Annotated in this window: 46 protein-coding genes and 1 riboswitch (2 of these 47 cut by a window edge); of the genes, 40 read left to right on the top strand and 6 right to left on the bottom strand. The window is 52.7% G+C overall.

All coding sequences use genetic code 11. The features are described from left to right. The 4 genes from JSQ80_RS17325 to JSQ80_RS17340 all read left to right on the top strand — a co-directional run. A protein-coding gene (locus JSQ80_RS17325; protein WP_206096128.1) for a carbohydrate ABC transporter permease crosses the window boundary here: on the top strand, positions 1-783 show its 3' portion. It extends 102 nt beyond the left edge of the window; the window shows 783 of its 885 coding nt (coding positions 103-885); the start codon falls outside the window, past its left edge; the stop codon is at positions 781-783. Next, entirely contained in the window at positions 776-1,609 is an 834-nt protein-coding gene (locus JSQ80_RS17330; protein WP_087436001.1) for a carbohydrate ABC transporter permease, read from the top strand. Before JSQ80_RS17325 ends, JSQ80_RS17330 begins: the two co-directional genes overlap by 8 nt. 37 nt (positions 1,610-1,646) lie before the next feature. Beyond that, positions 1,647-3,023 (top strand): sulfatase family protein, encoded by a 1,377-nt coding sequence (locus JSQ80_RS17335; RefSeq protein WP_206096129.1) that lies wholly within the window; start codon positions 1,647-1,649, stop codon positions 3,021-3,023. A gap of 141 nt (positions 3,024-3,164) precedes the next feature. Then, positions 3,165-4,490 carry a glycoside hydrolase family 125 protein gene (locus JSQ80_RS17340; protein ID WP_206096130.1) on the top strand — a complete coding sequence of 442 codons (1,326 nt, stop codon included), beginning with the start codon at positions 3,165-3,167 and terminating at the stop codon, positions 4,488-4,490. 110 nt (positions 4,491-4,600) lie between these two features. Here the strand turns inward: JSQ80_RS17340 and JSQ80_RS17345 are convergent, their stop codons facing one another. Continuing rightward, a complete protein-coding gene (locus tag JSQ80_RS17345) occupies positions 4,601-6,655 on the bottom strand; it encodes a methyl-accepting chemotaxis protein (RefSeq protein ID WP_206096131.1) in 2,055 nt (684 codons plus the stop codon). Positions 6,656-7,042: 387 nt separating this feature from the next. On the opposite strand from JSQ80_RS17345, the gene JSQ80_RS17350 reads away from it, so the two are divergent. Further along, a complete protein-coding gene (locus tag JSQ80_RS17350; RefSeq protein WP_087436005.1) occupies positions 7,043-7,522 on the top strand; it encodes a chemotaxis protein CheX in 480 nt (159 codons plus the stop codon). An 82-nt stretch (positions 7,523-7,604) separates the two neighbouring features. Beyond that, positions 7,605-8,381, top strand: a complete 777-nt coding sequence (locus JSQ80_RS17355; protein ID WP_206096132.1) for an SDR family NAD(P)-dependent oxidoreductase — start codon at positions 7,605-7,607, stop codon at positions 8,379-8,381. 127 nt (positions 8,382-8,508) lie between these two features. Here the strand turns inward: JSQ80_RS17355 and JSQ80_RS17360 are convergent, their stop codons facing one another. Next, positions 8,509-8,772 carry a DUF2573 family protein gene (locus tag JSQ80_RS17360; protein ID WP_206096133.1) on the bottom strand — a complete coding sequence of 88 codons (264 nt, stop codon included), beginning with the start codon at positions 8,770-8,772 and terminating at the stop codon, positions 8,509-8,511. 139 nt (positions 8,773-8,911) lie between these two features. Between JSQ80_RS17360 and JSQ80_RS17365 the strand changes: the two genes are divergently transcribed. From JSQ80_RS17365 to JSQ80_RS17390, 6 genes are all read left to right on the top strand, one after another. Then, a complete protein-coding gene (locus JSQ80_RS17365) occupies positions 8,912-10,195 on the top strand; it encodes a DEAD/DEAH box helicase (protein ID WP_087436008.1) in 1,284 nt (427 codons plus the stop codon). A 157-nt stretch (positions 10,196-10,352) separates the two neighbouring features. Next, positions 10,353-11,810, top strand: coding sequence for an ABC transporter substrate-binding protein (locus JSQ80_RS17370; protein ID WP_206096134.1), 1,458 nt, complete (start codon positions 10,353-10,355; stop codon positions 11,808-11,810). Positions 11,811-12,228: 418 nt separating this feature from the next. Then, positions 12,229-12,780 carry a type 2 periplasmic-binding domain-containing protein gene (locus JSQ80_RS17375; protein WP_206096135.1) on the top strand — a complete coding sequence of 184 codons (552 nt, stop codon included), beginning with the start codon at positions 12,229-12,231 and terminating at the stop codon, positions 12,778-12,780. Positions 12,781-12,896: 116 nt separating this feature from the next. Then, complete coding sequence (locus JSQ80_RS17380) at positions 12,897-13,682, top strand: ABC transporter ATP-binding protein (RefSeq protein WP_206096136.1); 786 nt, start codon at positions 12,897-12,899, stop codon at positions 13,680-13,682. Further along, positions 13,670-14,923 carry an ABC transporter permease gene (locus JSQ80_RS17385; protein WP_206096137.1) on the top strand — a complete coding sequence of 418 codons (1,254 nt, stop codon included), beginning with the start codon at positions 13,670-13,672 and terminating at the stop codon, positions 14,921-14,923. Before JSQ80_RS17380 ends, JSQ80_RS17385 begins: the two co-directional genes overlap by 13 nt. Before the next feature lie 638 nt (positions 14,924-15,561). Next, complete coding sequence (locus JSQ80_RS17390) at positions 15,562-17,580, top strand: peptidoglycan D,D-transpeptidase FtsI family protein (RefSeq protein ID WP_206096138.1); 2,019 nt, start codon at positions 15,562-15,564, stop codon at positions 17,578-17,580. 52 nt (positions 17,581-17,632) lie between these two features. On the opposite strand, the gene glpX is transcribed toward JSQ80_RS17390, so the two are convergent. Beyond that, positions 17,633-18,655 (bottom strand): class II fructose-bisphosphatase, encoded by a 1,023-nt coding sequence (gene glpX, locus JSQ80_RS17395; protein ID WP_087436014.1) that lies wholly within the window; start codon positions 18,653-18,655, stop codon positions 17,633-17,635. 299 nt (positions 18,656-18,954) lie between these two features. Here glpX and JSQ80_RS17400 point away from each other — a divergent pair, with 299 nt between their 5' ends. The 4 genes from JSQ80_RS17400 to JSQ80_RS17415 all read left to right on the top strand — a co-directional run bounded on the left by JSQ80_RS17400 (position 18,955) and on the right by JSQ80_RS17415 (position 21,677). Continuing rightward, on the top strand, positions 18,955-19,125 hold the full coding sequence (locus tag JSQ80_RS17400; protein ID WP_087436015.1) for a GapA-binding peptide SR1P: 171 nt from the start codon (positions 18,955-18,957) through the stop codon (positions 19,123-19,125). After that, a complete protein-coding gene (locus JSQ80_RS17405; protein WP_206096139.1) occupies positions 19,115-20,053 on the top strand; it encodes a phosphoenolpyruvate protein kinase in 939 nt (312 codons plus the stop codon). Before JSQ80_RS17400 ends, JSQ80_RS17405 begins: the two co-directional genes overlap by 11 nt. A gap of 133 nt (positions 20,054-20,186) precedes the next feature. Further along, positions 20,187-20,840, top strand: coding sequence for a helix-turn-helix transcriptional regulator (locus JSQ80_RS17410; protein WP_087436017.1), 654 nt, complete (start codon positions 20,187-20,189; stop codon positions 20,838-20,840). A gap of 18 nt (positions 20,841-20,858) precedes the next feature. Beyond that, on the top strand, positions 20,859-21,677 hold the full coding sequence (locus JSQ80_RS17415; RefSeq protein WP_206096140.1) for a pyruvate, water dikinase regulatory protein: 819 nt from the start codon (positions 20,859-20,861) through the stop codon (positions 21,675-21,677). A 115-nt stretch (positions 21,678-21,792) separates the two neighbouring features. Here the strand turns inward: JSQ80_RS17415 and JSQ80_RS17420 are convergent, their stop codons facing one another. Then, positions 21,793-23,088 (bottom strand): aminotransferase class I/II-fold pyridoxal phosphate-dependent enzyme, encoded by a 1,296-nt coding sequence (locus JSQ80_RS17420; RefSeq protein ID WP_206096141.1) that lies wholly within the window; start codon positions 23,086-23,088, stop codon positions 21,793-21,795. Positions 23,089-23,685: 597 nt separating this feature from the next. Between JSQ80_RS17420 and JSQ80_RS17425 the strand changes: the two genes are divergently transcribed. Further along, entirely contained in the window at positions 23,686-24,471 is a 786-nt protein-coding gene (locus JSQ80_RS17425) for a helix-turn-helix domain-containing protein (RefSeq protein WP_087436020.1), read from the top strand. 136 nt (positions 24,472-24,607) lie between these two features. On the opposite strand, the gene asd is transcribed toward JSQ80_RS17425, so the two are convergent. Both asd and JSQ80_RS17435 read right to left on the bottom strand, forming a co-directional pair. After that, a complete protein-coding gene (asd, locus tag JSQ80_RS17430; RefSeq protein ID WP_206096142.1) occupies positions 24,608-25,426 on the bottom strand; it encodes an archaetidylserine decarboxylase in 819 nt (272 codons plus the stop codon). 150 nt (positions 25,427-25,576) lie between these two features. Then, positions 25,577-26,677 (bottom strand): YheC/YheD family endospore coat-associated protein, encoded by a 1,101-nt coding sequence (locus tag JSQ80_RS17435; protein ID WP_206096143.1) that lies wholly within the window; start codon positions 26,675-26,677, stop codon positions 25,577-25,579. A 162-nt stretch (positions 26,678-26,839) separates the two neighbouring features. Here JSQ80_RS17435 and JSQ80_RS17440 point away from each other — a divergent pair, with 162 nt between their 5' ends. From JSQ80_RS17440 to JSQ80_RS17550, 23 genes are all read left to right on the top strand, one after another. Beyond that, positions 26,840-28,000, top strand: coding sequence for a glycosyltransferase family 4 protein (locus tag JSQ80_RS17440; RefSeq protein WP_087436023.1), 1,161 nt, complete (start codon positions 26,840-26,842; stop codon positions 27,998-28,000). 132 nt (positions 28,001-28,132) lie between these two features. Further along, entirely contained in the window at positions 28,133-38,071 is a 9,939-nt protein-coding gene (locus JSQ80_RS17445; RefSeq protein WP_206096144.1) for a WIAG-tail domain, read from the top strand. 226 nt (positions 38,072-38,297) lie between these two features. Further along, positions 38,298-39,104 (top strand): glycosyltransferase family 2 protein, encoded by an 807-nt coding sequence (locus tag JSQ80_RS17450; protein ID WP_240463704.1) that lies wholly within the window; start codon positions 38,298-38,300, stop codon positions 39,102-39,104. Positions 39,105-39,108: 4 nt separating this feature from the next. Beyond that, entirely contained in the window at positions 39,109-40,368 is a 1,260-nt protein-coding gene (locus JSQ80_RS17455) for a glycosyltransferase family 2 protein (protein ID WP_206096145.1), read from the top strand. Next, positions 40,365-41,120, top strand: coding sequence for a glycosyltransferase family 2 protein (locus JSQ80_RS17460; RefSeq protein ID WP_087436026.1), 756 nt, complete (start codon positions 40,365-40,367; stop codon positions 41,118-41,120). Before JSQ80_RS17455 ends, JSQ80_RS17460 begins: the two co-directional genes overlap by 4 nt. 13 nt (positions 41,121-41,133) lie before the next feature. Next, positions 41,134-41,865, top strand: coding sequence for a sugar phosphate nucleotidyltransferase (locus JSQ80_RS17465; protein WP_087436027.1), 732 nt, complete (start codon positions 41,134-41,136; stop codon positions 41,863-41,865). Continuing rightward, positions 41,862-42,854: a dTDP-glucose 4,6-dehydratase gene (gene rfbB / locus JSQ80_RS17470; protein ID WP_206096146.1), complete on the top strand. Its 993-nt coding sequence runs from the start codon at positions 41,862-41,864 to the stop codon at positions 42,852-42,854. The genes JSQ80_RS17465 and rfbB overlap by 4 nt, the downstream gene beginning before the upstream one ends. Before the next feature lie 60 nt (positions 42,855-42,914). Then, entirely contained in the window at positions 42,915-43,985 is a 1,071-nt protein-coding gene (locus JSQ80_RS17475) for a GT-D fold domain-containing glycosyltransferase (RefSeq protein WP_240463705.1), read from the top strand. 48 nt (positions 43,986-44,033) lie between these two features. Then, positions 44,034-45,404, top strand: a complete 1,371-nt coding sequence (locus tag JSQ80_RS17480) for a glycosyltransferase family 2 protein (protein ID WP_206096148.1) — start codon at positions 44,034-44,036, stop codon at positions 45,402-45,404. A 185-nt stretch (positions 45,405-45,589) separates the two neighbouring features. Continuing rightward, the gene (locus JSQ80_RS17485; RefSeq protein ID WP_087436031.1) at positions 45,590-45,877 is read left to right on the top strand and encodes a nucleoside-diphosphate sugar epimerase; all 288 of its coding nucleotides are present in this window, start codon (positions 45,590-45,592) and stop codon (positions 45,875-45,877) included. 27 nt (positions 45,878-45,904) lie between these two features. Beyond that, a complete protein-coding gene (locus JSQ80_RS17490) occupies positions 45,905-46,249 on the top strand; it encodes an alpha-helical endospore appendage domain-containing protein (RefSeq protein ID WP_206096149.1) in 345 nt (114 codons plus the stop codon). Continuing rightward, positions 46,249-46,710 (top strand): hypothetical protein, encoded by a 462-nt coding sequence (locus tag JSQ80_RS17495; RefSeq protein ID WP_206096150.1) that lies wholly within the window; start codon positions 46,249-46,251, stop codon positions 46,708-46,710. The genes JSQ80_RS17490 and JSQ80_RS17495 overlap by 1 nt, the downstream gene beginning before the upstream one ends. A gap of 395 nt (positions 46,711-47,105) precedes the next feature. Then, positions 47,106-48,197, top strand: coding sequence for a CgeB family protein (locus tag JSQ80_RS17500; protein WP_087436130.1), 1,092 nt, complete (start codon positions 47,106-47,108; stop codon positions 48,195-48,197). A gap of 35 nt (positions 48,198-48,232) precedes the next feature. After that, entirely contained in the window at positions 48,233-49,372 is a 1,140-nt protein-coding gene (locus JSQ80_RS17505; protein ID WP_206096151.1) for a CgeB family protein, read from the top strand. A gap of 347 nt (positions 49,373-49,719) precedes the next feature. Next, positions 49,720-49,918: riboswitch (cyclic di-AMP (ydaO/yuaA leader) on the top strand. Positions 49,919-49,988: 70 nt separating this feature from the next. Next, a complete protein-coding gene (locus JSQ80_RS17510) occupies positions 49,989-50,429 on the top strand; it encodes an HAD family hydrolase (protein WP_206096152.1) in 441 nt (146 codons plus the stop codon). A gap of 305 nt (positions 50,430-50,734) precedes the next feature. Then, complete coding sequence (locus tag JSQ80_RS17515; RefSeq protein ID WP_206096153.1) at positions 50,735-52,303, top strand: glycosyltransferase family 4 protein; 1,569 nt, start codon at positions 50,735-50,737, stop codon at positions 52,301-52,303. Between the two features lie 62 nt (positions 52,304-52,365). Then, a complete protein-coding gene (wecB, locus tag JSQ80_RS17520) occupies positions 52,366-53,454 on the top strand; it encodes a non-hydrolyzing UDP-N-acetylglucosamine 2-epimerase (RefSeq protein ID WP_087436036.1) in 1,089 nt (362 codons plus the stop codon). Then, positions 53,447-54,433 carry a polysaccharide biosynthesis protein gene (locus tag JSQ80_RS17525; RefSeq protein WP_206096154.1) on the top strand — a complete coding sequence of 329 codons (987 nt, stop codon included), beginning with the start codon at positions 53,447-53,449 and terminating at the stop codon, positions 54,431-54,433. Before wecB ends, JSQ80_RS17525 begins: the two co-directional genes overlap by 8 nt. After that, complete coding sequence (locus tag JSQ80_RS17530; RefSeq protein ID WP_206096155.1) at positions 54,430-55,260, top strand: dTDP-4-dehydrorhamnose reductase family protein; 831 nt, start codon at positions 54,430-54,432, stop codon at positions 55,258-55,260. Before JSQ80_RS17525 ends, JSQ80_RS17530 begins: the two co-directional genes overlap by 4 nt. Further along, positions 55,257-56,171 (top strand): NAD-dependent epimerase/dehydratase family protein, encoded by a 915-nt coding sequence (locus JSQ80_RS17535; RefSeq protein ID WP_206096156.1) that lies wholly within the window; start codon positions 55,257-55,259, stop codon positions 56,169-56,171. The genes JSQ80_RS17530 and JSQ80_RS17535 overlap by 4 nt, the downstream gene beginning before the upstream one ends. Continuing rightward, positions 56,168-56,896, top strand: a complete 729-nt coding sequence (locus tag JSQ80_RS17540) for a glycosyltransferase (protein WP_087436040.1) — start codon at positions 56,168-56,170, stop codon at positions 56,894-56,896. Before JSQ80_RS17535 ends, JSQ80_RS17540 begins: the two co-directional genes overlap by 4 nt. Positions 56,897-57,020: 124 nt before the next feature. Next, complete coding sequence (locus JSQ80_RS17545) at positions 57,021-57,434, top strand: hypothetical protein (RefSeq protein ID WP_087436041.1); 414 nt, start codon at positions 57,021-57,023, stop codon at positions 57,432-57,434. A 59-nt stretch (positions 57,435-57,493) separates the two neighbouring features. Next, positions 57,494-57,671: the start of an NAD-dependent epimerase/dehydratase family protein gene (locus JSQ80_RS17550; protein WP_206096157.1), read on the top strand. It continues 746 nt past the right edge of the window; 178 of the gene's 924 nt are visible here — the first part of the coding sequence; its start codon is at positions 57,494-57,496; its stop codon lies beyond the right edge, outside the window.

Raw genomic sequence — 57,671 nt, forward strand, 5'->3', positions numbered from 1 at the left:
GCTTTGCGGTACAGCTTCTATAAATGGTCCGGCGGTCCGAAGATGGAATGGATCGGCTTGAAGAACTATCAAATCCTCCTGCAGGATGACAAGTTTTGGGGAGCCTTCATCAATAACTTGCTGATTGTTGGCTTTAGCGTTGTCGGCCAGATTGGGATAGCTTTCATCATAGCCATATTCTTAATGAACAAGTGGGTAAAATGGCGTGAGTTCCACCGTACCGTTATTTTTATTCCGGTCGTATTATCGTCCGTCGTTATCGGCTTCCTGTGGTCGATGATTTACAACAACGATGCGGGACTTCTGAACTGGCTCTTGACGAATTTGGGGCTGGAATCTTGGATTAAACCGTGGCTCGATGACCCGAACGTCGTCATGTATTCCGTAACAGCACCGATCGTGTGGCAATATATCGGGTTCTATTTGATTATTTTCATGGCTTCCATGCAAAGCATTAACGGTGAAGTGTATGAAATGGCGGAGATTGATGGCGCCACAGGCATGAAGAAGACGCTTTACATTACATTGCCGTTGATGAAAGATACGCTCAAAATTGCTGTGATGCTCTGTATTGCGGGGAACATGAAGGCGTTCGACAGTATCTTCGTTATGACAGGCGGCGGCCCGGGCAACTCCTCGACCGTTATGGCGCAATACGCTTATGATACGTCGTTCAAAGCGTTCAAGCTCGGGTACGGCAGTGCCATTTCCATCGGCATTATGGTGCTTAGCGTCGGGCTTATCATGATCAGCCGTTTGATTGGAGGGAAGAACAATGACTAAGTTGAAGACGCTCATACCGCGTACTCTTATCAATCTCTTTTTGTGGATCATGTCGTTGTCATGCATATTCCCGATCATATGGATGATTTACTCTTCGCTCAAGACACAGCAGGAGTTTAACACGAACATCATTTCTTTGCCGACGCGATTGAATTTCCAGAACTATATTGATGCGTTCCGAATCGGCAAGATGGATACGTACTTCGTAAACAGTGTTATCGTAACTGTGCTGACCGTCGTTCTGACTGTCGTCATCAGTTTCTTGGCAGCCTATATATTGGCCCGCTTCAACTTCCCGGGACGCGGCGCGATTTATTTCATGTTCCTCGCGGGTATGCTTATTCCGGTGCACGGCCTGCTTATCCCGGTGTTCGTCGAGTTCAAATCGCTCGGATTGTTGGATCAACGGATAACGCTCGTGTTGCCTTACGTTGCTTTTAACTTGTCGATGGGTATCTTTTTATTCGAGAACTTCATCAAATCCGTGCCGCTTGAGGTAGAGGAAGCCGCTGCGATCGATGGCAGCTCGACGACGCGCCGCGTGCTGACGATTGTGCTTCCGATGTGTCTGCCGGTTATCTCGACGGCGATTATTCTGTACTTCCTCGGCGCGTGGAACGAATTCCCGTTTGCGCTCGTGCTGATTAAGAGTCCGGAGCTTCGCACGCTGCCGGTCGGCTTGACCAATTTCAACGGGCAATTTACGGTCAACTATCCGCAGATGATGGCGGCGATGGTTATCGTTGTGTTGCCTGTCATTTTGACCTATCTCGCATTTTATAAGAAAATAATGCAAGGGATGACTGCGGGGGCCGTTAAAGGATAATCCGCAACTCACTCATAACGAATTGGGGGCAGGCGCAATGCTCAAAGACTCGGCACGCAAACCGAACATTGTCTTTATGGTAGCTGATGATCATCGTTATGAATCGATTCGCGCTCATGGCAATAAGGAAGTAGAGACGCCGACGCTGGACAAGCTGTCCAAGCGCGGCGTAAGCTTCCAGAGCACCAATATTATCGGCGGGATGGATGGGGCGGTCTGCGCCCCGTGCCGCGCCTGTCTGAATACGGGCTCTTCCATCTTCGGCGCTACGGTGAAGCAAGATTTGGGAGATACGATGGAGAAGCTTACTATCGCTCCCCGGAAGGTAACGATGGCGGAAGCGTTCCGGCAAAACGGATATTACTCGTATGCCGTCGGAAAGTGGCACAATGACAAAGCCAGCTTCAACCGCAGCTTCTGTGGCGGGAATCAGATTTTCTTCGGCGGCATGAGCGATCACCGTCAAGTTCCTGTCTATTCATACGATCCGGCCGGAGCATACGCTGCCGATATGCGCAAGATTGAAACGACCTTCTCGACCGAGCTGTTCGCGAATGAAGCCGCATCATTTATCCGATCCTATGAGAGGGAGGAGCCTTTCTTCCTCTATGTGGCGTTCACTTCCCCGCACGATCCGCGGACTGCGCCAGAGCCGTACGCATCGCAGTATGATGCGAATGCGCTGCAGCTTCCGGCCAACTATGCGGCAGAACATCCATTCGATAACGGCGAAATGCATGTTCGCGACGAAGGGCTTGCCGCACTGCCTCGTGATCCGGGAGAGGTTCGCCAGCATATCGCCGACTACTATGCGATGATAACGCATCAGGATGCGCAGATGGGACGTATTGTGCAAGCGCTTGATGACAGCGGGCGTCTGCAGGATACGATTATCGTCTATACGTCTGATCACGGGCTTGCCGTCGGGCAGCATGGCCTGATGGGCAAGCAGAATCTGTACGAGCATAGTATTCGCATTCCGTGGCTGATGGCGGGACCGGGCGTGCCGGAACGAGAATCGGTTGGCGGGCAGGTGTTCCAGATGGATATTATGCCTACGCTGTGCGATGTTGCGGGCATTGACATTCCTGCTTCGGTCGAAGGCCGCAGCATGAAGCCGCTCATGAATGGAAATGAAGGCGAAGGACGGGAGACGGTCTATTCGTTATACAAAGATACGCAGCGCATGGTGAAGGACGGGCATTGGAAGCTGATACGCTACCGCCGCTCCGCTTGGAGCCATGAAGGAACGGATACGCTTCAACTTTTTGATTTGACTAATGATCCTGCCGAAACGCGCAACCTTGCGCATGAGCCAGGGATGGAGCAGCATCTGGAGCGTTTGCAGCAAGAGATGGAACAGTGGATGCGCCGCGTGGGCGATCCTTTTGTCGAACATTTTTGTGCAACCTGATAAAGTTCGAGCTTTCATCTAGCAAGCTGAAACGTTTCCATGTAAACTGGAGGAAGTCACGACGGACAAGCCGTTCTTTTCGGACGCGCAGCGTGATCGATAGAGACAACATCATGTGGAGAACAGGTGGAGGATATTATCATGGAACAATTCCGATTGCCGAAAATCGATGTGCCTAAGTTTGAACTGCCCAAGGCGGTGCATCGCGTCATGGAAGAAGCGGAGCAGAAGCTCGCTCATCGCCCTAAATTGCTGAAGCTGTTCAAAAACTGCTTCCCGAATACACTGGAAACGACGACGAAATTGCTTGACGATGGAACTACCTTCGTCTTGACTGGAGATATACCGGCCATGTGGCTGCGCGACTCCGTCGAGCAGGTCATTCATTATGTGCCTTTCGCAAAAGAGGACGAGGATCTGCAGCGTATTATCGGCGGCTTGATCAAACGCCATATGTACTATATCAACATTGACCCGTATGCAAACGCGTTCAATGAAACGGCTAATGATTGGCACTGGGATGCCAATGACCAGACGGAAATGTCCCCGTGGGTATGGGAACGCAAATATGAGCTGGATTCCATGTGCTTCTCGATTCGCCTTGCTTATATGTATTGGAAAGAGACGGGACGCACCGATATTTTCGATACGAACTTCAAAATGGCAATGCGCAAAATCGTCGACGTATGGAAAACAGAACAGCACCATTTCGAGAAATCGACGTACCGCTTCATGCGCGAGAACTGTCCGATTATCGACACGCTGCGCAATGACGGCCTTGGAATGCCGGTGAACTATACAGGCATGACTTGGTCCGGCTTCCGTCCGAGCGACGATGCATGCGACTTCCATTACAACATTCCGTCGAACATGTTCGCGGTCGTCAGCTTGCGTCACATGCAGGAGATTGCGAAGTACGGCTTCCGTGACGAAGCGCTTGTCAGTGAAATGGCGAAGCTCGAGGAAGAAATCAACCACGGCATTCAACTGTACGGGGTATACAATCATCCGACATTCGGCAAGATTTATGCTTTCGAGACGGACGGATTCGGCAACCATTGCCTGATCGACGATGCGGGTACGCCAAGCTTGATGTCGATTCCGTATATCGGATATACAACGGTAGAGGACCCGATCTATCAAAATACGCGCAAGTTTATTTTGAGCAAAGAAAATCCGTTCTATTTCGAAGGGAAAGCGGCAAAAGGCATCGGCAGCCCGCATACACCGGACGGATACGTATGGCACATGGCGTTGTCCATGCAAGGCTTGACGGCTGATAGCGACGATGAAATGCTTGCCATGATCAACATGCTTGAAGCTACCGATGCGGATACCGGCTTTATGCATGAAGGCTTCCTCGCAGATGATCCGAACGTATTCACCCGCGCTTGGTTCGCGTGGTCGAACAGCCTGTTCTCGCAATTGGTATGGAAAGCGATGCAGCGCGGCCTATTGGATAAATAATAACAAGCCGAAGCTGGCGTGAAAAAAGTAGTGGTGCAGGAATCATTCCCGCACCACTTTTTTTGCATTTTTGGAGCAACGGTATGCTGACTGTATTTTGGCCAATGGAATTATATTTTGTACCGGCTTATCATCTGGCTCAATGTTTGCGCCATTTGGTTCAGCTGCTCCGCGTTGTTCATCAAAGTGGACATATCCTGCAGCTGTTGATCCGTGAATTCTACCAGCGTGGACGAATGCTCCGCGTTCTTCTCAGCGATATGCGAGATTTCATTCACGGAAGCGAGAACTTCCTCCGATCCTGCCGACATCTCTTCCGTAACCGCAGAAGTGTCTTGGATCTGGTTCGCAATATCTGTTATTTCCAATAGAATGCGTTGGAACATATCGCCCGAATTTTGCACTTTATGTATTCCGTCGCCGACGCTTGAACGAACGTTATCCATAGACTGCACCGCTTTACGGGCATCATCTCTCGTTTCTTCAATCAGCTCCGCAATTTCGCGGGCAGAAGCCGCCGAGCGTTCCGCCAATTTTCTCACTTCATGGGCGACGACGGCAAAGCCTTGGCCATGTTCGCCGGCACGGGAAGCTTCAATCGAGGCGTTCAGGGCCAGCAGATTCGTCTGTGACGCAATTTGGGTGATGATATCGACAATATGGGCCATTTGCTCCGAGCGGTCGCCTAAATTTTGTACCAGTACTCCCGAGTTCCGAACGGATTCATCAATCGTGTTCATTTGCTGCACCGCTTCCTGCAGCAGCATGTTGCCATGTTTCGCCTGGTCGGTCGTATCGAGCGACGTTTCGGATATGCTGGTCGTGCTTTCGGCGATGCGCTGAATGCCGATAGCCATTTCTTCCATCGCTTTGGAGCTCTCTTCCGTCCCGCGCATCTGTGTCTCCGCGCCGGAAGCGACGGTTTTCACGATTGAATCGACTTCTTTTATCTGATTCGTGCTCTCTGCTGTATGGGCAGATAGCTGTTCTGATGATACGGCTAATGTATTTGCGGCGCTGCGTATTTCCATGACCAAGTTACGTATAGACGATTGCATCACTTGCAATGACTGGCCGAGTGCGCCGACTTCATCTTTTTTTCGTTGGATATGGGCCGGAACTTCCCTTGTAAAGTCGCCTGAACTAATCTCCTTCAGGTTCGCAACGACCGTCTGGATCGGTTTGGAAATGTTCGAGGCAACCGCCAGCGCCAGCAGTACGGCCAAAATGGCACATACCGAGCTGGTAATGAGATTGACCATCCCGATTTTGTCAGCTTCCTGGGTCAATTCGCTTTTTTCAACGACGGACAAGTATTTCCAACCTGTTTGATCCGATGTATATAGATTCGTCATATAGTTCGTTCCGTCCATTTGAACCTCGAAATGCTCCGTTGTTTTTTCTTTGATGTTCGCAAATTCGGGCACGCCTATTTCAGAGATGTTTTTAGAGATAAGCTGAGCATCCCGCGGATGGGCAAGAATGGTTCCGTCTTTGGAGAGCAGGATGACATAGCCTGTCGACCGGATTTTAATGTTTTTGAGTATCTGGGTCAGACTGCCCAGGCTTGTATCGCTCCCGACTACGCCTACCGGGTTGCCGCTGGCGTTTTTGACGACGGCTACGCTGCTCATATTCAATACACCGCTAACTGAATCCACATACGGATCGGTCATAATAACCTTGTCTGGATTCGCCAGCGCCTCTGAGTACCAAGGACGGGTGCGCGGATCATATTTGGCCGCCATTTCTTTTTCCGGCCACTGGACATAGCCCCCTTGAGTGGTGGCTAAGAACACGGCAGAGGTGTTCGAATGCGATGCGGCAAAGCGTTCGAATTCGTTATAAATGTCACTTTCGATGCCGCCGTTTTGAGCAAACGTTGAATTTGTATTTTTCGTTTGCTTCATGTAAGTGGTGATCGTGTCATCTGCTTTGGTTACGATCGGACTGTTTGCCAAGAACTGCACATTCTCATTAACCGTTTTGAAAAAAAGGGCGATTCTTCCATCGACCTGTGAAATTTCGTTCGTTGTCGCCGTTACGAAATTGGCGGTCATCTCATTCACCATACTGCGTTGCACAATGACGCCAATCAACGAAATGGGAATCAGAATCGTGGCTAGAAAGGAAAGAATCAGTTTCGTTTTAATACTTTTCAACATAGGTGCCCTCCCTTAAGATGCATTCGAAAGAAATTCGACATTATATGAATAAATTCGACATAACTATTTATCGCCAAAATAAGCATCATTCTTAATATTTGGATCGCTCTGCCGCCGATTTTATTTGAAGAAATAAGAGAAAAGAGAAAAAATAATGGATTCGGGAACAAGCTTTGAAGGCGTCAAACGGGAAGATAAAGCTTTGGAAGTAGTTCTTTGTGCTCAAAATACATAGAAATGCACATTTTTATTGAAAAACAGACAAATCATCTAGTGATCGGCTCCATTGTTTTCAGTATAATAGTCATATAGAAGTGGGCGTATAGGACGTTCGAATGATATCGAACATTACTTCCTCATTGTCGGAAAGGGGCGAAAGATACAAAGATGAGAGCCGAATGGATTCATCCTTTTTTGCAATCGGCGTGCACGGTCATTGAACAAGTCGTGCAAGTCCGTCCGGAACGGGGAGAGCTTGAGATGTTATCTTGGAGCGGAGCTCACGATTTCCGCATCCAGGTAGGTCTGACGGGACAGTTATCGGGACATGTGGCATTTGGACTGAATGAAGACGTGGCGATCAAGATGGCATCAGCGATGATGGGAGGCTTTCCGCTGGAAGCGCTTGACACCATTGGGGAAAGCGCGATTTCGGAGTTAGGGAATATGATAAGCGGAAACGCTACGACGTTGATGTATAACCAAGGCTTGAGTGTCGATATTACGCCGCCTCAATTGCTGGTGTCCTCTGATCACTTGGGTCCGATTAATCAGGCGATGGCCGTACCGCTTATTGTGGGAGGCATCGGACGGTTTGATGTGCTCATGCATTTCGGCTATAGTGATAAGGTTAGTATCGTATCCTAACGCATGATGCAAGGGCTGCGGCGATTCGGAAGCGGGAGTGCGGCAGGCCGCAGCCCGCGGCAGGACTAAAGGAGCATGAAAAATGGATTTGAAGGGAAAAATCGTGCTGATTACGGGCGCATCGAGCGGTATCGGCGCATTGACCGCGCGTGCCGTAGCTGCAAAAGGGGCAATCCCGGTGTTCACGGGCCGTTCCCTGCAGAAGCTGGAGGCTTCCGTCTTGGGCATTGCATCGGAGCATGCCGTGTATACGATGGACGTCACGAACGATGGCGATGTTGAGCGTGTCGTAGCCGATGTGCTGGAGCGTTACGGCCATATCGATATTTTGCTTAACAATGCGGGCTTCGGACAATTTGAACGTGCGGTAGACATGACTGTGGCGCAGTTTGCGGCCATGATGGACGTCAACTACATGGGTATCGTGCGCTGCACGAAGGCGGTGCTACCGCATATGCTGGCACGTCGTGACGGGCATATCGTGAACGTGGCCTCAATGTCAGGCAAGATCGGCTCCCCCAAATCTACCGGATACAGCGCAACGAAGCACGCCGTGCTTGGCTTCACCAATGCGCTGCGCATGGAATTGGCAGGTACCGGAGTCGCGGTGTCTGCCGTCAATCCTGGACCTATCGACACGCCCTTCTTCGAGTTGGCCGATCCGTCGGGTTATTACGTGAATAATGTGCGCTGGTTCATGATGCCGCCGGAGAAGGTAGTTCGCCATCTTGTGCGCATCATGGAAACGCGCCGGCAGGAAGTGGACCTGCCGTGGCTGGGAGCGTTAGGGGCGCGCCTCTATTCTCTTTTTCCCCGTTTGTCGAATCGCGTGGCCGCCAAATTCCTGAACAAGAAATAAGTGAAGCGCAGTTTACGCTTGATTGAATAATCAGCTGAATAGGCCGTAGAAGGTCCGCTCATGCTATGTTGCGTATGGACGCGACACAGAATGAGCGGATTTTTTTGAATTCATCATTGAGGAGCGGTTATGCTTCGGAACCGCTTTGACGATGAGCTTCGTTCATTTGCTTAATCTCTTCGAATAATGAGCGAATGGCTGCTTTGCCCTCTGGATGCGAATCATTCCAGTGGCGGGTCAGGTTCGGCATCGTCTTGTGCATATGGTTGTACAGCGCCCATAACTTGACCTTCTCTACCGTGGCTTCATCAGAATGTCCGGTAAGAAGCTCGGCATATTTTACGATAAGCGCATCGAATGAAGCTGTCCAGCTGTTATTCGTGTCATTCATATAGCGGCCTCCTTTACGATTCGAAATTGATGTATGATCAGGCTAACATAACTTTGACGGGAAAGAAAGTTGGAGGAGCCGTCTCTTTTCGATATAATGAAGGCACACGTGGAAATACTTCCATAGAGAGGAACGATGCATGTTGAGTACAACCTTTGCTTCATTGCAAATTAAAGAGGAGCTGCTGGGACGGTTGCAGGCGAAGGAGATCGTCACGCCGACCCCGATCCAAGCCGAGGCGATACCTGCCGCTCTCGCAGGGCGGGACGTGTTGGCCGGGTCGCAGACGGGAACGGGAAAGACGCTTGCCTATTTGCTTCCGCTCCTTATGAATATAGATAAGGATCAGCGTACAACGCAAGCTGTCGTCGTCGCTCCTACGCAAGAGCTAGCCATGCAAATTGCGCGGGAAGCGGAATACTACTGTGAGGGCAGCGGCATTCAGACGGCGGCGCTTATCGGCGGCGCCGCCTTGAAACGCCAAGTGGAGAAATTGAAGGAGCGGCCTCAGCTCGTAATCGGAACGCCGGGGCGGATACGCGAGCTCATTGAAATGCGCAAGCTGAAAATGCATGAGGTCCGCACGATCGTCGTGGATGAGGTCGATCATGTCCTGCAAAAAGGCGGTGCTCGCGATACGGAGTCGATTATGCAAAGCGCTTTGCGGGACCGCCAGCTGCTCTTCTTCTCCGCTACGCTGCCGACGGAAGTGAAGACGCTTGCCGAGCGGTGGATGCGCGAGCCGCAGCATATCGGCATCGAGCCCGAGAAGCGGATTGCGGATACGATTCAGCATCTTGTGTTCGTTAGCGAGGAGCGCGACAAAATCGATACATTGCGCCGCCTCGTGCGCCATTGGAACCCGAAGCAGGCGATCGTCTTTGTGAACGATATGCACCAGATTGGAGAATGGGAAGCGAAGCTGGCTTACGTCGGACTATCGGTCGCTTCCTTGTACGGAGATGCGCCGAAGCAGGAGCGGGTCAATGTCATTCGCCGCTTCCGCGAGGGGCAATTCCAGCTGCTGGTGGCCACCGACATTGCCGCCCGCGGCCTGGACATACCGGAGCTTCCCTATGTGTTCAGCGTGCAGCCTGCGCTTGATGCCGAACATTATGTGCACCGGGCGGGCCGCACGGGACGAATGGGACGGCGAGGGACATCGGTGAACATCATTACATCGCGGGAGCGGTTCATCATGCGCAAATTCGAGCGCGAGCTCGGCATCGTCATTCAAGAGCGCGCTTATTATGACGGACGCATCTATGATCCGAACGACAAACGCGTGGCGAAGCCGACACGCTCCCGCCCGCGCGTCTCTGCCAATGACAGCGAGCCGCGATCGAAAGGGGAGCGCCATCACGACCGGAAAAACAAAGGGGCTCCTAAGTGGTTGAAGGAGAAGCGCCAAACGAAGAAATAACAGGAACAATCGGAGTAGAGCCGCTGCACTGCAGAGTGTGGCGGCTTTTTTTTGTAGAATTACGTCGAATCAGCTTAAGTTTCGTTCAGAATTGTTGAATACTGGTAAAGACGCCGATATACTTATGGGTGGAAGATGGAGAAAGGGAGATGAAATTTTGTCTAGGAAATGGAAAATAGCGGTGCTGATGTTGACCGTACTCGCCCTTATCAGCGGCTGTCTCGGGGAAAAGCCGGTGCTGGAGGAGTTAGGGGAAGACGGCAAAGGGAAAATTAAAGTCCTGTATTACGACGAAAGCAATTTTTATCGGGAATACGGCAATTATTTCAATGTGAAGTTTCCGGAAATCGAATTTGAAGTAATCAGCACGAGCGAGATGTATGCGAATCAGGAAGGTCCAGTCGATTACAAGGCGGAGATGAAGAAGTTCCTCGACAAGCATAAGCCCGACGTCATGTTTTTGGATAAGGAAGTGTTCGGAGAATATGCGCAAGCAGGCAAGCTCTACAATCTTGATGCGGTAATTGCGCAGGAGAAGTTCGATTTGGAAGGATATATGCCGGGCATCATCGATTTGATTCGGGAGAAGGGAAACGGTTCTATATACGGGCTAACGCCTTCTTTCTATACGAATGTGATGTTCTATAATGCCGATTTGTTCAAGGAGCATGGCATCGAGCCGCCGCGCAACAAGATGTCATGGCAGGAAGTCATTGATTTATCTAGCCGGTTCGCAAATATCGGCTCCGGAGAGGACCAAATCTACGGGATGTATGAGGAATACGGTCAGGCGGATCAAGTGCTAAGAAAAATTGCATCCACTTCTTCGCTGCAGCTGTTCGATGCGAAGGGGGAGAAACTGCTCATCGACTCCGACGGCTGGAAAAACGCCATTAAGACGGCGGCGGATGCAATACGGAGCAAAGCCATCTATGTTAACCCGCCGCGCAATAGAGGGGACGGGCCTGTCTATATGCCGAACGACGATAATAAATTCATGTCAGGCAAGGCCGCAATGATTATGCAGGGACCGTGGTATATGAACCAGCTGAAGAACCGGAAGATGTACACCCAGAATGCCAAGGATTTCGATTGGGGCATTGTGACGCTTCCGGTGGATCCGGCTTCGCCGGACACTTCCGCGGATGTCTATTTGAACGAAATTTACGCGATTTCCGCCGACTCCGCCAATAAGCGGGCGGCATGGGAATTCATTAAGTTTGTCAATGGCCCGGAAGTGGCCAAGGCCGCTTCGCGAACGTTAGACGGCCGGATTCCGACGCGCAATCAATTCTTCAAGGAAGTGGACGGCAAGAGCATGGAAGCCTTCTATATGCTGAAGCCGAAAGACAACGACAAATCATATTGGGATGATAAAGTCCCGATGGAGTTCTACGAACCATTCGGCCAACTGCAGACGGAGGCGCTGCAAGCCATTATCGACAACAAGAAGACGGTCGATGAGGCGGTAGCGGAGCTGCAGCAAAAAGGGGAGGCCGCGTTGATTAAAGCGCGAGAGGAAGAGAAGGCGCGCAAGGCGGCGGAGCAAGCCAAATCCGGCTCAACAAGCGAGAAAGCGTCCGGCGAGGCGACCGAAGGAACCGATACGAAATAAACGACAGGGAATTAACCGATCCGCTAGCCGGATGATTCAAGCCAGAGATGGTATGAAGCCTGCCGCAGCATGAATTGCTGCCGGCGGGCTTTCGTTTGTTCTGAAGGAAGCCGTCGGCTGCTTCGTAAGATTCGGCCTTCTTTCCCCGTGCAGGAATTGGCGTTGGTACTCTAGGCGTCTGCAGTCGCATATACGGCATACCGCACCTTCTTGGAGCCAACGGATCTAGTGTTTCTGCTGCGCATGGAGCCGGTTGTTTCGCTATATATGAGCTTGGGGTGCGGCGGCTTTTTTTGTGGGATTACGTCGAATAAGCTTAAGTTTTATCTCAATAAGTTTAAGTTTTTATCACAATTGTTGAATGTGGCAAGGCGCTGATATACTTATGCGTGGAGGATGGAGAAAGGGAGATGAAATTTTGTCTGGAAAATGGAAAATCTCAATACTGATGTTAACCGTAATCGCTCTCATTAGCGGTTGCTTCGGGGAAAAGCCGGTGGGCATTGTAACGGTTCCGATCGATCCGGCTTCGCCGGATACTTCCGCGACTGTCTATTTGAACGAAATTTACGCGATTTCCGCCGACTCCGCCAATAAGCGGGCGGCATGGGAATTCATTAAATTCGTCAATGGCCCGGAAGTGGCGAAGGCCGCTTCGCGAACGTTAGACGGCGGCCGGATTCCGACGCGCAATCAATTCTTCAAGGAAATGGACGGCAAGAGCATGGAAGCCTTCTATATGCTGAAGCCTAAAGATAGTAACACGTCCTGGGGCAATGATAAAGTGCCGATGGAGTTCTACCAGCCATTCCGCAAGCTGGAGACGGAAGCGCTGCAAGCGGTTATTGACAACAAGAAGACGGTCGATGAGGCGGTAGCCGAGCTGCAGCAAAAAGGGGAGGTCGTATTGATTAAAGCGCGGGAAGAAGAGAAAGCGCGCAAGGCGGCGGAGCAAGCCAAATCCGGTTGATCAAGCGATAAAGCGTCTGGCGAGGCGACCGAAGGGACACGCAGGCGATGGCCGTCGAGCGTTGGCATTCGCTTCCTTCTTCGCTGTCCGGTATAATAATCCTTGAGGTGAAACAAATGGAACCTTTATTGCAAATTGATCGCCTGACTGGCGGGTATAGCATCGGCAGACCGGTGCTGCACGATATAACTTTTAATGTAAACGCAGGTGAAATGGTCGGACTTATCGGATTGAATGGTGCAGGGAAGAGCACGACAATGAAGCATATTCTCGGTTTGCTGGAGCCGCATTCGGGCAAGGTGCGTCTGCAGGGGCGTGCGCTCTCTGAAGCTCCGGAAGCTTACCGGGCTGCACTTGCTTACGTGCCGGAATCTCCGATATTGTATGATGCGCTAACTGTGCGCGAGCATCTCGTCTGGACAGCAACCGCTTATGGCGTAGAGCAGATATTATTCGAGAAGCGGGTGGCGGAGCTGGCCGACCTATTCCAGATGAAGCCGCATCTGGAAAAGGCGGCGCAGCACTTGTCGAAGGGGATGAAGCAGAAGACGATGCTGATGTGCGCATTTGCCGTTCGTCCGCCCTTGTATATTATTGATGAGCCATTTCTCGGGCTGGATCCGCTAGGTATCCGGTCGCTCCTGCAATATATGAAGGGTGTGAAGGAGGAAGGGGCTTCACTCTTGGTCAGCTCTCATATTTTATCGACGATCGAGCATTATTGCGATCAATTCGTGCTTCTCCATCATGGCCGAGTCATGGGAGCGGGAAACGTTCACGCGCTGCAGGAGCAGTTGGCGTCCCGTTCGGCTGAGGCGGCTACCCAACGCTTGGAAGACCTCTTTTACGCTTGGGTCGGAGGAGACGATGCATCGGACGGTGGACTGACATGGAACGAGTAGAGCGGGAGCTGCGTGCGGCCAAGCTGCCGATCATGGAGGCGGAAGCGTTATGGCAGCAACGGGTGCGGCGGTTCTGGGGAAAAGTGTTGCCGTACCTGCGTTACGTCATTCAGAGCGGGCTGGGACTGGTCATCGTCTTTGGATTCGTGACAGGGGTGGCGCTATATGCCTCGTTTCTGGATCAGATTCCGCCTTCTTTCCCTGTGCGGGAATTGGCGTTGGTGCTCTTGGCGCCTGCGGTCGCATATACGACGTACCGCACCTTCTTGGAGCCAGCGGATCTAGTGTTCCTGCTGCGCATGGAGCATCAGCTGGGAGCATATATGAAGAGGAGCGTACGCTACAGCCTCTGGCCGCGTATGCTGCTCTTGGTTGCGAGCTGGTGTGTGCTGTGGCCGCTGTACAACCGTGCAGACGCGGAGCCAAAGGGTTTTGTCCTCTCGTTGGCGGTGCTGCTGCTCTTTAAAGCGGTTGCCGCCTTCGGCGCTTGGAAAGAACGTCACATCGTTGATCCGAAGTGGCGTCTCAGCAGTCGGCTGTTTCGCTATATATGGGCTTGGGGTGCGGTGGCATGCTGGTTATGGCTCAGCTTTCCATTGGCCGCACTGTCCTCCGGGATCGCCGGAATTGTCTATATTGCGTGGCTGCTTACGCGGCGTACACTGCATTTCCCGTGGGAAGCGCACATTGCAGCAGAGAAGGTCCACGAGGGACGCGTCTATTTGTTCTTAAGCGGCTTCGTCGATATGCCGGCTGCGGAAGAACGCCGCTATGCAAGACCGTGGCTCAAGCGGTACGGAGACCGCTTTGCGTTCACACCGCAGGCTGCCTACCGTTATCTGCTGGCCAAAACATTCGCCAGAAGCGAGCTGCTGGGCATTATGCTTCGATTGAACGGATTGGGACTGCTGCTGTTAATCTGGACAAGCGACTCTGAATGGAGCGCGCTCTTATATGGTTTATTCGTATTTGTTATCGGCGCACAGCTTAAGACTCTGTTCACGTATCACCGTCATGATGTATGGCGCACGATATATCCGATACCGTTGAATGCGCGCCATAAAGCGGCGCTCGATATGAGCACCCGCGTTCACTTGGCATCGGCCGTGGTGTTAACATTACCGTTATGGTTCGGAACGACGTCGTGGAGCTTTAAGCTGACAGTGTTGGCTGGCGGCGCGGTCATCGCGCTCCTATCTCGCATGAAGCGAGCCCGCGCACATACAGAGGATGAGGAGTAATGCTGGCTTCAAGCTGACCTGTGAGAAAGGGAAAATCGTTGCTTGCTTCACCGAACGCGGACAAGAGCTTTTGGCGGCTGCATTACAAATGGATAAACGGCAAATGAGTTTTTTTGATGAAACCGCTCCTTTCGACAATCAGGTGATGTGATTGCCGGAAGGCGGTTTTTTTTCACGCTGAGAAAGGAACAAGGTTGAAAATTGCGCAGACATCCGATATCGATTTACTTTGCTCATGTATCTAGTGCACTCTATTCTGTCCGGAGAAGGTATGTCCTTACGAATCTCTTTTGGCCACTCTCCCCTTCATTCAGGCTGCATCACTTTGCCCTGCATGCGAATCGTAATCAAGTATGGAAAGTACTCAAGTATAGAAGTGAACAAGTTGGCCGGGCGGGTTATCCTTCCGTGACGGTTCCGGCTGGTAATGAAACATAATGGCAGACCTTATAATGTTACGTTTCTGGGGAAGCCGTATATGGAGCCAGTACTGATGCAGTATGTGTCCGTATTCGAACAGGCGATGCGAAAGCGGGGCCGCCTCGAATAGAGAAGTTCGGGACATAAAAAAGAATTTACAAGTTATGGGGCATAAGATACCATTTAGGTATCAATGGTTGTGGGAGGATATTCCATTCATGCAGATCCAAACGGATGAAGAGAAAGAGCGGCGAACCGGACGAAACCGGCGTCATTTGCATTTGCGAATGAGTATTTTTTTCTTTGTCACATTTCTCGTCTTTACCGTGTTGATCGTGCGAATCGCTCTGCTGCAATTTGTTCAGGGCCCCGAATTAAGGAGCCAAATGCTGAAAATCGGCACGAAGAGCATTGAAATGTCCCCGATCCGGGGCAGTATTTTTGAGGCTGCAGGCAATAAACTGGCATACTCGGTTCCGACCCATTCGCTATATTTTAAAATGGAGAAAAATTATACACCGGAGGAAGCGCTGCTTATCGCGGCTCAGATTGAATCGGTGATTGAGCGGTACGGCGATCCAAATAAGCCGATGACGAAGGAAATGATATACGAGCAGATGGACATCCGCTCCCGGGTCAATTATGGCTATGTCCCGCGCAGAATCAAAATTGATTTGACCGAGAAGGAAATCGCTGTTTTTTTGGAGAACAGGGATAAGTACCCGTATATCGATATACTTGAGGAAGGCATCAGGCAGTATGATGAGGACAAGGTCGCTCCGCAAATTATTGGTTATTTGCGCAGATACAATACGGCAAAACAGCATTTGAACGCCTATAAGCACATTGATAATGAGAAGCGCGCTCCTGAGCGCAAATATTTAGAAAACGAGTTTGTCGGCTTCGACGGCATTGAGCTGATGTACCAAGAGGAGCTGCGGGGAGCAAACGGGAGCAAAACGTATCCCGTCAATTCGAACAATAAAATTATCGGACCGATGGAGCTGACCAAGCCGGAAAGAGGCTTGGATATTCATCTCACACTGCACAAGGACGTGCAATTAAAGACGCGAACGGCAATCGAGAACCATCTTGTCAAGCTGCGCAATTCCAATATAAAGGCGGAGCGGGCGCCGAACGCCATTACGGGGTATGCGGTTGCCATGGAGATAAAGACAGGCAATATTATCGCAATGGCGAACGTGCCTGACTATGACACGAATGTTTGGCGTACTGGGAGGATTGGCACAGAGGCATTAAAGCAAATCGGCTCCAATCAATATAACGGCACTGTGCGCGAGGTGTTCCAAGATTACGGCAGCAAAAAAGAAAACAACCTTCATCCATCGTCACTCGTCTATCTCGGATCCACGATGAAGCCGCTGACGGTGCTAATTGGATTGCAAGAGGGCTTGATTCATCCGTCTACGACGTATCGCGACATTGGCTATGCAGAGTTCGGACGCAAAGGGAAAGAGGCCAGAGTGCATAATGCTTCAAAGCATGCTCTTGGCTTGATGGATCCTGCACGCTCCCTGTCGTCATCGTCGAACGCCTTTATGGTCGACATGATCGGAAACCCTTTATATTTGCAATACGGGAAAGAAAAAGGACTTGAAATATGGGATAGGTATATGAAGGCGTTCGGTCTCGGCACCCTTACGGGAAGCGGCTTCCCCGCAGAGTCGGAAGGGATTCGCGACTACATGCAAGCGGATCAGACGGGGCAGGCTTCGCTTGCCTATGCGTCGTTCGGACAGCAAGGGAAATATACGACGCTGCAGCTAGCACAGTACGCGGCGACGCTTGCCAATCACGGGAAGCGGTTGAAGCCTCAGTTCGTCTCGAAAATTACCGATGCGAGCGGGAAGACGATAAAGGAGATGAAACCGGAGATTATAGGAGAAATCAAGTTCAAGCAAGAATATTGGGATACCGTGGAAAGAGGAATGCTCGGTGTCGGGGTGCGGGGCTTCGACGGCTTTCCATACAAATTCGTGCGCAAGACGGGGACGTCGGAGCAGGCGATACCTGGCCGGAAGGAGCTGGTGGAGAATGCGGTCTTCATCGCGTATGCGCCAGCCGAAGAACCGGTGCTCGCTGTCGCCGTCGTCGTGCCTGAAGGCGGATATGGAGCCTGGGGTGCCGCTCCGATAGCGAGGCACATATTCGATGCGTATGATGAACACTTTGGCTTGAAGGGGAAGCCGAGGAAGAAGACGGACAACGGCAAGTAACGGGGCAATAAAGATGGAGGCAGACAACGTCAGCCTCCATTTTTATGCTGCGCTATATCACATTGGACTCTAGGGCATTTCCCGTATAGCTGTGGGGAGGCTGCTCTGAGCGCAATGGGGCGACGTCACAAGGCAGGAGACGGTGCAGGGTCCGGACGAATCGCACGGTTCCGGTCTTGGAGCGCAGCACAAGGGAATGCGTTTCCGCGTAATGCTCCTGCGTCATGCGAACGCCTTGCAGCACATCGCCCGGCGTAATTCCCGTTGCGGCGAACAGCACATCGCCATGCCCGGATAAGTCCTCCGTCATCAGGAGCCGATCTGGCTGCGATATGCCCATCTGCAAGCAGCGTCTCACTTCATGATCATTGGCAGGCAGCAGACGGGCTTGCAGCTCGCCGCCAAGGCAGCGCAGCGCTGCTGCGGCCAGCACGCCTTCGGGAGCGCCTCCTGATCCGACATACAGATCAACACCGGATTCTGAAAAGGCGGTGGCCATTGCGCCGGCGACATCTCCTGCATTCAGCAGCTTCAAGCGCACGCCCGTTGCCCGCAGGCATTCAATCTGCTTCGCATGCCGTTCTCGATCGAGAATAGAAACCGTCATTTCCGACAGGTCGCGCTTAAGTACAGCCGCTGCTTTCTTCACCGTTACATCGAGCGGATCATCCAGATGGAGATGGCCGCGCAGCTGTGGCCCGCATGCGAGCTTCTGCATATACATGTCAGGGGCATGGAGGAGCTGCCCCGAGTCTGCAATGGCAAGCACGGACAGTGCGCCGTTCAGCCCTTTCGCCACTAATTCGGTCCCCTCCACCGGATCGACGGCGACATCCGCGTGTGAACCTGCCCCGGAACCGACTGTTTCACCTATATAAAGCATCGGCGCTTCATCCATTTCCCCTTCGCCGATGACGACTTGTCCCCGTATCGGAACGGTTTCGAACATGTTCCGCATGATGCTGGTCGCAGCGCCGTCCGCTTCATCCGTATTTCCCCGGCCTATCCACCGCGAAGCTGCTAGTGCCGCTGCTTCAGTAACGCGAATACATTCCAAGCTTAATTGTCTATCCATGCTGATCTCCCTCCAGTTTTTAAATATGACGTACTAAATGGATTATATATTGCGTCTTATTAGATAATATGATATAAAATATGGAAAAGCAATTGGTTAATTCACACATACTGAAAAATTGTTGCATGAATACGATACTTTAAGGCGTCATATTTATAGGGTATCTCACTAATGAATTCGCTCACAAGAATGAAATATGACAGCATAATCTCACAGCGCGAGTTCAAAAGGGGATTTTGTGAACAACCTCTAACAGTGCAAGATACCCTTCACAAACTTAAGGGAGAGGTGGATGTCCGATGGAACACGGGCAGCATCAAATGTTGGGCATTATCTTATGTAAACGTTGCGAGCGAATCATTGCGGAACAGGATACGGAAAGAGTCATGATGTACTATGTGGAATGCGGTTCGCATGACTGTCAGGAGCAGACTAGTGCGGAGAGAGAGGTACAGCATCTTGAATTCTAATATGAATCACGCAGAGCGGTGGTTTGCCCCCTCGGAAGCTGCGAATTCCGTTCAGGCCACATTTGATGAGAACAGCTTTAGGCTCATTTCATTACGTCAGCGAGTCGTGCGCAATGTAGGCTATGTATGGGAGGAGACCCGTGAAGTGCAGGAGCGGCAAGGCGTGCGTACGGTTGCCCGTTGCGCGCATATGCTCGAAATGCAAGCTGCTATTGCGTCTGGTTGCTCCACCCTGCTCGTTATACCGGGCCGCCAGCCCTTCATGAGTACCGAGAGACAACGGCTTGTACGGGAGGCGCTGCTCTCTGGAACTGCATCGGAGCGGGGGGGCGCGCTTCATAAATTAGTGCCGTTCATGACAGCGGAATATGAACAACTTCTGATGACGGCTGGTGAACATACAGGTATACACATGCATGTAATGCTTGCCGATGCTCCGCTTAAAGAAGTGCTTCCAGCTCTATCCGACCTGGAACAGCGCATGGAGGTGCTGCAGCGATTGGCTGCTGAGAGCGACGATTCATGCGAACAGCAGCGCCTGAACCAGCAGTGGCTGAAGCTCAGGCAATGGAAGCAATGGCTTCACGATGCGTATCATGAACCGGTGAATATTTCCACGGTCATTCCGGAATGGATAGATATGCAGGCGGAGGCGTTATTCCGTGCGGAGCAGCGCGCGCATGACCGCGGTCGGGACGTGAGCCTATCCGTTATCCTTCCTTTTGCCGGCGGTGAGTGGAAGCAGCACGCGCAGTTCGTGCGCACCGCCGCTGAACAAATTCGATGCCATGATGCAAAACGAAACGCGCCGCTTGTTGGCGTATGGCTCAATTCCTGTATTTCTCAATATGAGGATAGCGGATTGCTGCGGGATTTGACCGAGGCGGATATCGTGTGGGCGTGTTCAGATAAAATCAGTTATGGGTGACTCCGAAAAAAGGCGCGCGCAAGAAATGCTCTTCGTCGTTGCGAGGAGAGCGTTTCTTATCGCGCGTGAAACTATTGTACGAAGCGAGGGGATTGAAGTAAGATAGAACTAATGAAGCTGCATAAGCAAATTGATGAAATTAAAGGAGGTTTGCGCCATACAACTCACACCGCGTCAATCCGAAATTGTGCAACTGGTTAAACGCCTCGCGCCGATTACCGGGGACCTAATCGCCGAGCAGCTTGGCGTAAGCCGACCGACCATACGTTCCGACTTGTCTGTGCTTGTTATGCTAGGGTATTTGGACGCCAAGCCCAAAGTCGGTTATTTCCCGGGAAACATCACGCAAAGCGCCTCTCTGCAGCCGATCGATATCCGCGTGCAGGATGTGCAGTCCATGCCTGTCATTGTCAGAGAGACTTCTTCGGTACACGATGCGGTCGTCGCCTTGTTTTTGGAGAATGTAGGCAGTCTTATCGTTGCAGACGAAGAAGGGATGCTGCTCGGCGTCGTATCGCGGAAAGATCTGTTGAAGGTGACGCTGGGCAATACGATGGCAGGGACGATGCCGGTTAGCTTTGTCATGACCCGTACACCGCTTATAACGGCGCAGCCGCAAGATTCCATCCTGGATGCCGCTAAAAAATTGGACGAGCATGATATTGATACACTGCCCGTCGTCGTCCCCCAGCAAGGAGACGCCACAACGGAGAAATGGGAAGTGGTGGGACGCGTATCGAAGACCACGATATTGAAAGTGTTCCTTCGCCATATGAAGGGATGGTAAAGGAAGGGGAACCTTTAAATGGATGGACTCAGCCAGCAATCTCCATATGTCATTACCGTATGTTCCGATTCGGTAGGGGAAACTGCGGAAAGCGTCGTACGGGCCACCGTACGTCAATTTCAAGGTCAAGAGGTAAAGATCAAGCGGGTCAGTCATATAAAGCATGAGGATGAAATTCGGACTGTAATGGAACAAGCGAGCAGTGAGGGCGGCTTTGTCGTATACACGCTCGTGCAGCCGGAACTGCGCGAGATGATGAAGGAAGAAGCCATCCGGCTAGGAGTGCGCGCCGTCGATATTATGGGTCCGATGATGCAAGCGTTTATCGATACGTTCAATGATGCGCCCCGCCGACAGCCGGGCTTGCTCCATCAGATGGACGACGATTATTTCCGGAGAATGGAAGCGATTGAATTCACCGTCAAATGCGATGATGGCCGGGATACGACGGCAATTCTGGAAGCCGACATCGTGCTTGTCGGCGTGTCCCGCACTTCAAAGACGCCTTTAAGCATTTTCCTGAGCCATAAAGGCTACAAAGTGGCAAATGTGCCGCTCGTTCCAGAAGTGAAACCGCCGCAGGAAATGTACCAGATTTCCGGCGACCGCATCTTCATGCTGACGATGAGCGCCGAGCAGCTGCTGCGTATCAGGGAAGAACGGCTCAAGTCATTGGGGCTTCCGAACGGCTCCAGTTACGTGTCCACGGAGCGGATTCAAGAAGAACTGCATTATGGAAGCGTGCTGGCGGATGCATGGAAGTGCCATGTGCTGGATGTGTCGGATAAAGCTATAGAAGAAACAGCCAACATTATAGTCCGGTTGCTGCTATCGTAAACAAAAGGCTGGCGAACCTCCAAGGAGAGGAACGCCAGCCTTCGCCGATCAGAATAATCGCTTGGGCCGGCAGCGAGTTGCTGCCGGCTTCTTGCTATATAAACACAGGCTCAACTTATTGGGTCAGGTCAATGACTCCCCGGTAGATCGTGTCAAACAATTGTTCCAGATGCTCCTCTTCGATGCAGGAGAAGGCAATGCGCAGATCGGTCTCGCCAAGCGCGATGGTGCCTACGCCATACTGGTTCAAAAGATGGGTGCGAAGCGTCTCGGCTTGCACGGTATTCAACTTCAAGCACATGAAGTAACCGGAGTTGAAGGGGTAATAGCTCCATACGTCTCCGTATTTCCCGCTGTCGAGCAGAGATTTCACTTTGTTGGCGCGGGATTTCATGATGTTGAACTTCTCTTGCTTCTGCGCATCGAAGTCCGGAGACTGGAGCGCGTGAAGCACGAACGTCTGCGAAGGATGCGGCCCGCTGGAAATCGTTGCGCGAATGATGCCGAGCGTCTTCTGCTCAAGTGCGGACAGCAGTGCTTCGGACTCGGCGGCATACGTGATGAACCCTACACGGAAGCCCCAGACGTATTCCTCTTTCGTTGCGCCGTCTACCTTAACAGGCAGCACATTCGAATGAAGGGATGCCAGATTGCCGAACAACGATTCATGCATGGAATCTTCAAAGAACAAGCCGAAGTAGGCATCGTCCGTCACGACGACAAGCCGCATTCCGGCTTCAGCCGCTTCTTGAATCGCAGCGACGATCGCTTGTCCCTCTTCCCGGCCCGGCGTATATCCCGTAGGGTTGTTCGGGAAGTTCAGCAGGACGATGGCTTTGCCTTTGTCCCGATTGGCAAGCAGCGCATCGCGCAATCCCTCGCTGTTGAATTTCCATTCCTCATTGTAGAGCGGATAGTATACCATCTCCGCCCCGCGGCGGATGCCGAATGTCAGTTCATAGTTTTCCCAATTTTTATCCGGCATGATGACGACGTCGCCCTCATCAGCGAACAAGTCGGCTACGATACTTAAACCATGCGTCAGCGCATTGGTTACAATCGGGTTGCTTATTTGCTTGCCTTCAAGCGAAGGGTTCTCCTTCAGCATCTTCTCGCGCCACAATTTGCGCAGCTCCGGCTTGCCTGCCGGCGGTGCATATGGATAAATATCTTTCGGGTTATAGGCGGAAAGCGAATCCTGAATGACACGAAGGTGCATCGGTGTTCCGCCTTCAGTGGCGATTCCGATCGTTGCGTTGAAAGCTTTCGCTTTGCTTGCTGCTTCCGCGGATTGGCTCAGAATGCCTTCCTTAGGGAAGTAAATCTGCTGAGCGAGGCGGGAGAGCATGGCATAGATGTTCGGATTGTCTTGGCGAATCGTTTCATTCAATTGTTGAGACAGTGGGTTCATATCGTCCATCCTTCCAACATCATTCTTTAAGGCCCTTTTGATCACGATGAATATCTTGAAGCAAATTCGACATCGAATCTTGCAATCACCCTCGAAGTCCGGTGCTCATGTAGTCTCGTCTACACTCCGCTCCTCCTTCTTCGGCTTCTTGCAACCTTCTCGGTGCTGAAAAGGGCTCCCTTTTGATCACGATGAATGCCTTGAAGCAAATTCGACATCGAATCTTGCAATCACCCTCGAAGTCCGGTGCTCATGTAGTCTCGTCCTACACTCCGCTCCTCCTTCTTCGGCTTCTTGCAACCTTCTCGGTGCTGAAAAGGGCTCCCTTTTGATCACGATGAATGCCTTGAAGCAAATTCGACAACAGGCGCCTTAGAAGCTTACATAACTTTTTCCTATTATATCATCATTTTTCCACATTCGTCACGAAAGAATGGATTGAGGGGCTCTGTTGCAAAACCATGTACAAATTGTGACTTCAGGTGGTAGTATAGTAAAATAGTGCAAACTTTTCGAATAAAGATGCAGGAAATTTTCTCTGCTCACCCCAATAAATTTATTTTGCTTGCAAGAGCGATAGAGAAGGAGGCACTCACCGTGTTAAATGCTGCGCCGACTTTGTATGAGTTAAAGCCGGCTTGTGCCAAGATTACGTGCGAACCGAATTGGAAATGGCTGAAGCGGGAGAAGGCGATGCCGAATTACGACTTGTTCTATGTCTGGGGAGGGGAAGGGGAACTGTTCCTCAATGATGAGCCGCATGAAATCGGCAAGGGGAGCTGTTTTCTGTTTCGCCCAGGAGACCATACGTCCGCTACGCATAATCCGCAGAAGCCGTTGACACTGACGTATATCCATTTTGATGTCAATACGGAGGTCACCGAAATTCCCGCGCCTTATCGGAAGCTGGAGGAGACGGTCGACTTCGAACATTTGCTGGCGCGTTATGTCCGTTTGTTCCTGGCGGATACTTATGGGGCCGAGATTGAAGCGCAGCTCGTCTTAAAGCAGCTGATGATCCATCTGCTGCGCGTAGACAAGGAAGAGCCTGGCGAGCGAAAGACAAGCCATCAATTAGCCGAGTCCATTCAAGAAATTGCAAATTACATCCGCCAAAATCCGGGAGCCAATCATCGTATACAAGATTTGGCTAAACGGGCGCAGCTGTCGCCGCGTTACTTTTCCGTGAAGTTCAAAGAGCTGATTGGCATGTCGGTACAAACCTATATTATTCGTTCCCGCATCGAGCGGGCAGAGCATCTGCTGCATCACGCGGGCATGAACGTCACGGAGGTGGCGGATGCGCTCGGCTATCGGGATATTTTCTTCTTCAGCCGCCAATTCAAGCAGTATACCGGACGCAGTCCATCCGAAATTCGTTAAGGATGCGGGCAGGCGCGGAATCGGATATGAACATGAACAAGGCCGCTCTCGGTTCTCTTCCCACACAATGGAAAAGAAACGGAAGCGGCCTTGACATTCATCTATTGAGTTAAGCGAATGAGCGGCCGCGCCACGATTAAGGCTGTTGCTTCAACTGGCGCTCCGGCCGCGCATGCAGCTGCCCCAAGCCTTCTCCCATCTTTACCTTCGCGCCGAGCTGCAAATCGCTGCGCGGTTCGAACGTTCCGCTCTCCGTCAGCAGCACGACAGTTGAACCGAATTCAAAGTAGGCAAGATCCTGTCCGCGTTCATAAGACGGCAAGACAGTATCATTCGTATAGCGGATACTGCTCACGTTGAGCGCTCCTACTTTGACAACCGCCACTTCACCTGAAGCATGCCGAATATACGTAATTAAACGTTCGTTGCGGCTAAGTACTCTCGGCATATGCTGCAGCCCGAAATCATTGACCGGATATACCCGTCCCGGCACATGCTCGCTCTCGACGGTGGTACCTTTTACAGGGGAGTGAATACGATGATAATCGGTAGGGCTCAAATAGAGCACAAAGCAATAGCCCCGCTTGTACTTTTGCCGATGCGGCGATCGGTGCAGCAGCTCATCGAGCGTATAGTCTTGCCCCTTAACGTTAAAGATGAGCCCCTCTTCAATCGGCCCCATCCCGGTAATGAGCGCGTCGACAGGACTGAGCAGGGTTTGCTCCCCTTCGGTGAGCGGCCGCATTCCCGGCTTTAACCGCCGCGTGAAGAAGTCGTTCAACGTGCGGTATTCAAGGAGCGGCTTCTCCGCTTCCTCCACCTTTATTTTGTAAGTCTTCGCAAAAGTGGGGATCAATTTCCGGCTAAATCCCGAATTGGCAAAGTTTCCGGCTATGCGCGACACCCATTTGCGAGAGGACAATTCGGTTAATAGCCGTAACAATCGTTTCGTCATCGTTTACAATCACCTGGTTTATGTAGCGCCTTCATGGGACGCTCTGTATTTTGTCATCACACAGAACCACGTTGCCCGTGCTTCCTGTGGACTATCTTGACACAGAACGCCCCTTTTTTCAATACAATAGTACATAACGGCGCTAGCCAATTACCGGTGTTGATATTGATGAAGTAACGAAACTCCGTAAGCGATGGGGTTGGCATATGTGGCCTTCCACGTTTCGATCTGATTTGCCTCGCGAAAGCTGTAACGTTGGTCCCGTCCGTTGCATTCGATAAACAACGGCATTCCGTCCGGAGAAACTCCTATATCGAGCCCGATGTCTGCCAATCTGGGAAGAACTTCAGACAGTCGGCAAGCGACCCGCAGGGAGAATTCGGATACGCGCTGATGAAGCGCGGCATAGGGCAGATGGGGACACGCGGCAGCCGCCAGATCCTCGAACCGTTGGACCGTACCGCCTTGCGCGACATTCGTTAAGAAGGTGTGAGGCGGAGCGACTTTGCCGACGATGCCTGTTATTTGCCATTCTTCCGTGCCGTCACGCTGCACCGATACCCGTAAATCGAACGGGCGCTGTTGGTACGTTGCTAAAGGAAGCAGCTGCTGCACAAGGTAGGTTTCATTGGCAAGCTTAGACATGACACCCCAAGGCAGGCTGCCTTGCTCCGTCTCCGCTATTTTCCAGTGGCGAACACGATTGGCGGTGCGAACCATGTACGTGGTCCGCCATCCGGAACGCTTGCGTTCCAGCTTCATGACGCCGCGTCCGATGCTGCTGTTATCCGGCTTTAGTATGAGCGCGTCGTATCGATCCATCATTGCAGTGATGGACGCTTGGTGCGCGATGGCCGTATCAGGCAGGTGGGGAGCAATACTGCGATCCGTGCTCAACAGATCATGAATCGTCATTTTCCCGTACCGGTTTACTTGATTAAACAGAGCGACTTCACGCTCAACCAAAGCGCGAACGCGGGCATGCGCTGCCGAACGAAAATAAATGGCCCTATTATGGATGACGCGGGGAAGAGGCATGCGGCGCTTTACATAGCCTCCGCGTCCTCTCACATAGGCGGTGACCTCCATGTGGCGAATATCTACGTCTTCGATGCGGAAGTAACATGGAATAACTCCGAGCTTCCGCGCAGCTTCTTCATAGAACGCAATCGCTTCGTGCTTTGTTTTTCCACGGATCAGCCCGCGCAATAGATTTGCATTGAACAAGATGCCGATTCGGTTATCGGACATGGACGTACCTCCTCCAGGTTCAAAGCGCCATGTACGCTTTGCCAGCGGCGTTAATGCATCGTATGTATGTCTCCTGTCAAGGGTATGGACGAGTGCAGAAGGCCGAATGTCTAATTTAGCTGTAATAGGGTGAACGACAGGATTAACGAAAGGAGGAACGCTATGCGACTACCTAAGGTGGCAGTCATTACTCCAGGAACGTTCCCGATTCCTTCTGGTTCCAGCAGTTCCGTGGAACGTGTGGTTGAATATGTGGCTAGCTTGGCTTCTGACCGGATGGAAGCGCGCATTTATTCGAAGCAGTGGTTCGGACAAGAACGGTATGGAACGGTTCGCGGCGTGCCGTGCGAACGTGTCAGTGCGGGCAGTTCACGAATGTATTTGCAAGGAGTAATGCAGCAGCTGCGCGCGTTTGCTCCAGACATCATTCAGGTAGAGAATCGCCCGCGCTTCGTTCTGCCTCTCATCCGCTCCTTTCCGGATTCCAGGGTATGGCTCAGTCTCCATTCCACGACATTTATTAATCCGAAGCACATTGCGCGGAGAATGCTGCGGCTGGCGCTGCGTTCCGCTGATCGAATCTTTGTTAATAGCCGCTATTTGTTCAATCAAGTAGCGACGGCATGCCCTGAATGCGCAAGCCGCATCATCATCAATCCGCTCGGAGTGGATGGAGAACGGTTCATATCACGCTGGACGGGGGACGGTGAACGGAGAGTGCAAGCGGGCAAGCAGATGCAGGGATGGGAGCATCGCGACATCATCATGTACGTAGGGCGGATTATCCCCTTGAAAGGGGTGCACTGTTTGCTGCGGGCTGTGCCCCAAGTCATCGAGAAGCACCCACAGGCGCTGTTCGTCATCGTCGGGAGCGCATTTTACGGTTCCCTGCGCAAGACAGCCTATGTGCGCAGGCTGGAGCGAATCGGCAGAAAATATCCGCATCATGTCCGCTTCGTCCCTTACGTCCCGCATGAGGAAGTCCCCAAGTGGTATGCGCTGGCGGATATGGCCGTGGTTCCGTCCGTGGCACGGGAAGCATTCGGTCTCGTTAATCTCGAAGCGATGGCTTCGGGGGTTCCCGTCGTGGCGACCAGAGTAGGCGGCATTCAAGAAGTTGTAAAAGACGGGGTGACTGGGTTGCTCGTCCCGCCATTCCGCTTGAAGGAGCATTTGACCGGAGCGTTGCTTCGTATGTTGGGGGACAGCGATATGAGGCGCCGTATGGGAGAGGCCGCTGTACGGCATGTGCAGACCCAATTTACTTGGAAACAAACGGCGGAACGCTGGGCGGATGAGGTATGCGGCTGCCACATCGAGTAGAACTCCATATCCGAAAAAACCGCATGCTTCTAAATGTTCTGCAATGAGTGGCATAGGCGAGTGACGGGATGGCACTCGGGTGCATATAATGTTTTAGGTTTAGACTGTAGCCCGTCGGAAAGGAGAGAGCACATGAAAAAAAAGAAAGATAACCGACCAGCTAAGGGGAAGAGGCCGCTGTATTATGTGGATAATCCGAACACGTCGGAATTGCAAATGCTGGATCGCATGTCCAAGTTGAAAAAGAGCAAAGAAGCACAGCAAAAAAAAGCCAGCATCAATGCGCTGGCAGAGCCGCCTGCCGAGATAATCGCGCCGGCAGCGCAAACGAATCAAGATGCGCCCGAAACGCATTCCAACCTCTTGCAGGAGGAATTATTCGTCACATCCGAAGCGAAGCCTGCCGAGACGGTCACCGCTTCTGCTGCAGAACGGGTTCAAGCGGATATATCTCCGTCCGATGCGGCGGTATCTAGTCATGACCACGTCACGGAAGACCGGGATCTTCAGAGCTTGCAGGCACCTGCCGATTCCAAAGATTCCAAAGATTCCAAAAACAACGTTTCAGAGCCTGTTCCGCAGCCAAAGACGAATGCAGCCATTCGCTCGAAATCTCCGCTTCCTCCCGCAACATCATCTCCAGAGATCCCGACAACGAATTTTTCTACAGATGTCCCTGACAACAGCCAGCAACCCGGGCAGTCCGGATCCGATCCTGCAGCCTCCAAGAGTCCGAAGGCGGAAGGCAAAGCAGGGGATGGGCGAACGGCTGAAGGCACATTATCACCGGTCACGAAGCCGGTAACCCGGGATGAGAAGCTGAAGCAGAAGGAAGCGGAAAAGGCGAAGTGGTTGGCGGAAAAACGAAGCCAAGCACGTGCCAAAGCGTTTGTATACACCGATGACATCGCGGATGAAGCTGTCACGGACGAGAAGCTGGCTGCGTACACCATTAGCGGTTCAAAACTCAAGCGGGAAAGCGTGGATACGGACGCCTTGTGCGACTACGCTGTTTCCGCCATTAAGATAGCAGATAACGCCGTAACGGGCTCCAAGCTCGCGCCGGAATCAATATCCGGAGAGCATTTAATACGCAATGCAATATCCGGAAGCAAAATTAGGGACCGTTCCATTACGGGCGGGAAAATAAAAGACGGAAGCATTACCTCGGAGAAGCTGGCAGACAAAACGATCGACTCCGACAAAATAGCCGAGGGCTCCATTCAAACAAAACATTTAAGTGGATTTATTATTACTTCCGAATTAATTCAGGATCAAGCGATTACCTCGGACAAAATCCGGAGCGGCGCCATTCAAACCGAAAACTTGGCCAATGAGGTTGTCGATGCATTTAAGCTGGGTGAGGACGCGATAACGACTTCAAAAATACGAAACGGCGCCGTGACGGGTGACAAGTTGGCTGCGGACAGCGTAGGAGGCCAGCATCTGTCAGATGGCAGCGTGTCTGGCAGGGTAATAGCCGATCAAGCTGTAGAAAGCCGTCATATCGGTCATGGCCAAATTCATGGCACACATATTGCTCCTGGGTCCTTAATCGGCTCTCAGCTGCAGGCTGGATCCGTCCTTGGCAGCCACATCGCTTCAGGTTCCATAGAGTGCAAACATCTTCATGAAGAAGCTGTGCGGCAGGAGCATATCGGACAGAACGAAATTCAAAGCTGGCACCTCAGCGAGCAATCCGTTACCGCGGAGAAGCTGGCCGATCAGTCGATTACGACGATGAAGCTTGTCGATCATGCCGTGACGGCCTCCAAGATTGCCGATCAGAGCATCGTCTCCACGAAAGTAGCCGATGAAATTATCCAGTCCCGGCATATTGCAAAACAATCTGTTGGCGCACAGCATATTGCTCCGTTGTCCGTGAGCGGACAGCATATTCATCCGGATGCGATTGGCGGAGAACATATTGAACAGGATTCCATCGGGGATAAGCACATCAAGGACGGAGCGGTAAAGGCATATAATATTGCGCCCGGAGCGATTCAAGGCCAACACTTGGATGTGCGGGCGATTAACACGACTCACCTTGAAGACGGCACGGTGACGACGGAGAAGCTGGCTCTGCAAAGCATTACGACGGAGCGCGTCGCTGACGAATCCATTACGCGCCAGAAGCTGGCGGAATGGAGCGTCACTTCGGATAAATTGGCAGACGACAGCGTCTTGGCACGACACCTCAGCGACGGTGCCGTCAGCTCGCCAGCCATTGAACAGAACGCCGTGCTTGAAGGACACATTGCACCGGGAGCGATCGGAAGCGAGCATATCCGTTCGCAGACGATCGAATCCGCCATGCTGAAGCAAGAAGCGGTTACGAGCGATAAGATTGCTCCCCACTCGATACGGGATCGGCATATCGGAGCGGGGGTGGTTCATTCCCATCACCTGGCTGATCATGTCGTCACTTCGCTGAAGCTGTCCCCGGAAAGCGTGTCTACCGATAAGCTGAGCGACAATTCGGTCACCTCCATCAAGTTGGCGAATATGAGCGTGACCACAGACAAATTGGCGATAGACAGCGTAGAGGCCATGCACTTGAGCGAAGGTTCCGTCACTTCTGAAGCGATAAGGGACGCTTCAATCCAGCCCCGGCACATTGCGGCTGCAGCCATCGGAAGCGAGCATTTGCAGCCCGATTCGGTCAACAGCCAAGCGATTCAGAGCGAAGCGATAAATACGGAGCATGTGGCGCCTGACAGCATCACCTCCCGGAAATTAGCGCCCGGCAGCGTTCAAGCGGTTCATATCGCCGAAAACACGATCGGCAGCACTCATTTGCGTCAGCACAGCATCGAGCTAGCACATTTGCAGGACGGTGCGGTCACAGAGGAGAAGCTGGCGGGAGACAGCGTAACTTCCGAGCATATCCAAGCGGCCAGCATTACCGAGACGCATATTCAGGACGGGGTCATTACTTCCCGCAAGCTGGCTCAGGATGCGGTGCAATCCGAGCATCTATCTGAAGGCTCAATCCAAGAGCAGCACCTCGCCCCGCGATCGGTCAATGAAAACCATATCCAATCGCAAGCGATTACGACCGATATGCTGCAGGATAACAGCATTACGAATGATAAGCTGGCACCACAAGCCATAACGAGCAAACATATTGCGCTTGAAACGATCTCAAGCAAGCATCTGCGGGTCGAATCCATTCAAGGCTATCATTTGAAAAAGAGCTCGGTTTCCTTGCTGCATCTCGGCCCGGATGTGCTCTCGGGCGAATTCCTTCCGGATAACGGCTTATCAGGGCGCAAGTTGCAATCGGAAACGATTCAAAGCACGCATTTGGGCGACTCTGTCATACGTGAGCGGCATGTAGACACGGGAGCAATTACCTCATACAAAATCGCTCCGGAAGCAATAACAAGCGGGCATCTGGAAGCAGGAGCTGTAACTGGCGGACATATTGCAAAGCATGCCGTGACGGGCAGCCATCTTCAGGAAGGAGCCGTGAGGGAGCGGCACATTGCCGAAGACAGCATATCGGGATTGCATCTTCAAGAAGGCGTAATATCCAGCTTGCATATGGCTGCCGATGCAATTCGCTCCGAAGCAATCGCGGAAGGTGAAATCAGAAGTCAGCATATCGCGAAGCATGCGGTTGCTGAAGAGCATTTGGCCGAAGGCTCGGTAGCTGCGGAGCATTTGCAAAAGGATTCCGTCTCCAGCGACCATTTGCGAAGCTCCTCGATCGGTTCGCACCACATGCAGCCGGATGCAATCGAGTCGAAACACTTGAAGTCAGGCATCATCTTGTCGGAGCATTTGACCGAGGGAGTCGTGCTGCCTCATCATTTGCGGGAACAGATTATTAACGAATCGCATCTGCAATCGGGCATCGTGCGGACGGAGACGCTGCAAGACGGCGCCGTTCAAACAGGCAAAATGGCCGAGGGATCCGTGCAAAGCAGGCAGTTGGCTGATCAAGCTGTTCAGTCCCGTCATTTGACAGACGAGGCTGTTCAAAGCCGACATTTGGCAGAAGGCGCAGTTGAGGGCCGTCATCTGGCCAGATGCGAGGTTGGCGCGGAGCACATCGTGCCGATGTCGATTATGAGCCGTCATTTGGCAGAGAACAGCATCCAGAGAAATCATCTGTCGCCTGGGGTCGTGCAGACGAACAACGTGGACAACGAAGCGGTCACTTCTGAAAAAATAGCGCCGAAAGCGGTGCGCAGCGAGCATATTGAACCTCGTGCCATTGCGCCTTACATGCTGCAGGATGCAAGCATCATTAATGAGAAGCTGGCGGATGGCAGCGTCACGAGCAACAAGCTTGCGAAGCGAACGGTGAATTCCGCACATCTCAACTCTCAATCCGTGCAGTCCGATCATATCGGAAATGAAGCGGTCGAAGCGCGCCATATGGCAGAGCGTGCCGTACGGGCACATCATATCGGGCCTGGCGAAGTGGATGGCACGCATATTGCCGAGGCGTCCATCTTCGGACAGCATTTGCGGCAAGCCTCGATTCGCAGCGATCATCTGGCCGATGGTTCGATTTCGAGCGATAAATTGACGGACGGCGCAGTAACGGAGAGCAAGCTGGGGCGCGGAACGGTAAGCAGCGAGCATTTGCAATTGCAGTCCATTACGAATGCGGTTCTGAAGGACGGCTGCGTAACGGTCGACAAGATTGCGGATGACAGCATCACTTCGGAAAAATTGAGTGCCCATGCTGTAGGTTCCGCGCAATTGGCGCTCGAAGCGGTCAAGGGAGAACATCTACAGACCGGCGCTATCAGTTCGCGTCAGATCGCTGCGCAAGCGGTCCGGGGACATCATCTCGGCTCCGGCGAAATCACCTCTTCTCATCTTCAGGCTCATATTATCGGATCTGAACAACTGAAGGGCGATTCTGTTCGGGCAGAGCATATCGCAGATGGAGCAATAACTGCAGAGAAGCTGCAAGAACGATCTGTAACCGGGAAATCCATTGCGCAAAAGGCAGTATCTGGCGATCATATCCAGGAAGATGCCATTACGACTGATATGCTTCAGGCAGGCAGCGTCACGAATGGGAAGCTGGCACATGGTTCGGTAGGCGGCGAACATCTGTTGCGGCAAGCGGTCGGGCCGCAGCATTTGCAAATGAACAGCGTGCAGACGGAGCATATCCAGGATGAATCGATTCATGGCGCGAAGCTGGCGGAACGCGCGGTCTCGAACACGAAGCTGGCACTGGGAGCCGTTCAGGCTGATCATATTGAAGCAGGCGCCGTGAAAGAGCGGAGCCTGGCGGATGGCAGCGTCACGAAGGGGAAGCTGGCCAATGGCGCGGTGACGGCCGAACATTTGGCCGATGGCAGTGTATCGGCGCACAAATTGCAGGCGGAATCGATTCAGCGCAAGCATGTGGCGGCAAATGCAGTAGGCGAAGAGCAGATTAGCTACGGCGCAGTGAAGGGAAGGCACATTCAGGCAGGCGAAATTTCTTCGGAACATTTGCAGCCGATGTCTATCCGAGCGGAGCATATACTTCCGGGAGCTTTCCAGCTCAATCATTTGGCGATGGATGGATTGAACGGAGAGCATATCGCTGATGCGTCCATTGGTGGAGCTAAATTGATGGAGCAGAGCGTTGCATCGTCCCATCTGCAGCCAGCGGCCGTAACGGAAGCGGCGCTGGCGGATGGCAGCGTAAGCGGAGCGAAGCTGGCGCCGGATGCGGTGGCTGGGGAGCATTTGGCGAGCGGCTCTGTGCGAGCGGAGCATTTGCAGTCGGGCGCAGTGGGCAGTGAGCAGATTGGAAGCGGGGCGGTTCAGTCTACGCATGTGGAATTGGGAGCTATCGGCAGCGCGCACGTGCAGCCGAGCGCGATCCGCTCCGAGCATTTGCAGCCTGCCGCCGTAACAGAAGCGGCGCTGGCAGACGGCAGTGTAAGCGGAGCGAAGCTGGCGCCGGATGCGGTAGATGGCGAGCATCTCATTAGCGGATCTGTTGAAGCGGAGCATATACAAGCGGGTGCGGTAGGCAGCGTGCAGCTTAAAAGCGGAGCGGTTCAGTCCGCGCATGTGCAATTGGGAGCCATCGGGAGCGCGCATGTGCAGCCGAATGCGATTGGTGCGCAGCATCTGCAGGACGGATCGGTAAGCAAAGCAGCCCTTGCAGACGGCAGCATAAACGGAGCGAAGCTGGAGCCGGGAGCGGTAGCAAGTGAGCACCTGGCGAATGGTTCGGTGGGAGCAGAGCATTTGCAGAGCGGCGTGGTAGGGAGCGAGCAGCTCAGAAGCGGAGCGGTTCAGTCCGCGCATATGCAATTGGGAGCCATCGGCAGCGCGCATGTGCAGCCGAGTGCGATCGGATCCGAGCATCTGCAGGAAGGGTCGGTAAGCGAAGCAGCTCTTGCGGACGGCAGCGTAAACGGGGCGAAGCTGGCGCCGGGAGCGGTAGCAAGTGAGCATCTGTTGAATGGTTCGGTGGGATCGGAGCATTTGCAGAGCGGCGTGGTAGGGAGCGGGCAGCTCAGAAGCGGAGCGGTTCAGTCCGCGCATGTGCAATTGGGAGCCATCGGGAGCGCGCATGTGCAGGCGTCCGCAATCGGATCCGAGCATCTGCAGGAAGGGTCGGTAAGCGAAGCAGCTCTTGCGGACGGCAGCGTAAGCGGAGCGAAGCTGGCGCCGGGATCGGTAGCTGGCGAGCACTTGGTACGCGGCTCAGTGGGACCGGAGCATGTGCAGCCGGGCGCAGTTGGCAGCGAGCAGCTTAGAAGCGGAGCGGTAACTGCGACGCATGTGCAATTGGAAGCCATAAGAAGTGCACATGTACAGCCGGATGCAATCGGATCCCAGCATCTGCAGGATGGGGCGATAAGCGAAGCGGCTCTTGCGGACGGCAGCGTAAGCGGAGCGAAGCTGGCGCCGGGATCGGTAGCTGGCGAGCACTTGGTACGCGGCTCAGTGGGAACGGAGCATGTGCAGCCGGGCGCGGTAGGCAGCGAGCAGCTTAGAGGCGGAGCGGTAACTGCGACGCATGTGCAATTGGGGGCCATAGGCAGCGCGCATGTGCAGCCGAATGCGATCGGAGCCGAGCATCTGCAGCCTGCGGCCGTAACGGAAGCAGCTCTTGCGGACGGCAGCGTTAGCGGAGCGAAGCTGGCGCCGGGATCGGTAGCTGGCGAGCACTTGGTACGCGGCTCAGTGGGAACGGAGCATGTGCAGCCGGGCGCAGTTGGCAGCGAGCAGCTTAGAAGTGGAGTGGTAACTGCGACGCATGTGCAATTGGGAGCCATAGGCAGCGCGCATGTGCAGCCGAATGCGATCGGAGCCGAGCATCTGCAGCCTGCGGCCGTAACGGAAGCAGCCCTTGCAGACGGCAGCGTAAGCGGAGCGAAGCTGGCGCCTGGCGTCATGGGGAGTGAGCACCTGGCAAGCGGTTCAGTGGGAACGGAGCATATGCAGCCGGGAGCGGTAGGGAGCGAGCAGCTCGGAAGCGGAGCGGTAACTGCGACGCATGTGCAATTGGGGGCCATAGGCAGCGCGCATGTGCAGCCGAATGCGATCGGAGCCGAGCATCTGCAGCCTGCGGCCGTAACGGAAGCAGCCCTTGCAGACGGCAGCGTAAGCGGAGCGAAGCTGACGCCGGGAGTGGTGGAAGGCGAGCATCTGGCGAGCAGTTCAGTGGGAACGGAGCATATGCAGCCGGGAGCGGTAGGGAGCGAGCAGCTCGGAAGCGGAGCGGTAACTGCGACGCATGTGCAATTGGGAGCCATAGGCAGCGCGCATGTGCAGCCAAATGCGATCGGAACCGGGCATCTGCAGCCTGCGGCCGTAACGGAAGCAGCCCTTGCAGACGGCAGCGTAAGCAGAGCGAAGCTGGCGCCTGGCGTCGTGGAGAGTGAGCACCTGGCAAGCGGTTCAGTGGGAACGGAGCATATGCAGTCGGGAGCGGTAGGGAGCGAGCAGCTCGGAAGCGGAGCCGTTCATGCAGAGCACATGCAATTTGGTTCCATAGGCAGCGCGCATGTGCAGCCAAGCACGATCGGATCCCGGCATTTGCAGCCTGCGGCCGTAACGGAAGCAGCCCTTGCAGATGGCAGCGTAAGCGGAGCGAAGCTCGCGCCGGACGCCGTAGATGGTAAGCATCTGATGAGCGGCTCAGTGGGAGCGGAGCATGTGCAGTCGGGCGCGGTGGGCAGCGAGCAGCTCAGAAGCGGAGCGGTAAGCGCGGCGCATGTTCAATTGGGTGCCATAGGCAGCGCGCATGTGCAGCCGAATGCGATTGGCGCGGAGCATCTGCAGGACGGATCGGTAAGCAAAGCAGCCCTTGCAGACGGCAGCGTAAACGGAGCGAAGCTGGAGCCGGACGCCGTAGATGGTGAACACCTGGTAAGCGGCTCAGTGGGATCGGAGCATTTGCAGCCGGGAGCTGTAGGCAGTGTGCAGCTCAGGAGCGGAGCGGTCAATGCGACACATGTTCAATTGGGAGCCATAGGCAGCGCGCATGTGCAGCCGAATGCGATCGGTGCGGAGCATCTGCAGGACGGAGCTATAAGCGAAGCAGCGTTAGCAGATGGCAGTGTAAATGGAACGAAGCTGGCACCGGACGCCGTAGATGGTGAGCACTTGGCAAGCGGCTCAGTGGGAACGGAGCATTTGCAGCCGGGAGCTGTAGGCAGTGTGCAGCTCAGGAGCGGAGCGGTCAATGCGACACATGTTCAATTGGGAGCCATAGGCAGCGCGCATGTGCAGCCGAATGCGATCGGTGCGGAGCATCTGCAGGACGGAGCTATAAGCGAAGCAGCGTTAGCAGATGGCAGTGTAAATGGAACGAAGCTGGCACCGGACGCCGTAGCGGGCGAGCATCTGGCAAGCGGCTCAGTGGGAGCGGAGCATTTGCAGCCGGGAGCTGTAGGCAGTATGCAGCTCAGAAGCGGAGCGGTCAATGCGACACATGTTCAATTGGGAGCCATAGGCAGCGCGCATGTGAGGGCGTCCGCAATCGGTGCGGAGCACCTGCAAGACGGAGCGGTGGGAGACTCGGCCCTTGCAGACGGCAGTATAAGCGGAGTGAAGCTGGTATCGGGTTCGATTGGAGGCGAACAGATTGCCGCAGGTTCCATCGGCATATCGCACTTGAACGAACACACCTTGACGCTGCTGGCAGGTGCCGGGCATCAGGCACATTCAACCCGGGCAACGCCGGACACGATTGCGGGAGACGGTCTTGGCAGCGGCATTATCGAAGCCCGGCATATGCAAGACGGCGCCATTACTGGAGCGAAGCTGGCGACTCAAGCGGTAGGATCCATCCACTTGCAGGAGCAGAGCGTTAGTGCTGCTCATCTGAAGCCAAATTCGGTTGGCTCGGAGCAACTGGATATGAATGCCGTTCATAGCGACCATGTTGCCCCGAATACGATACTGGCGAAGCACATTTCCTATGGAGCCATTCACAGTTCTCATCTGGCGGCAGGAGAAATATATGGCACGCATATTGCCGCCGAAGCGATTGAAGCCGGTCATCTTGCGCCTAATTCTGTACAATCGGTCCATATCGGCGACGGCAGCGTGCAATCTAGCCACTTGCGGGTTCAAAGCGTCGATGCGGAACATATCCGAAATGGAGCCGTGCGGGCAGAAGCAATTGCTGACGGGAGCGTTTCCGGCATGAAGCTGGCGGATCAGAGCGTGGCTGCAAAGCATCTAAGCCCACAATCCATACAGCAGGAGCATTTGTCCCTCGATTTGATTTCCGAACAGCATTTGCAAGCAGGCAGCGTCGGATCCGGCCAATTGCAGCAGGGCGCCGTAACGATGGAAGCTTGTTCTTTCAGTCCGGTCCGTACCGGGCATGGAAAGCCAGCCGCATTGCAGCAATTCGGAATGACAGCATTTACGTTTAGCGATCATGATGAAAAAATAGAGCTGATCATTCCCTTTGAGGAAGCCTACGCGGGCTGTAATTATACAGTCGTGGCAATGACCAACCACTCCGCTTGCTATGCTGTCCTCAAATCACAGGCGCCGGATCATGCCGTAATTGAAATCATTCGTATGAGAATTAGCCCGCAGCCAACTGGATTTGTATCTTGGATTGCGCTTGGCTGAATAAGATTTCATCAATAAATCAGTTCAATAAGAGAAGAAGCCGTCGGCATTCGTTGACGGCTTCTCTTTTTTTGAAAAAGTTGGATTGCGGTAAAGCGCCTGCCCACTCGCAGTGAATTTCCGCAAATGTAGGACGGCATATGTACAGATGCCGTTGCAACATTCATGTTCATTCATACAATGTGATGTATACAGAGGCGGAACCGTAAACAGGAGGTGAAATGAATTGCGTCAGGCGAAACGGCTTCGACCGCGGTTAACGCGAGGGCGTAAACGGCGCGCTCGCATGCGGTTCATAGGTACTCATCCTCATCCTGTCGTCTCAGTCATTATTCCTGTCATGAACGAACGACGCACGATCTCCCGCGTCATTCAAGAGGCAGCAAGGGTGCACCCGCAGACCGAGGTCATCGTCGTGTGCAACGGAACGACGGACGGATCGGATCGAATTGCCGAAGCCTTCGGCGTTCGCTTGCTCCGCTTCCCAGCACCGCTTGGTCATGATGTGGGCCGTACTGTCGGAGCTCAAGCGGCTGGAGGGGACATATTACTGTTTATTGATGGGGACATGATTATTCGTGCTTCGCAACTGCAGCCTTTTATTGAAGCGGTGGCAAACGGGATTGACGTCGCCTTGAACAACTATTCGGGTCCTACCAACAAGCGCGAGGTGCATCGGGTCGTCTTGGCCAAGCATGCTCTGAATGCGTTGCTATCAAGGCCTGATCTGAAGGGGACATCGCTTACTGCGGTCCCTCATGCCATTAGCCGCCGCGCCCTGGATACTATCGGGTCGGAAGCGTTATCCGTTCCGCCGCTCGCGCATGCCATGTCCATTCAGCGAGGGCTTAACGTCAAAGCCGTGCACGCTGTCGACGTAGGCAAGCTGAACCCGATTCGAATTCAAGGTTCGGATCCGCTTGAGCATATGATCCAATATGACCATATGCTAGCCGTACGCTGGATTATCGAACAGACGGGAGCTCGCGGAGGACATTCCGATTTAACAAGACAACGAGAGCGGGTGAAATGACGCGATGAAGCAAATGAAGCGGAAAGCGGCAGGTCGCGTGCATGGATTCAGTCACAAGCGTTCTCCGGCTAAACGAATGATCAAGACCGCCAGAAGATTCAACAGCACACGTTCCTGGCGCGGCCATATAAAAATGAAACGAAGCGGCGGAAGGAGGCTCTCGAATACTAGACGGAGGTTCGCTCGAGCCTATCGGGATACGCGGCCATATCCCCACCAATCCTCCGGTCAGACGGCAGCGGATCACCGGGTAGTGATTCCGGCGGAATGGCTTCGTGCCGCAGCTGAGGCAGGGCAAACCGATGGAAGGGAATATGCTGGCGCTTGCGGGACGCCGTCTTGCGCGCGGCGAGCCGAGATCATTCGCCGCATGCAGACGCATTTCACTCATTTTGCCGAGCGGAATTTACCTAATGCCTTAGCGTATTTTCAGATAAAGGAATTAGCGGCAGCATATCGCAAAGGCTTTGCCGTTCCCTTCTTCCCGCAGGCGAATGATGCCGTTCTTCTCCCGACAACGAGGACGATGGGTGCAGTGCTCACCGCATGCAATGAAGAGAACAGCATCGCGACCGTCATGAAGGAACTATCCCGCTTGCCGCTAGATGAAACGATTGTGATTGTTAACGGCTCAACAGACAACACCTTGCATGCGGTCCGGCAGTCTTCCGACGAGGCGACGGTCGTTCATTATCCGGAAGCACTCGGTCATGATGTCGGACGTTCGATCGGCGCAAAACTATCGCGGGCTGATATCGTGCTGTTTGTCGATGGAGATTTTTCGATACCAGCGGAAGAGATGGGTGCTTTTGTATGGTCGGTTCATAACGGGGTGGACGTGGCATTGAATGATATCGGCCCGTTCCTGCACAACTTCGATAAGCAGGACGGAATTACGCATTGCAAGCAGTGGTTGAACCGTTGCCTGGGAAGAGACGACCTGTATGCCAATTCCATGACAGCCATTCCACATGCTTTAAGCCGCAAGGCTCTTGATATAATCGGCATTCAAGCGCTGAGCGTGCCTCCAAAGGCGCAAGCGCTCGCCATAGCTCGCGGTCTTCATGTGCGGTCGGTCCATGCGGTGGATGTCATTAACAAGAACCGCGTTCGCGCTACGAATATAGGATCAGACAATCCGGTGGCAGAGCTCATATTGGGGGATCATCTGGAGGCGCTTCGGGTTTTAATGGACGAAGGGGCGTCCATGTTGCGCAGCGACCAGCAACGCGAACGCATTGCGCTAAGGAGGAATAGCATATGACGGCACCGTATCGCTCTCAGATGACGAGTATCATCATTCCTACGCATAACCGTCTGGCGCTCCTGCGCGAGTGCATTGAAGCGATTCAAGAACATACTGCCGTTCCTTATGAAATCATTATCGTCGACAATGGTTCCACTGACGGAACAATCGACTTCTGCCTGCAACAGGGGATGACATTCGTCTCACTGCCGGACAATCGCGGTTTCCCTGCCGCGTGCAACAGGGGGCTTCAGGTTGCTTCCGGAGAGCAGTTGTTATTGTTGAATAATGACGTCGTCGTGTCTTATCGATGGTTGGATAATCTGTTGGATGCATTGTACGAAACGGATACGATAGGGATCGTCGGTCCGACTACAAATTATGCAAGCGGAAAACAACAGGTCAATTACCCATATGATGATATACAGCAATTCCATCAATTAACCCGCTCCGTGAACGCGCCTGATCCGCTCAAACGACAGCGCGTGCAGCGAATTGTCGGCCTCTGCTTTCTGTTCAAGCGCCAGGTGCTGAACAGCGTAGGATTGTTGGATGAACGCTTCAGCCCCGGCCATTACGAGGATGACGATTATTGCTATCGCGCTCGTCTGCAAGGCTACGAGTTGACGTTATGCGGCGATGTTTTCGTGCATCATTACGGCAGCGTGAGCTTTCTCGAGCATGGGGAGCAAGCGTTGAAAGAGCTTATCGAACGCAATTATAACATTTTTGTAGAAAAGTGGAGCCTGGATCCGCATTTATTTATGTGAGGAGGGAGAAGGATTGAAGGGAATCATTCTGGCGGGAGGCACTGGCACCCGTCTATATCCATTGACTAAGCTTATGAACAAGCATTTGCTGCCGGTAGGGAAGCATCCCATGGTAAGCTACGGCATTGAGCGGCTTCGGACGGCGGGCATCGCTGACATATTTATGGTTATTGGCAAATCTTCCGCTGCATTATATACCGATTACTTCGGGAGCGGGAGCTCACATGGCGTCCGAATCACTTACGCCATTCAGGAGGAAGCGGGAGGCATAGCGCAAGCTTTGTCTTTGGCAGAACCCTATCTTGCTCCCGGAGAGAAATTCGTCGTGCTGCTCGGAGACAATCTGTTTCAAGATGATTTGAGCCCTTATGTAAAGGCATTCCATGAGCAGCCTGCAGGGGAAGCCCGCGTGCTGTTGAAGCACGTCCATGATCCGTGCCGATACGGTGTTCCTGTATTTGATGCTGCAGACAAGGAACGCATCAAGCGAATCGAAGAAAAGCCGAAGCATCCGCAATCCTCGTATTGCGTTACCGGGATATATATGTATGACACCGACGTATTCAACCATATTCATTCGATTGTTCCGTCTGCGCGCGGAGAACTAGAAATTACGGACGTGAACAATTGCTATGCTCAAGCCGGAAGGCTTCAATATGACATTATGCAAAGTTGGTGGATTGACGCCGGGACATTCGAATCGCTGCATGAGGCGGCCATTCAGCTTCGGGGGGTGCAACTGTGAAAAAGCTGCTTGTCACAGGCGGGATGGGGTTTATCGGCAGCAACTTCATCCTGCACATGCTGTCCCGCTATGATGATCTGCACGTTACGAACATCGATGCGCTCACCTACGCTGGCAATCCCGACAATGTGTCAGACATCGCCCATTCGGGCGCGCATCGCTTTGTTCGGGCAGATATTACGGACGCAGAGCATGTAGAGCGTATATTTGCCGGGGAGAGGTTCGATGCAGTCGTTCATTTTGCTGCAGAATCTCATGTCGATCGCAGCATTGCCCAACCGGAAGCATTCATTCGTGCCAATGTGCTGGGAACATTCCATCTTCTGGAAGCGGCGAAACGGCATAAGATACCGAAATTCATCCATGTATCGACAGATGAAGTATACGGGACATTGGGTGATACCGGCTACTTTACGGAACAATCGCCGCTTATGCCGAACAGCCCCTATTCGGCAAGCAAGGCAGGCTCCGACCTAATGGCGCGATCTTACGCGCAAACCTATGGATTGCCGGTCATAATTACTCGCTGCTCGAACAACTACGGACCAAGACAGTTTCCCGAGAAATTGATACCCACCATTATCTTGCGCGCGCTTCATGACGAACCGATTCCGATATACGGAGACGGTACGCATGTGCGGGATTGGCTGTATGTAATGGATCATTGTGCCGCGATAGACGCGGCATTAAGGCGGGGGAAAGCGGGTGAAGTATACAATATCGGCGGACATCATGAACGCACGAACCTTGAGGTGGCGCGCATGGTGCTGCAGGAGTTGGGGAAGCCCGAGTCCTTGATTACGTTTGTGGCGGACCGGTTAGGCCATGATAAACGGTACGCCATTGACCCGGAGAAGACGGAACGAGAACTTGGCTGGCGTCCGAGCAAAGAGTTGGAGCAAGGAATGAAGGAAACGATTAGGTGGTATGTAACGAATCGGAGCTGGTGGGAACGCGTCCGTTCCGGCGCTTACCTCGAGGGACGCTGAACCGGCATCTTTGCCTGAACGGCATCAATGGGCCGTGAGGTTGAAAAGGACGGTGAACGCATGTTAACGACCACGACGCGGAAGGCGCAAGCGGGGCCGGCTCCGAGTACTCTGCCTGCGAAGCGTCGCACTAAATCAGCGGCTGCATTACGCTCCAAGCGCGGAACAATGCCGGATCGTCTGAGCACGCGGCGAAAGAAACGGTTAAGCAAACGGGGCAAGAAGTGGATGCGGAAAAAGCAGCCGCTTCCGCTTATTGAAGCTCCTGCTGAACCTCCTGCGCCATCGATTGATGTGGAAGCGGTGAAGCGGACCACCTATGAAGACGGATTTCGCAAAGGCAAATTTGAAGGCGGCGAAGGTTTTCTGACCCGTCTTATTCCCGAAGATATGATACTTCCGGACATTCCGGTAGAACACGTCATTGCGCTTGGATTCGAACAAGTCAGGCATTTGCTGCAGCCGCTCATCGCCCCGTTAACCATATTTATCGAAATGCAGCAAGCGCTCGAACAGCGAGAACCATTATCGGTCGTCCGGCTGGGAGACGGTGAATTGCTCGCTCTGGCGCACGATAAAGTGCTGTCGTCTGAATTGGTTCGGAAAGAAGGGCCTTTCTTAGGGTATGCCGGGATAGATGTCCCTGACCATGAGTACCGTGAGCAATTGGCTGAATCCGTACGAAAAGCCACCTTCGTAGGTGTGCCGACCTCCCGCACGCCGAATTTCCAGGGACTGCTGTATCCGACCTTGCGAGCATACGGCTTGCAAGCCCGTCAAATGCGTCTTACTTACTCCACAGTGAACTATTTGTTGGCGCAGGATGGGCGTCTGCTTCAACTGATGCAAGGACGAAGGGTGCTCATTGTCGGGAATACAGGACTGGAACTGGCGGAGGTGCTGCGCCAGCGCGGTATTACTGTTGCCGGAGTCGTTAATCCGGTCATGGGCGTCCGAGATGTTCCTCGCATCTTGCGGGAGGTGTCGCGGCATGACTATGATTTGGCACTCGTTGCTGCCGGCATTCCTGCGGTTATCTTATCGCAGCGCATTGCCGAGCAATTCGGTAAAGTGACACTCGATTTCGGACATCTGGCCAACAAAATTGCCCGCGGCCAGGCTTCATTGTAATCCCAGTTGGAACGGGGATAGCACACACAGCTAAGGAGGTGAGGCCTTATGGCCCGTAAACGGCGGTCTGTACGGAGGATGCAACTGCGCCGGCGGCGTTCTGAATCGTATCCGGAACAAATGTCTGAACAACAGAGCAAACACGAGCGGCATGAGCAGGGATATTCAGTCGGATATGCAGAAGGCCTGCGTGCCGGTCAAGAGCAGTACGGCGTTCCCTTCGAGGGCACGAGCATCATCATTCCGACCTATAACAAGGCTGAACTGTTAGAGCAGTGCATAGCGAGCATTCAAAAGCATACGAAAGTCCCGTATGAAATTATCGTAGTAGACAATGCTTCGACGGATTCCACTCCGCAATATTTGTATCGTCATACCGGTCAGATCCGGTTTCACATCCATGAAATCAACCGCGGATTTTCCGGGGCAATCAATACCGGGCTGATGATGGCGAAGGGCCGCACGATCTGTCTGCTGAACAACGATATTCTCGTGACCCCGAATTGGTTATCCAATCTGCTGAACTGCTTGGATAGCGATACAAGTATTGGAATGGTCGGTCCGGTTACGAACTATATAAGCGGAGAACAGCAAATCCCGGTCCCATATGAAAAGATAGAAGATATGTACACTTTCGGCGCGAAGCATAATGTTCCCAATGCTGGGAAATGGCAGGGAATCGATCGCCTTGTTGGCTTCTGTCTCTTGTTCCGGCGCGAATTGTTCGAGGCAACGGGGTTTTTCGACGAGGGCTTCGAAATCGGCAACTTCGAAGATGAAGATTATATCGTCCGCGTTCGATTGAACAGGCGCAAGCTGGTCATTGCCCGCGATACATTCATTCATCATTTCGGCAGCGCCAGCATGAAGGCGTTAGGAGATAAGTTCCAAGAGGTAAATAACCGGAATGCGGCCTTCTTCAGCAAGAAGTGGGGCAATCCGTACGATTGGATTCATCGGGTTCGCGAACGGAACAACGGCGCTCCAGCCGAGCGGAATCACGCCTATTATCCGACGCACGTTGCAGTCACAGGCTTGACGGAAACGGTGTATTGGATTGAGCATGGAACGAAATATCCAATTCAGGGCAAGCTGAATATTCCCGTCGTCAGAGTATCCCAGCTCGATTTAAGGGGATGGGCTACGGGTCCGGCCATGAATGCGGCCACGGTCATTCACAAATGGAACGAGCGATCGGCTGCGGACGGAACGATACCGGATGGTGGCGTGTTCACGACAGAAACGGGGAGATGGTACCAACGTCAAGGGGATTCGTATCGGGAGCTGATGAGCGAGCATGCGGTTGATCGTTGGCAGCTTAATGGGAAAATGACCGTGCGAACGGAGAAGGAACGGCAATCTTTAAAAGAAGGGCTGCCCATTATGGCCGCTCCCGTCATCCAAGCGTACCATTTGTAATCGCTGGAGTATGCGAAAAGCGCCGACCGCCGCACGCATGCTCTTCTTTTTTATTCATCCGGAACGCGTTTTGGGCGATTCGCCCGTTTACGTCTCCTTAGGCGAAGCATATGTTGTAGAAGGTAATGGCTGAATACGTCCGCACACGACCGGCCATTCGTGTATAGGATTTGGGAGGTCTGACCATGCAGCATATCGTTAGCGAAATCATCGTGCACATGTCGAATTCACAGCAGCATATGGCTCGAGTATTGGACGCTAAGCGCCAAGTCGCGGTCCGCATGGCTCAAATCATTCATGCACTGCCGGATGTCCATCCTGAATTCGAGGGCATTAGCGGTCTTAGGGAGCAATCGGCTGCAGTGACCAAAAGCATTGTTGCTTATTTGAACGGCATAGCGGAGCTGGAAGAAGCGATGGCAGAACAATTGCAGCACATTATGAAAGAATTGAACGATGATGCTGAGGAATAAAGCACAATGTAAGGAGGATGGTGTCAGGTGAGCAGAGAGCGGTCCTACCATTTAATACTTGACGCTATGGCTAAAATGCAGTGGAACGTGTCCATGATACTTGAAGCGAAAGCGCTGGAAGCCGAAAAAACGCGCAATTGGCTGTTGAATCATTTGACGGATAACGCCTTTGTCTCTCATAAAGATCAACTGAGTGATCCCTTGGAAGTTCACGAGCAAATCGTAGAGGTCATCGACGGGTTGACGAAATTACAGATCGGTCTCTCAAACAATATGAAGGCGGTGCTGGATCGCGGTGGCTCGGGTGGATTCGGAGACGGTATTGCGGACGGATCTTTCAGCGGAGAATTTGATTTGGGAGATAAGCTGTAATGATGCAGAGGGAACAGGAGCAACGGGCAAGAATTGATATGATTCAAGCTATCGTGCGCAGCCAAACGGCTTTAGCTCGCATGTTGGAGCAAATTGCGGATGTTGCGGACCATTCCGAAGCATCTGTAAAGCGATTGAAAGACAATATCCGCCTATTATCCGATTATCAGCTTGCCTTGTGCGGAATGATTACGGGTTGGCGTTCGCGCCAGCTAACCTTAGGAACTCCTACATCGCCATGGCTGCATCCGGCTTGCAAGCTGCAGCGCACCATAACCCGAGGAGCACAGGAGGATGAATCGATTGAGAAAGGTCAAACGAGTACGACGGACCCGGAGCGCGGTCAGACGTCGGAAGACAGCACTGCGGGCAAGAAGAGCATTGCGGCGGGGCGGAAAAGGCCGCCGTCTCTCGCGCCGGTCGCGTCTTCGCCGGACGCTGCGATCTCAGCGGCGACATAAGAAGCTTACGGCGCGCCGCAGGAGGGGATTGCCTAAATCCGAAGCCTCCAACGGAGCGTATAACCAAGGATTTAACGAGGCGTATAATGATGGGTTCAATGCTGGATTTGCCAAGGGGTTTGAAGATGGGCATCAGATGGCATATTCCGGTCAAGCATAAGTAATAGGAGGTTGTTTATACACGCAATATTGGGCAGTCTGACGCCTGCGTTCTTTACGCGGTGGTTGGTCTGCTTTTTTGTTGATCGTGAAATGGGGTTTGGGTAACCGCCTTTTTTGAATCGTAAGGATAAGCGTCCATGATGCACTTGCTGGGGCGGCATATGATGAAGCGTGTTAGAAACAAATTTCATGGCGTTCTGTGCCGCTTGCGCCAGGAGCAGGGTGAACTAAGCATGAGAAAAGATCGGAACACCACAAGGACGAGAATCAAGACGCATGCCTTTCAGAGCGGATTTTCAGAAGGGTATCGAATGGGGTTGTGCGAAGCAACGGTTCAGCGTACACCTAAGCCGCAGCTGTCTCCGTTCGATTTACGCGTCCTTTACGTACCGCAAGGATTTGACGCAATAGACCGGGGCGTATGTGAGGCGTTGACGAAGCTTACTCGAGAATGCGCACAGGTGGAGCCCGCTCAGATGGCGGAAGCAGCAGAGAGGATGAAGCCTGATCTCGTGCTTGTGATGAACGGCTTGCATGTATATCCCCCGGAACATCTTGAGCATATTGGCCGGCTTCGCCAGATGGGGATGAAGACGGCGGTTTGGTTTGTGGATGACCCCTACTTTTCAGAGGATACGGCAGCTGCCGCTCCTTACTACGACTTCATCTTTACCCATGAACGCAGCTGCGTTCCGTTTTATACGCAATTAGGATGCAATCGTGTATTTCATCTTCCGCTTGGAGCGGGGAGCTCCACCTTTCGCCCCTTGCGTGCCGCACCTGCTTATTCGCATGATATCTGCTTTATAGGCAACGCATTTTGGAATCGCGTGAATCTGTTTGACCGCATGGCGTCCTTTCTCGCTGACAAGAAGGTAATCATTGCAGGCGGACATTGGGAGCGATTGAGCCGGTATGCGGTTCTCCATCCGCATATCCGTCAAGGCTGGGTACCGATTGAAGAGACGGCAATGTACTATAACGGCGCCAAAATCGTAATTAATGTGCATCGGCCTGTTGAGCAAGGATCAGACAACCGCAACAGTTACCAGTTGGGCGGGGAATCCATCAATCCAAGAACCTACGAAATATCAGCATGCGGTACACTGCAAATGACTGATGTTCGCAGTGAGCTTGCAGAAATGTATACGCCAGGCGTGGATATCGAGACCTTCACCAGTCCCGAGGAGCTCATGAGCAAGATCGATTATTATTTGCAGCATGAAACGATACGGCGGCGAATCGCAGTGCAAGGATTATATGCGACATTGCTAAAGCACACGTTCGAGCATCGCATACAACGGTTGCTGGAAGCGATTTGTTAACCCATACACGACTGATGACGAAAAGGAGAGATTTCATGCGAACATTTCGTATTCGGCGAAGCAGACGGCTCCGTGCAGGATTGGTTCATCCGTTGGAGCGTTCTCGCCGCCAAGGACGCAAAGCCGGTTTTGAAGGGGGCTACCAAGAAGGGTATTTACGAGGACGAGCGGATTATATTGTAAATACGACACAAGCGCAGGTGACGTTTCGCCCCTTGCATATCTTATATGTTTCGACGGGAAAAGGATACCCTTACTCGCCGTTGGATGAAGGGATCATCTCGACGTTCCAGGGGATGGTGGGCCAGGTGTCCTTGGCAGGACCGCACGATCCGGTCGCCGCAACGGCAGTACAGCTTCGCCCTGACGTTGTTGTCGCCTTGGACGGAATGGAATTCCCGGTCGAGCAAGTGGATGAAATCCGCGCTCATGGCATACGCACGGCACTTTGGATTACGGACGATCCGTACTATACGAGTGCGATGGCCGATATCGTCACGCATTACGATTATGTGTTCACACTTGAAGCGAACAGCGTTCCGTTCTATCAGGGGATTGGCGCTAATGCGCATTATTTGCCGTTCGCCGCCTTTCCGGGTCAATTCCGTCCCATCAAGACACGATCTCCGATCCGGCAAGATCTTTCCTTTATCGGCTCGGCATATTGGAATCGGGTAAGGACGATTGAACCGATTCTGCCCCAGCTGATGAAGCGCAACATCGTCATTTCCGGTCTCTGGTGGGACCGCCTGTCCGAATTCAGAAAATACGCGCATCAAATTCAGCTCGGCCGTTGGATGGATCCGCATGAGACCGCTGCGTCGTATAATGGCACGAAAATCGTTATCAACATGCACCGCGCACATGATGACGAATCGGTCAATCAGAACTCCGCCAACATCGCTGCAGCTTCCCCGAATCCGCGCACCTTTGAAATATGCAGCTGCGGCACGTTGCAATTAACCGACGTACGCGATGATTTAGCCCGGTTCTATACGCCGGGAGAGGAAATCGAAACGTATAGCTCCCCAGAAGAACTGATAGATAAAATCGATTACTATTTGAAACATGAGCAGGAACGCCGCGAGATTGCACTTCGTGCTCTGGCCAGGACATTACGCGATCATACTTATGCGAATCGTCTTAATCAGATGTTAGGCATCATCTTCGGATGATGAAGCGCCCGGTCGGCAAGCCGCCCGGGCTTTAATCGTCCCTCCCTTGTGTCGCATCCATTGAATCAACTTATCTTGGCGGGCAGCCAAAGGATCTTTTCGGAGCGGAACAGCAATTAAATCGCTTACAAACTTCTTTTTCATGAGAAAGCTTTATTTATCTCTTCCTATCATGAGAGGACAAGCTTCCGTGAGCGTTAACGAGAAAATGATTCCATTGATGAAGAGAAAGAGCGGTTTTATATCCGCATTTGCGCTGGGTTGCTTGTAATAAGCTTTCATTTCCGTTTACACCACGCGAGGGAAAGGCGTAAGATTCAGTTCAGCAGTATCAAAGAGAATCCGTTGCGTCTTATTCGCTGAATCCCGCCTGAATGGCGGGAACGGGGGAACCATATGAAGCGGACAGAGCTGACTGGCAGGTGGTGCCGGTGAGGCCGTTCGCAAGGGGTGAATCCGGAAACAGACATTCCGTCTGGTCCGGTAGGGGGACTCTTCGCCTCCGAATCCGTCAGCTAACCTCGTAAGCGTACGGGGAGAGGCGCGCCCGACTGTTGTCTGTCGACGCACCTCTTTCTTCAAGCAGGGCATCGGACACGACAGGAGGGAATTGAATATGTATGACACGGATCGAATGATCACCGTGTTCGCACCGAATGCCATGGGCGTCGATTTCATTCGCCAGTTGCGAGGAGCAGGTCTTCCCGTAGCGGCCATCGCCAATAACGGTCGGCTTGCTAAGCAAATGGAGAAGCTGGGTGTCGCGCATGTATGCCGAGTCAACACAACCGATCCTAAAGAATGGAATGTGCCTGAAGTGCCGATAGGGAGCCTCTTTTTGTTCGAACAAAGCTTTGCTTTGTCGTGCCGCCTGCTTCAAGTATGCCGGCAATGGTCGTGCGAGCCGATTACGCTTGTAACGAAGCGCCATCATCCGCGTTCCATTTACCGGCTTCTAGGCGCGGATTACGTCATTTATACGCAATCGGATCAGGTCTCTTTTTTGTTATCGCAATTTGTCCTAACGGGATCTCGCGCGCAGTCGCCTACCGCGTAACGAGGCTGAGCAATCGTGTTGTTTATGGAATCGTATGACAGACTCGTCCTTGCAAGGGCGAGTTTTTATGTCTTCTATCAGTTAATAGCGGTTAATAGAGTCTGATATGTACGGGAATTACAAGGCGACTGCCAGAGCAAATATGATCTGGAGACGGACAAGTGGATATTTCTCGTAAATTGTACGCTTGTATCAGGTTCAAATGTCGTGCCGATACCCGTCGTGGACTAATATATTGTAGTACCTTGGCAAAGGAGGTGGAATGATACCTGTTCCCCGTAACACGGCAGAACGGGCATAACCTGATGAAACCAAAAATGCTCTTATTCTCCCATTTATGCAACAAGACTTACATTACCGGCGCTGAAAAACTGCTTCTCTTTCTAACGCGTGAATTGCAGGCATATTACGATTGCGTGCTTGTTGTACCTGAAGAGGGACAGCTATCTGCACAAGCATCAGCCTATCAGATTCCGTTTATCGTCCAGCCATGCCGGTTGTTCTATTCGACGGTGTCGCCATCGGCGAATTTGTGCGCCGAGCTTGAGCATGTACGGCAGCATTCGGAGTGGGATGCGATCGTCCGGCTTCTGGCCGAATTGCGGCCGGATATTGTATTGACCAACACCTCGGTGCATGCGCTGCCGGCGCTTGCCGCCAAGTCATTAGGCATACCGGTGCTGTGGCAGATTAATGAAACGATTGCGGATAATGCATTCACCTCCAATGCCGTCTCGCTCATTCGAATGTTCAGCGATGGAATCATCGGAGTCTCAGAGACTACCCTTGCGCCATTTCGCCGTTATGTTTCCGAATCGCATGTTCCCATATACGTGCTGCCTCCTTCTTGGCATATGGACTCGTTGGAACCGGAACGATGGCACGAGTTCAGGTTAAGGAAGCGGTATGAGCTTAATCTATCTCCCGCTCACTGCCTCATCGGTTATATATCCTCAGCCATATATGTCAACAAAGGTTTGGAACACTTTCTGCTCATGGCCCTTCAAATAAGCGAACGTGTCAAGGATGTGCGTTTCGTGGTGGTAGGCGCCCCGGCGGATGAAGCGTATTTTGAAGCATGCAAAGATATGATAAAATCGGCGCCCGCTAATCGATTTCATTTTATTCATTTCGTGTCTTCCGTTCAGTCCATTTACCCTGCAATGGACATCGTCGTCATACCAAGTCTCAGCCCGGAAGGCTTCGGGTTGACTGCGATGGAGGGTCTTGTGTTCGGCAAACCGGTGGTCGCATACGGTTCGGGTGGATTGGCGGAAATTATGCGGATTACCGGAAATGAGGAATCAATGGCCGAACCGGGCAACGTGAATCAATTAACGCACAGGGTGTTAGACTTGGCGTTGCATCCCGATAAAGCCGAAGCGCTCGGCAGACGCAATCGCGAAGCGGCCGAGCGAGAGTTCGGAGCGGGAACGTACCGGGAGAGATTAATCCAAATCCTTGTCCACCATGTCATTCATCATCCTGCTATGTATCGTCTCATTCAAGGCTCACAGCCTATCGTGTACGTGTTGGATTATGGTCTGTATCGACCTATTCCCGCCGCTTATCGGTTCAAGTATGCGGATCCGGCACAAGTCCGCCGAGTGCCAGATGCGGTGCTCGCCGCATTGCCAAAAGGAGCAGCAGTCGAAGTTCCCGAGGCAGCGCTGCCCGCTCTGGCAGCGGGGGCGCGGAAAGAAAAGCCCCGCCGTAGAAAGCGCAAGCACCGAGCCCGTTCAGTGAGAAGAAGTCGGCGTGTGCTGCGGCGATTGCGCATCTCGCCAAAGCGGCGCATCCGGGCCGTTCGCAGAGGCGGGAACAGGAGAGCGCGGCAAGGTCGCCAGCGCGTGCAGCGCCGCAAACGCTCTTGAACCTTTCCAGCTTGCCTTCGCGAAGCAGACCAATTATTTTTTGAAACGAGGGGAGAAGTGCGATGCGTGTCATGACGATTCTTGGAACACGCCCCGAGATCATTCGTCTCAGTGTGATGATGAAGAAGCTGGACCGACTGGCCGGGCGTCACGTCATCGTGCATACGGGACAGAACTTTACCCATACATTGAGCGACATCTTTTTTGAAGAGATGCAATTAAGGCAGCCTGATTATGTGATAAACCATAAGCAGCAAAGTTTCGGCGGACAGCTTGCCTCCATGTTTGAGCAGGTTGAAATCATTTTGGAGAAAGAGCGGCCAGACAAAGTGCTGCTGCTCGGGGACACGAACAGCGCCTTATCGGCCATTATGGCCGAGCGCATGGGTATTCCCGTCGTGCATATGGAAGCGGGCAACCGCTGCTTTGATCTGGCAGTGCCGGAAGAGAAGAACCGTCGCGTCATTGACGCGATTTCTTCTATTAACATGCCGTATACCGATCAGAGCAAGCGGAATCTAATTCGCGAAGGCATTCCCAGCCAGCGGATCGTGGTGACGGGGAACCCGATTTACGAAGTTCTTCTTCATTATCAAGCGCAAATTAATGCTAGTCCCATCCTCGAACAGCTCCAACTACAGCCGCAGCAATATTTCATCGTGACCGCCCATCGCGCAGAGAACGTGGATAATCCCGATCATTTAAGCCAAATCGTTCACAGCTTGAACACCATTGCGAAGACGCATCATCTCCGCTTAATCTTCAGCATTCATCCACGGACCCGCTCAAAATTGACCCACCATCATATCAAGCTGCATCCGCTTGTCGAGTGTTATGAGCCGTTCGGTTTTTTTGACTTTGTCAGACTGGAGCAGCATGCGCGCTGCGCCATTACAGATAGCGGCACCGTACAGGAGGAGTGCTGCATCTTTCAAGTGCCGACCGTAACGATACGCAATTCGACCGAGCGTCCCGAAACTGTTGATTGCGGAAGCAACGTCATATCCGGATTACGAGCCGGCAACATCGTTGAAGCGGTGTCCATTATGATGGCTTTGTCAACCGGCTGGAGCTGTCCGGACGGATACGTAACGAAGGATGTATCGGATAAAGTAGTTAAATTTTTGCTTGGAGGGAACATCCATGTTTAATGACAAGCGCATTCTCGTGACCGGCGGCACCGGATCATGGGGACATGAGCTGGTTCGTCAACTGTTGCCGCAAAATCCGAGAGAAGTGACGATATATTCTCGCAATGAATCAAGTCAGGTGGCGATGAGCCGGGAGTTTGAGGATGATCGGTTAAGCTTCTGCGTTGGCGACATACGGGACAAGGATGCGATCATGCACGCGTGCCAGGAAGTGGACTACATCTTTCATCTAGCCGCACTCAAGCACGTACCTGTATGTGAAGAGCAGCCGTATGAGGCGTTAAAGACAAACATCATTGGAACACAGAACGTTATTGAAGCAGCCATTGAAAATAAAGTGAAAAAGGTCGTTTACATCTCCACGGATAAAGCGGCCAACCCGTCAAATTTTTATGGCATGACCAAAGCGATCGGAGAAAAGTTGATTGTGTACGCCAATCTGTTGCGTTCCCCTACAAAATTCGTCTGCGTGCGCGGCGGCAATGTGCTTGGCACAAACGGCAGCGTCATCCACCTGTTCATGAATCAAATCAAGACAAAGTGCCAGATCGGGATTACCGATAAGAAAATGACACGTTTTTTTCTTACTTTGCAAGATGCGGTTACGCTTTTGTTTAAAGCGACAAAAGAGAGCTTTGGCGGTGAAATTTTCGTCATGATGATGCCGACCTGCCGCATTATCGACTTGGCGGAAGTGCTGATTGACAAGTCGGGTCAAGATAATGTGCGCATTGTCGAGACAGGCATCCGTCCCGGTGAGAAAATCCATGAAATATTGATGAGCGAATATGAAAGCTTGACGACTATCGTGTATGACGACACCTATTTAGTTATTTTGCCGACTCTTGATATACCGGGGTTAAAGGAGCAGTATAGCCACTACTCTCTGGTCGGCTTCTCGAGCTTCAGCTCAGAGCACGATCTGATGAATAAAGACGCTATCCAAGCGCTGTTGAAGCGGGGAGGCTTCTTGCAATGAAAATTCTCGTCATCGGGGGCAACGGAATGGCGGGCCATATTCTGGTCCGTTATTTCCGGGAACAAAAGAACGTCGCCTTGTTCTATACATGCCGCGATATTACAGATGAACATGCTTTACTGTTGGATGTGACCGATACGGAGCAAGTGGAACGGATTATAACTGCGGTGCGTCCTCATGTCATCATCAATGCCGTCGGCGTGCTGAATGAAGCGGCAGCACAGAGACCGATCGAAGCTTATCAAGTGAATGGACTGCTGCCGCACCGGCTGCGGCAGATTGCCGACAGGCTAGGGGCGCGTGTCGTTCATATTAGCACCGACTGTGTATTTTCCGGGCATAAGGGGCAGTATCGGGAAGACGACAAACCGGATGGAACCTCTATATACGCGGTCACCAAGAAGTTGGGGGAGTTAACCGCAGAAGAACCGCACCTTACGGTCCGCACCTCGATTATCGGGCCTGAAATCCGGCCGCAAGGCATTGGACTGCTGCATTGGTTCCTGCGTCAAGAAGGAACGATCCAGGGCTACCGCCAAGTGTGGTGGAACGGAGTCACGACATGGGAATTGGCGCGAGCGATTCACCATTACCTCCAGCGCGGAATAAGCGGCTTAATCCATCTGGGGCACCCGCAACCGATTCATAAACATGAACTGCTGACGTTGTTCAAGAATGTATTCTCGAAAGTCAATGTGGACATTGCGTCTACGGATGAGCCGGTCCTGAACCGCACGTTGGCCAACACTCGAACCGATGCGGATTATACGCTCCCTTCATATCCCGATATGATCGCGGAATTAGCGGAAAGGATGCATTGGCGATGAACGGGCTCTGCACGCTGCTTGTTACTGGAGCTTCCGGATTTACGGGTCGCCATGCGTGTCGTCATTTTCTGGATTCCGGGATGCGTGTCGTTGCACTCACGCGGCGTGCGAACGCCGATTTGTCGGCAATGGGCGCGGAGGCGGCCATATGCGACTTGCGGGATCGTGAGCGGGTGGCCGAGGTGGTGGCGCAGGTTCGGCCCGACTATGCGCTTCATCTGGCCGGGATGAATTCCGTACGGGATTCTTGGACGGATCCGTTGCTCACGCAGGATGTAAATGTGATGTCCACGCTGCATTTGTTGAATGCGCTTCGCCTTACTCCGAGCTGCCGCATTCTAATCGTCACATCGAAGCTTAAAGCATCTGTGGCCCCTGTCTTTTCTCCCCATCATCCCTACTCGCTAAGCAAGACGCTGCAAGAATTGGCCGCCCTTGGATGGGCTCATCTGTTTAATCAGAACGTTCTGCTGGCAGAGCCGACCAATCTGATCGGCCCCGGTTCCTCTACAGGCATATGCGGCTTGCTGGGACGCTATATTGTGCAGACGGAAAATGGGGAGGGGCCGCCGCGCTTCAACATATCGAATCGATATGAGCAACGGGATTTCCTTGATGTGCGGGATGCGGTAGCAGCGTATGAAATCATTCTCAAGCATGGCATGCAAGGACACATTTATCCGGTTGAAAGCGGACGGTTACTCAGCTTGGGGAGTGTGGTGGACACGTTCGCTAGTTGTGCGCACGTACCGGTAGAATTTCAATACGGCGATGCCGCGCGGCCATGCCCCAAGGTCAAACCCAATGACATTTCCTTTCTGGAGGAACGGGGCTGGAAACCGCTGCGCGCATTTGAACAGTCCGTGGCAGATATTCTTCACTATTATCGGAAGGAGGGGGAACTCCATTGAAGGATTATACGTTCCCATTTGTGACGATTGTCATCCCTTTTTATAACGATCCATTCGTGGGTCAAGCTCTTAACAGCGCGCTTCAACAAACGTACCCCCATTTCGAAATCATAGTCGTCGATGACGGCTCCACTCGATATGCCGATCGCATTCGGCCTTACATGGATCGCGTCCATTACTTAGGCAAAGCGAACGGAGGAACGGCATCCGCGCTTAATCATGGCATTAAGTACGCCTCGGGAGAATATATTGCTTGGCTTAGCTCCGACGACATGTTTTATCCTGATAAACTAGCCAGACAGCTGGAGTATATGATAACGCATAACGCCCTCATCTGCCACACGAATTTCGACTACATCAATGCATACAGTCAAGTGACGCAGCATCGTGCCGCCGTAACGTTCCAATCTACGGAACAATTTTATGAGAGCTTCTTCCAGTTCAATCCGGTGAACGGATGTACGGTCATGATGAAACGCGAGCTGTTTCAATTTATCGGTACCTTTAACGAGGCTCTCCCCTTTACGCATGATTTGGATCTTTGGTACCGGGCCATATTGAATGGAATTGACTTTCACTTCGTCGATGAGCCGTTGACGGCATACCGCTGGCATGGGGGCATGGGAACGATGAAGCATGGAGCCGCCATATCCGAGGAGGCTGCAGAGACGAACAGCCGCTATCAACCGCGTCTTGCCAAGTTTTTGCAGTGGATGTCCGTGTAAGGCGCGGCCGGGGCACCCAAGTATTCGGCCGTTGAATCATTTGGGTGCACCCTCTTTGAAGTGCGGGATGCTTTGGGCGTCTCCCGCTAGGCACTTACCCTTACCGCAATGGAGCATTCCGCATATGTTGTTACCGATGCTCGCGGGCAGCGATCAGAGAAAGGGGCAGTGTGAATTGGGAGTCTACTATTCCGATGTATTGGATAATCCGATCATTAATGACGAGCCATTAGTGAAATATGCCGATATTCAAATAGAAAACCAGCATTCACAATCGGCGAATGTGTTGATACGACTTATATGCAACGGCACCATCATTTCGGAGCATATTCACAGAATAAAGCAGCAAGGAAATTCAGGCGATGTGGTTAAAATATCGGACCTGCGGCTTTCGACTGGACCTTATGGTTTTCAAGTGTTTACGACCATTACGGGTCATCATCCGTTGCAGCTGTCAGTGCAAATGAAAGACAACAAGCAATCTATCGTTCGTACGATAGGAATGGAGACGTTCACGGAGGTTGATGTGTTGAAATAGCGTCCGTTCCTATGGCAAGTAAACGGAACGGGAGATTGGATGGAAATGGGGCGAACAATATGCGTATCATCGTAACGGGCGGAGCGGGCTTCATTGGGTCTCATCTCGTGGATGCCCTCGTCAGTCAGGGACACGAGGTACATGTCCTTGACAACCTTAGTACGGGAAGAAAAGCGCACATTGCACCGCAGGCGGTGCTTCATGAAGTGGATATCGCAGAGGAAGCAGCAGGGCGGA

The sequence above is a fragment of the Paenibacillus apiarius genome, assembly GCF_017052585.1.
Lineage (GTDB): Bacteria > Bacillota > Bacilli > Paenibacillales > Paenibacillaceae > Paenibacillus_B > Paenibacillus_B apiarius.

Excerpts from the sequence above, each read along its gene's own strand:
- JSQ80_RS17330 (WP_087436001.1), top strand. The coding sequence starts at position 776 with ATGACTAAGTTGAAGACGCTCATACCGCGTACTCTTATCAATCTCTTT.
- JSQ80_RS17335 (WP_206096129.1), top strand. The coding sequence starts at position 1,647 with ATGCTCAAAGACTCGGCACGCAAACCGAACATTGTCTTTATGGTAGCT.
- JSQ80_RS17340 (WP_206096130.1), top strand. The coding sequence starts at position 3,165 with ATGGAACAATTCCGATTGCCGAAAATCGATGTGCCTAAGTTTGAACTG.
- JSQ80_RS17345 (WP_206096131.1), bottom strand. The coding sequence starts at position 6,655 with ATGTTGAAAAGTATTAAAACGAAACTGATTCTTTCCTTTCTAGCCACG.
- JSQ80_RS17350 (WP_087436005.1), top strand. The coding sequence starts at position 7,043 with ATGAGAGCCGAATGGATTCATCCTTTTTTGCAATCGGCGTGCACGGTC.
- JSQ80_RS17355 (WP_206096132.1), top strand. The coding sequence starts at position 7,605 with ATGGATTTGAAGGGAAAAATCGTGCTGATTACGGGCGCATCGAGCGGT.
- JSQ80_RS17360 (WP_206096133.1), bottom strand. The coding sequence starts at position 8,772 with ATGAATGACACGAATAACAGCTGGACAGCTTCATTCGATGCGCTTATC.
- JSQ80_RS17365 (WP_087436008.1), top strand. The coding sequence starts at position 8,912 with ATGTTGAGTACAACCTTTGCTTCATTGCAAATTAAAGAGGAGCTGCTG.
- JSQ80_RS17380 (WP_206096136.1), top strand. The coding sequence starts at position 12,897 with ATGGAACCTTTATTGCAAATTGATCGCCTGACTGGCGGGTATAGCATC.
- JSQ80_RS17385 (WP_206096137.1), top strand. The coding sequence starts at position 13,670 with ATGGAACGAGTAGAGCGGGAGCTGCGTGCGGCCAAGCTGCCGATCATG.
- JSQ80_RS17390 (WP_206096138.1), top strand. The coding sequence starts at position 15,562 with ATGCAGATCCAAACGGATGAAGAGAAAGAGCGGCGAACCGGACGAAAC.
- glpX (WP_087436014.1), bottom strand. The coding sequence starts at position 18,655 with ATGGATAGACAATTAAGCTTGGAATGTATTCGCGTTACTGAAGCAGCG.
- JSQ80_RS17400 (WP_087436015.1), top strand. The coding sequence starts at position 18,955 with ATGGAACACGGGCAGCATCAAATGTTGGGCATTATCTTATGTAAACGT.
- JSQ80_RS17410 (WP_087436017.1), top strand. The coding sequence starts at position 20,187 with ATGAAATTAAAGGAGGTTTGCGCCATACAACTCACACCGCGTCAATCC.
- JSQ80_RS17415 (WP_206096140.1), top strand. The coding sequence starts at position 20,859 with ATGGATGGACTCAGCCAGCAATCTCCATATGTCATTACCGTATGTTCC.
- JSQ80_RS17420 (WP_206096141.1), bottom strand. The coding sequence starts at position 23,088 with ATGAACCCACTGTCTCAACAATTGAATGAAACGATTCGCCAAGACAAT.
- asd (WP_206096142.1), bottom strand. The coding sequence starts at position 25,426 with ATGACGAAACGATTGTTACGGCTATTAACCGAATTGTCCTCTCGCAAA.
- JSQ80_RS17435 (WP_206096143.1), bottom strand. The coding sequence starts at position 26,677 with ATGTCCGATAACCGAATCGGCATCTTGTTCAATGCAAATCTATTGCGC.
- JSQ80_RS17440 (WP_087436023.1), top strand. The coding sequence starts at position 26,840 with ATGCGACTACCTAAGGTGGCAGTCATTACTCCAGGAACGTTCCCGATT.
- JSQ80_RS17445 (WP_206096144.1), top strand. The coding sequence starts at position 28,133 with ATGAAAAAAAAGAAAGATAACCGACCAGCTAAGGGGAAGAGGCCGCTG.
- JSQ80_RS17455 (WP_206096145.1), top strand. The coding sequence starts at position 39,109 with ATGAAGCAAATGAAGCGGAAAGCGGCAGGTCGCGTGCATGGATTCAGT.
- JSQ80_RS17460 (WP_087436026.1), top strand. The coding sequence starts at position 40,365 with ATGACGGCACCGTATCGCTCTCAGATGACGAGTATCATCATTCCTACG.
- JSQ80_RS17475 (WP_240463705.1), top strand. The coding sequence starts at position 42,915 with ATGTTAACGACCACGACGCGGAAGGCGCAAGCGGGGCCGGCTCCGAGT.
- JSQ80_RS17480 (WP_206096148.1), top strand. The coding sequence starts at position 44,034 with ATGGCCCGTAAACGGCGGTCTGTACGGAGGATGCAACTGCGCCGGCGG.
- JSQ80_RS17485 (WP_087436031.1), top strand. The coding sequence starts at position 45,590 with ATGCAGCATATCGTTAGCGAAATCATCGTGCACATGTCGAATTCACAG.
- JSQ80_RS17495 (WP_206096150.1), top strand. The coding sequence starts at position 46,249 with ATGATGCAGAGGGAACAGGAGCAACGGGCAAGAATTGATATGATTCAA.
- JSQ80_RS17500 (WP_087436130.1), top strand. The coding sequence starts at position 47,106 with ATGAGAAAAGATCGGAACACCACAAGGACGAGAATCAAGACGCATGCC.
- JSQ80_RS17505 (WP_206096151.1), top strand. The coding sequence starts at position 48,233 with ATGCGAACATTTCGTATTCGGCGAAGCAGACGGCTCCGTGCAGGATTG.
- JSQ80_RS17510 (WP_206096152.1), top strand. The coding sequence starts at position 49,989 with ATGTATGACACGGATCGAATGATCACCGTGTTCGCACCGAATGCCATG.
- JSQ80_RS17515 (WP_206096153.1), top strand. The coding sequence starts at position 50,735 with ATGAAACCAAAAATGCTCTTATTCTCCCATTTATGCAACAAGACTTAC.
- wecB (WP_087436036.1), top strand. The coding sequence starts at position 52,366 with ATGCGTGTCATGACGATTCTTGGAACACGCCCCGAGATCATTCGTCTC.
- JSQ80_RS17525 (WP_206096154.1), top strand. The coding sequence starts at position 53,447 with ATGTTTAATGACAAGCGCATTCTCGTGACCGGCGGCACCGGATCATGG.
- JSQ80_RS17530 (WP_206096155.1), top strand. The coding sequence starts at position 54,430 with ATGAAAATTCTCGTCATCGGGGGCAACGGAATGGCGGGCCATATTCTG.
- JSQ80_RS17535 (WP_206096156.1), top strand. The coding sequence starts at position 55,257 with ATGAACGGGCTCTGCACGCTGCTTGTTACTGGAGCTTCCGGATTTACG.
- JSQ80_RS17545 (WP_087436041.1), top strand. The coding sequence starts at position 57,021 with ATGTTGTTACCGATGCTCGCGGGCAGCGATCAGAGAAAGGGGCAGTGT.